43 protein-coding genes and 1 other RNA gene (1 of these 44 running past the window's edge) are annotated in these 57,671 nt (G+C 62.7%); 34 read left to right on the top strand and 10 right to left on the bottom strand.

Annotated features, from left to right (window positions below; translation table 11 throughout):
• Window positions 1–386: 386 nt before the first annotated feature.
• Window positions 387–463, bottom strand: a non-coding RNA gene (locus tag XaplCFBP3123_RS20545) — sX9 sRNA.
• 95 nt (window positions 464–558) lie between these two features.
• Here XaplCFBP3123_RS20545 and XaplCFBP3123_RS20550 point away from each other — a divergent pair.
• On the top strand, window positions 559–2,247 hold the full coding sequence (locus tag XaplCFBP3123_RS20550) for an NAD(P)/FAD-dependent oxidoreductase (RefSeq protein ID WP_104535714.1): 1,689 nt from the start codon (window positions 559–561) through the stop codon (window positions 2,245–2,247).
• Window positions 2,248–2,280: 33 nt separating this feature from the next.
• The gene (locus tag XaplCFBP3123_RS20555) at window positions 2,281–3,642 is read left to right on the top strand and encodes an amidase family protein (RefSeq protein ID WP_104535715.1); all 1,362 of its coding nucleotides are present in this window, start codon (window positions 2,281–2,283) and stop codon (window positions 3,640–3,642) included.
• Between the two features lie 461 nt (window positions 3,643–4,103).
• On the opposite strand, the gene XaplCFBP3123_RS20560 is transcribed toward XaplCFBP3123_RS20555, so the two are convergent.
• Together XaplCFBP3123_RS20560 and XaplCFBP3123_RS20565 are read right to left on the bottom strand one after the other, a co-directional pair.
• Window positions 4,104–5,114 carry a class 1 fructose-bisphosphatase gene (locus XaplCFBP3123_RS20560; protein ID WP_104535716.1) on the bottom strand — a complete coding sequence of 337 codons (1,011 nt, stop codon included), beginning with the start codon at window positions 5,112–5,114 and terminating at the stop codon, window positions 4,104–4,106.
• A 333-nt stretch (window positions 5,115–5,447) separates the two neighbouring features.
• Window positions 5,448–6,650, bottom strand: a complete 1,203-nt coding sequence (locus XaplCFBP3123_RS20565) for an aromatic amino acid transaminase (protein WP_104535717.1) — start codon at window positions 6,648–6,650, stop codon at window positions 5,448–5,450.
• A gap of 156 nt (window positions 6,651–6,806) precedes the next feature.
• On the opposite strand from XaplCFBP3123_RS20565, the gene XaplCFBP3123_RS20570 reads away from it, so the two are divergent.
• The 4 genes from XaplCFBP3123_RS20570 (at window position 6,807) to XaplCFBP3123_RS20585 (ending at window position 10,724) form a co-directional block, all read left to right on the top strand.
• Complete coding sequence (locus tag XaplCFBP3123_RS20570) at window positions 6,807–8,945, top strand: TonB-dependent receptor family protein (protein ID WP_172453423.1); 2,139 nt, start codon at window positions 6,807–6,809, stop codon at window positions 8,943–8,945.
• Window positions 8,946–9,230: 285 nt separating this feature from the next.
• Window positions 9,231–9,530 carry a hypothetical protein gene (locus XaplCFBP3123_RS20575; protein ID WP_104535719.1) on the top strand — a complete coding sequence of 100 codons (300 nt, stop codon included), beginning with the start codon at window positions 9,231–9,233 and terminating at the stop codon, window positions 9,528–9,530.
• 125 nt (window positions 9,531–9,655) lie between these two features.
• Window positions 9,656–10,036, top strand: a complete 381-nt coding sequence (locus XaplCFBP3123_RS20580; RefSeq protein WP_104535720.1) for a cupin domain-containing protein — start codon at window positions 9,656–9,658, stop codon at window positions 10,034–10,036.
• Window positions 10,037–10,232: 196 nt separating this feature from the next.
• Window positions 10,233–10,724, top strand: a complete 492-nt coding sequence (locus XaplCFBP3123_RS20585; protein WP_172453424.1) for a hypothetical protein — start codon at window positions 10,233–10,235, stop codon at window positions 10,722–10,724.
• A gap of 363 nt (window positions 10,725–11,087) precedes the next feature.
• On the opposite strand, the gene XaplCFBP3123_RS20590 is transcribed toward XaplCFBP3123_RS20585, so the two are convergent.
• Window positions 11,088–12,965, bottom strand: coding sequence for a sigma-54-dependent Fis family transcriptional regulator (locus XaplCFBP3123_RS20590; protein WP_104535721.1), 1,878 nt, complete (start codon window positions 12,963–12,965; stop codon window positions 11,088–11,090).
• A 240-nt stretch (window positions 12,966–13,205) separates the two neighbouring features.
• Between XaplCFBP3123_RS20590 and adh the strand changes: the two genes are divergently transcribed.
• The 3 genes from adh to XaplCFBP3123_RS20605 all read left to right on the top strand — a co-directional run bounded on the left by adh (window position 13,206) and on the right by XaplCFBP3123_RS20605 (window position 16,317).
• Window positions 13,206–14,735 (top strand): aldehyde dehydrogenase, encoded by a 1,530-nt coding sequence (gene adh, locus XaplCFBP3123_RS20595; RefSeq protein ID WP_104535722.1) that lies wholly within the window; start codon window positions 13,206–13,208, stop codon window positions 14,733–14,735.
• A 136-nt stretch (window positions 14,736–14,871) separates the two neighbouring features.
• Window positions 14,872–15,900, top strand: coding sequence for an alcohol dehydrogenase AdhP (adhP, locus tag XaplCFBP3123_RS20600; RefSeq protein WP_104535723.1), 1,029 nt, complete (start codon window positions 14,872–14,874; stop codon window positions 15,898–15,900).
• A 21-nt stretch (window positions 15,901–15,921) separates the two neighbouring features.
• A complete protein-coding gene (locus XaplCFBP3123_RS20605; protein ID WP_104535724.1) occupies window positions 15,922–16,317 on the top strand; it encodes a DUF779 domain-containing protein in 396 nt (131 codons plus the stop codon).
• A 51-nt stretch (window positions 16,318–16,368) separates the two neighbouring features.
• On the opposite strand, the gene XaplCFBP3123_RS20610 is transcribed toward XaplCFBP3123_RS20605, so the two are convergent.
• The gene (locus XaplCFBP3123_RS20610) at window positions 16,369–16,548 is read right to left on the bottom strand and encodes a hypothetical protein (protein WP_104535725.1); all 180 of its coding nucleotides are present in this window, start codon (window positions 16,546–16,548) and stop codon (window positions 16,369–16,371) included.
• A 154-nt stretch (window positions 16,549–16,702) separates the two neighbouring features.
• Between XaplCFBP3123_RS20610 and XaplCFBP3123_RS20615 the strand changes: the two genes are divergently transcribed.
• The gene (locus tag XaplCFBP3123_RS20615; RefSeq protein ID WP_104535726.1) at window positions 16,703–17,665 is read left to right on the top strand and encodes a Ku protein; all 963 of its coding nucleotides are present in this window, start codon (window positions 16,703–16,705) and stop codon (window positions 17,663–17,665) included.
• A gap of 9 nt (window positions 17,666–17,674) precedes the next feature.
• Window positions 17,675–20,455, top strand: coding sequence for a non-homologous end-joining DNA ligase (gene ligD / locus XaplCFBP3123_RS20620; RefSeq protein WP_104535727.1), 2,781 nt, complete (start codon window positions 17,675–17,677; stop codon window positions 20,453–20,455).
• Window positions 20,456–20,499: 44 nt separating this feature from the next.
• Here ligD and XaplCFBP3123_RS20625 read toward each other — a convergent pair whose 3' ends face one another.
• Entirely contained in the window at window positions 20,500–21,681 is a 1,182-nt protein-coding gene (locus tag XaplCFBP3123_RS20625; RefSeq protein WP_104535728.1) for a TDT family transporter, read from the bottom strand.
• A 112-nt stretch (window positions 21,682–21,793) separates the two neighbouring features.
• Between XaplCFBP3123_RS20625 and XaplCFBP3123_RS20630 the strand changes: the two genes are divergently transcribed.
• Window positions 21,794–22,711, top strand: a complete 918-nt coding sequence (locus tag XaplCFBP3123_RS20630; RefSeq protein ID WP_047129873.1) for a LysR family transcriptional regulator — start codon at window positions 21,794–21,796, stop codon at window positions 22,709–22,711.
• 77 nt (window positions 22,712–22,788) lie between these two features.
• Here the strand turns inward: XaplCFBP3123_RS20630 and lldD are convergent, their stop codons facing one another.
• Window positions 22,789–23,952, bottom strand: a complete 1,164-nt coding sequence (gene lldD / locus XaplCFBP3123_RS20635; protein WP_104535729.1) for an FMN-dependent L-lactate dehydrogenase LldD — start codon at window positions 23,950–23,952, stop codon at window positions 22,789–22,791.
• 206 nt (window positions 23,953–24,158) lie between these two features.
• Here lldD and XaplCFBP3123_RS20640 point away from each other — a divergent pair, with 206 nt between their 5' ends.
• From XaplCFBP3123_RS20640 to fabV, 3 genes are all read left to right on the top strand, one after another.
• The gene (locus XaplCFBP3123_RS20640; protein WP_104535730.1) at window positions 24,159–25,307 is read left to right on the top strand and encodes a sensor histidine kinase; all 1,149 of its coding nucleotides are present in this window, start codon (window positions 24,159–24,161) and stop codon (window positions 25,305–25,307) included.
• A complete protein-coding gene (locus XaplCFBP3123_RS20645; RefSeq protein ID WP_104535731.1) occupies window positions 25,304–25,936 on the top strand; it encodes a response regulator transcription factor in 633 nt (210 codons plus the stop codon). The genes XaplCFBP3123_RS20640 and XaplCFBP3123_RS20645 overlap by 4 nt, the downstream gene beginning before the upstream one ends.
• Before the next feature lie 325 nt (window positions 25,937–26,261).
• Window positions 26,262–27,470 carry an enoyl-ACP reductase FabV gene (fabV, locus tag XaplCFBP3123_RS20650; RefSeq protein ID WP_104535732.1) on the top strand — a complete coding sequence of 403 codons (1,209 nt, stop codon included), beginning with the start codon at window positions 26,262–26,264 and terminating at the stop codon, window positions 27,468–27,470.
• Between the two features lie 525 nt (window positions 27,471–27,995).
• On the opposite strand, the gene XaplCFBP3123_RS20660 is transcribed toward fabV, so the two are convergent.
• Entirely contained in the window at window positions 27,996–29,018 is a 1,023-nt protein-coding gene (locus tag XaplCFBP3123_RS20660) for a sugar kinase (RefSeq protein WP_104535734.1), read from the bottom strand.
• 286 nt (window positions 29,019–29,304) lie between these two features.
• Between XaplCFBP3123_RS20660 and XaplCFBP3123_RS20665 the strand changes: the two genes are divergently transcribed.
• From XaplCFBP3123_RS20665 to XaplCFBP3123_RS20730, 16 genes are all read left to right on the top strand, one after another.
• Window positions 29,305–32,085 carry a TonB-dependent receptor gene (locus tag XaplCFBP3123_RS20665; RefSeq protein ID WP_104535735.1) on the top strand — a complete coding sequence of 927 codons (2,781 nt, stop codon included), beginning with the start codon at window positions 29,305–29,307 and terminating at the stop codon, window positions 32,083–32,085.
• A 241-nt stretch (window positions 32,086–32,326) separates the two neighbouring features.
• Window positions 32,327–35,530 (top strand): TonB-dependent receptor, encoded by a 3,204-nt coding sequence (locus tag XaplCFBP3123_RS20670; RefSeq protein ID WP_104535736.1) that lies wholly within the window; start codon window positions 32,327–32,329, stop codon window positions 35,528–35,530.
• A 12-nt stretch (window positions 35,531–35,542) separates the two neighbouring features.
• On the top strand, window positions 35,543–36,520 hold the full coding sequence (locus XaplCFBP3123_RS20675; protein ID WP_104535737.1) for a pectinesterase family protein: 978 nt from the start codon (window positions 35,543–35,545) through the stop codon (window positions 36,518–36,520).
• Window positions 36,520–37,563, top strand: a complete 1,044-nt coding sequence (gene pelA, locus XaplCFBP3123_RS20680; protein ID WP_104535738.1) for a pectate lyase — start codon at window positions 36,520–36,522, stop codon at window positions 37,561–37,563. Before XaplCFBP3123_RS20675 ends, pelA begins: the two co-directional genes overlap by 1 nt.
• An 88-nt stretch (window positions 37,564–37,651) precedes the next feature.
• On the top strand, window positions 37,652–41,455 hold the full coding sequence (locus XaplCFBP3123_RS20685) for a LamG-like jellyroll fold domain-containing protein (protein WP_429001643.1): 3,804 nt from the start codon (window positions 37,652–37,654) through the stop codon (window positions 41,453–41,455).
• A gap of 242 nt (window positions 41,456–41,697) precedes the next feature.
• Window positions 41,698–41,964 (top strand): hypothetical protein, encoded by a 267-nt coding sequence (locus XaplCFBP3123_RS21340; RefSeq protein ID WP_146091407.1) that lies wholly within the window; start codon window positions 41,698–41,700, stop codon window positions 41,962–41,964.
• A 722-nt stretch (window positions 41,965–42,686) separates the two neighbouring features.
• Window positions 42,687–43,139, top strand: coding sequence for a hypothetical protein (locus tag XaplCFBP3123_RS20695; RefSeq protein ID WP_104535741.1), 453 nt, complete (start codon window positions 42,687–42,689; stop codon window positions 43,137–43,139).
• A gap of 89 nt (window positions 43,140–43,228) precedes the next feature.
• The gene (locus XaplCFBP3123_RS20700; RefSeq protein WP_253254275.1) at window positions 43,229–43,996 is read left to right on the top strand and encodes a KilA-N domain-containing protein; all 768 of its coding nucleotides are present in this window, start codon (window positions 43,229–43,231) and stop codon (window positions 43,994–43,996) included.
• A 77-nt stretch (window positions 43,997–44,073) separates the two neighbouring features.
• Window positions 44,074–44,493, top strand: a complete 420-nt coding sequence (locus XaplCFBP3123_RS21345; RefSeq protein ID WP_146091408.1) for a hypothetical protein — start codon at window positions 44,074–44,076, stop codon at window positions 44,491–44,493.
• Window positions 44,494–44,919: 426 nt separating this feature from the next.
• Window positions 44,920–45,183 (top strand): hypothetical protein, encoded by a 264-nt coding sequence (locus XaplCFBP3123_RS21350; protein WP_146091409.1) that lies wholly within the window; start codon window positions 44,920–44,922, stop codon window positions 45,181–45,183.
• Between the two features lie 173 nt (window positions 45,184–45,356).
• On the top strand, window positions 45,357–46,190 hold the full coding sequence (locus tag XaplCFBP3123_RS21355; RefSeq protein WP_146091410.1) for a hypothetical protein: 834 nt from the start codon (window positions 45,357–45,359) through the stop codon (window positions 46,188–46,190).
• A 390-nt stretch (window positions 46,191–46,580) separates the two neighbouring features.
• Window positions 46,581–46,874: a hypothetical protein gene (locus XaplCFBP3123_RS21360; RefSeq protein ID WP_146091411.1), complete on the top strand. Its 294-nt coding sequence runs from the start codon at window positions 46,581–46,583 to the stop codon at window positions 46,872–46,874.
• Between the two features lie 127 nt (window positions 46,875–47,001).
• Complete coding sequence (locus XaplCFBP3123_RS20710) at window positions 47,002–47,475, top strand: YybH family protein (protein ID WP_104535743.1); 474 nt, start codon at window positions 47,002–47,004, stop codon at window positions 47,473–47,475.
• Between the two features lie 364 nt (window positions 47,476–47,839).
• Window positions 47,840–48,223, top strand: coding sequence for a SymE family type I addiction module toxin (locus XaplCFBP3123_RS20720; RefSeq protein WP_104535744.1), 384 nt, complete (start codon window positions 47,840–47,842; stop codon window positions 48,221–48,223).
• 240 nt (window positions 48,224–48,463) lie between these two features.
• Window positions 48,464–49,174: a hypothetical protein gene (locus tag XaplCFBP3123_RS20725; protein ID WP_253254276.1), complete on the top strand. Its 711-nt coding sequence runs from the start codon at window positions 48,464–48,466 to the stop codon at window positions 49,172–49,174.
• A gap of 21 nt (window positions 49,175–49,195) precedes the next feature.
• Window positions 49,196–49,819, top strand: coding sequence for a T6SS immunity protein Tdi1 domain-containing protein (locus XaplCFBP3123_RS20730; RefSeq protein WP_104535746.1), 624 nt, complete (start codon window positions 49,196–49,198; stop codon window positions 49,817–49,819).
• 135 nt (window positions 49,820–49,954) lie between these two features.
• On the opposite strand, the gene XaplCFBP3123_RS20735 is transcribed toward XaplCFBP3123_RS20730, so the two are convergent.
• Window positions 49,955–51,406, bottom strand: coding sequence for an XVIPCD domain-containing protein (locus tag XaplCFBP3123_RS20735; protein ID WP_104535747.1), 1,452 nt, complete (start codon window positions 51,404–51,406; stop codon window positions 49,955–49,957).
• Window positions 51,403–52,092: a hypothetical protein gene (locus XaplCFBP3123_RS20740; RefSeq protein ID WP_104535748.1), complete on the bottom strand. Its 690-nt coding sequence runs from the start codon at window positions 52,090–52,092 to the stop codon at window positions 51,403–51,405. The genes XaplCFBP3123_RS20735 and XaplCFBP3123_RS20740 overlap by 4 nt, the downstream gene beginning before the upstream one ends.
• A gap of 520 nt (window positions 52,093–52,612) precedes the next feature.
• Here XaplCFBP3123_RS20740 and XaplCFBP3123_RS20745 point away from each other — a divergent pair.
• The 3 genes from XaplCFBP3123_RS20745 to XaplCFBP3123_RS20755 all read left to right on the top strand — a co-directional run.
• The gene (locus XaplCFBP3123_RS20745; protein ID WP_104535754.1) at window positions 52,613–52,966 is read left to right on the top strand and encodes a SymE family type I addiction module toxin; all 354 of its coding nucleotides are present in this window, start codon (window positions 52,613–52,615) and stop codon (window positions 52,964–52,966) included.
• 54 nt (window positions 52,967–53,020) lie between these two features.
• The gene (locus XaplCFBP3123_RS20750) at window positions 53,021–53,755 is read left to right on the top strand and encodes an RNA polymerase sigma factor (RefSeq protein WP_253254277.1); all 735 of its coding nucleotides are present in this window, start codon (window positions 53,021–53,023) and stop codon (window positions 53,753–53,755) included.
• 162 nt (window positions 53,756–53,917) lie between these two features.
• Window positions 53,918–57,671, top strand: the 5' portion of a protein-coding gene (locus tag XaplCFBP3123_RS20755; RefSeq protein ID WP_253254278.1) for an RHS repeat-associated core domain-containing protein. Its footprint extends 953 nt past the window's final position; the window shows 3,754 of its 4,707 coding nt (coding positions 1–3,754); it begins with the start codon at window positions 53,918–53,920; its stop codon lies off the right edge, out of view.

The raw sequence follows: 57,671 nt of genomic DNA on the forward strand, positions 1-57,671 counted from the left end.
GCCCGGAGACCTCTAGTTATGGATGGATCAATTTTACGGGGAGTCGACACTTCTACGCGCTGGTTACGAGGGTTGCAGGCCGGCGCCACGACGCCGAACTGCCGGGGCGATAAGACGGGTCGGCATTGCTTTGCCAAGGTGGTAACGGTTGCTTTCGGCGGCCTGGAGTCCTTGCCGCCATCCGCCACCCGGACGGTCCACAGCGTGATCCAGCACCGGAACTGGCACAAGTGCGATGTCCGGATTAATTCTCCAGGTAGTATCGAATAATAGATAAAAAGAAATTACTGGAAGTCTCGTATAACCATGGTGATGTGCGCCAGGATTAAGATTCGAGCCAGGTGCTTGGGCGTTTAGTGATGCGCGACAATCATTAAATTAAGAGCGGCTAACAGAACGTGGCGAGCGGTCGTCAGGTGAGTGCGGGCGGCGCGTTCAGAACCGGGGCGTACGCGTAGGACATGCCCATTCCGCGCGACGACCGCGCCCGCCTGGCGGGCGCGCAGTCGGTTTGTCAGCCGCTCTGAATTAGAAATTGAAGGGGTTCCAAAAAATAGTATGAAATACAATCACTGTCCAGAGCGCCAATCGTTGCCTTGTGTTGATCTGCTCTACGATTACACGCCTTTTCTGAACCGGTCCGATCGTCACGGAAGCGTGGGGACCATGCCCTCGCACGCGTCATCGCTGCGTATCGCCATCGTGGGAGCCGGCATCAGCGGTCTTGTGGCGGCAACGGAGCTAATGCGGACAGGAATACACGATGTCACCTTGTTCGAGGCGCGTAACCGTATTGGCGGACGGGCATGGTCGCAGGCGTTCGACGCACGCGCGCCTCATCTCATTGCCGAGATGGGAGCGATGCGCTTTCCCTCAAGCCAATCCTGCCTGTTCCATTACCTGGACAAGTTCGGAATCTCAAATAACGCGTCCTTTCCCGATCCTGGCGTGGTCGATACCGAGCTGCATTACCGGGGAACGCGCCATCTATGGCCGGCAAACGGTCGGCCGCCGGAACTTTTTCGGCGTGTTGACGAAGGCTGGCGAGCATTCTTGCGAGACGGCTACGTGAAGAGCGGCAAAGCATTGATTGCGCCGATGACAATTACATCGCTCCTCAAGGCGCGCCGCTTCGAACACGCACGCGAGGCTTGGCAGGGTTGGATAGAAGCCTTTGGCAATGCTTCCTTCTATTCGGCTATCGTCGAGATATTTAGCAACCCCCGTGCGCCGGGAGGCGTGCGATGGGAGAAGCCTGCAGATTTCGATCTGTTCGGTTCGTTGGGGATCGGCTCGGGAGGTTTCACGCCGGTCTATCAGGCCGGATTCACAGAAATACTCCGCATTGTCATCAACGGTTACGACTGCGATCAACGCATGATCATCGGAGGGATCTCCAGCCTCGTGGAAAAGCTTGCAAACCAAACTTTCCAAGGACGTCAACTGAAGGAGCGCGTACAGCGCGGCGAAGTTTCCCGGATCTCCAAACGGGACGGAAGGATTGCGCTTTCCGTGGAATCTGGCGACACCATGCAATTCGATCGGGTGATCGTCACTAGCAGTAACCGCAGCATGCAAACGGTTCATCGAATCACTAGCGATGAGACATTCTTCGATCATGACGTCTGTCGTGCAGTGCGGGAGACACACATGACTAGCTCCTCCAAGATATTCATGCTTACCAGTCATAAATTCTGGCTTGCTGAAAACCTGCCGACCTCGATTCTGACGGATGGATTGCTGCGCAATGTTTACTGCCTGGACTATGAGCCGGACAATCCAGGTGGCCACGGTGTGGTACTGCTTAGTTACACATGGGAAGACGATGCTAACAAGTTGCTCGGCTTCCACGACAAGCGACAGCGCTGCCAGTTTCTGACCGAAGAGTTAGCGAAAATTCTTCCACAGTTCGCTCGTCATCTGATCCCGGCCGACGATGACTATGAGCGCAACGTGATCCAACATGACTGGTTATTGGATCCCTACTCCGCAGGGGCATTCAAACTGAACTATCCCGGCACGGATATCTACTCGGAACGCCTTTTCTTCCAATTTCAGTCTGCAAACGATATTGCGACAGACTCCGGACTATACCTCGCCGGGTGCGGGTGCTCGTTCACCGGAGGGTGGATCGAAGGCGCCATTCAGACTGGCCTGAACAGCGCTTGCGCGGTTATTCGAAGTGTCGGCGGCAAACTCCTGCCCGACAATCCTCTGGACGGGATACGGCGCGTTTATCGTTATTGATCTGATTCAACGAGACCATCATGGGAGACAGGCATGCCTACAGACCAATCGCTCGAATCGCTTTGCGCCAAAATAAAATCCGGTGATATAACGCCCCTGCAGATCAAGCAGCGCGCATTTGAGTCGGAAAGGGCACATGCTGCACTTAACTGCTTCGTCAGGGCTGACCTGCCCGAGAACGAATATAGAGAGCCCGGCGAAGAGCAGAAGGATCTGCCTTTATATGGCATCCCGATCTCTTTCAAGGACAATATATTCGTGGCGGGATTGCCCATTACTGCAGGAACCCCGGGACTTGCGGATTGCGTGGCTTCGCATGACGCCGAAATCGTCAAAAGGCTCACGCGTTTGGGGGCCGCCGTTGCCGGGAAAAACACGATGCATGAGTTGAGCTTCGGGATCACATCGGCAAGCTCCGTGCAAGGGGCGGTCGGTAACCCCGCTGCGCCGGGATACTGCGCGGGCGGTAGCAGCGGAGGTAGCGCTGCTGCAGTGGCAGCCGGCATCGTATCCGCTGCCGTCGGTACCGACACCGGTGGCTCGGTCAGGATACCGGCCTCGTTCTGCGGAATCACCGGATTTCGTCCTACAAGCGGGCATTGGTCGTCGTCAGGGATTCTCCCGGTCTCGCATACCAAGGACACCCCCGGCTTGTTGGCGCGCACGGCGGCGGATGTCCTGTTTTTATACACGCACCTGTCCTGCGGCGATGTCCAGCCTAGCGCGGTGCTGCCCTCAGCCTGTCGCATAGGATTGCCTTCTTCCATGTGGAAGAGGTTGGACGACGAGGTGAGGAAACACTGCCAGGCCTGCATCGATCTATTGGCAAGGTACGGTTTCGAGTGCGTTGTGGTCGACGACGCCAGAATAGTCTCGCTCAGCACGATGGGCGCCTTCACGGTTCCGATCAGCGAGTTCTTTGTGGATTTTCCGAGGTCGCTGTTGGTTAACGGGATCGGAAGCAGAATCGCCAAGGTCTTCGATCAGATTGGCGATGAGAATATCCGATCGATTATCCATACGAACATGAAAAGTAAGATGTTTTCTAATTGCGAATACCAGCGTGCATTGCATGGCCTCCATCTGCTGCGCGAGGAGATGGACGCATTTTTCGACAGCTGTAGGATCGACTTACTGGCCTATCCAACAGTTCCGGGCGCGGTACCGCACCGAGACACCGCCGGAGACCCTGACCTGTTCGGCGAAATCATCCGCAACACCGATCTAGCCAGCAATGCCGCGCTACCTTCCGTCACGCTGCCGGTAGCTCCGCTCACGGCATTGCCAGTTGGATTGAGCCTGGATTGCAAACGAGGCCGGGATGGCTATCTGCTACAGATGGCAAGCCGCATAGAAAGCATTGTGCGGTCTCATGCGGCCGACTCAGCGGGCTGATCGCGTACCGACATGACACCGGCTTTACAGCATCGATTTCCCGACCAGCGGTGATGTATGGGGATACCGAGTGGTCCGCAGCATGGCCGCCGCCACCGATGCAAGGCATGTGGCCCCATCGATCCCTTTATCGATGCAGTCTCCCTGCGGCAGTCGCTCACCGGTTGCTGCAGGATGTGAATATAGAACCCGCGGCGGCGATGGTGGATCTGGGTTGTCGCGGGCAGGAACTGATGCGTGAATGCGATCTTTCAGGGGCCACTAACCACTACGCTGCCGCCAGACAAACGCGATCTGCCTTGGCACTTGCTGTGCACCAGTAGCGAACGGCCCGAACAAGGGAAGCGGTCTGTGGCTTGCCGAGACAGCGTTGCCCAGGCCACCGGCCTGGGCAACGCGCACGTCTTAGTCTCTACGCGCCACAGAAGGCTCCGCACTCATCCCAAAGTAGATGACACGCTCTAGGCCTGATCGAACTCGTGGTGATACCGCGTGGCTTCGGCCACTTCGTTCTTCGAACCGAGGAACACCGGCACGCGCTGATGTAACTGCGTCGGCTGGAGGTCCAGGATGCGCTCACGCCCGGTGGTGGCCGCGCCGCCGGCCTGCTCCACTAGCATGCTCATCGGGTTGGCTTCGTACATCAGGCGCAGCTTGCCCGGCTTGGATGCGTCCTTCTTGTCCCAGGGGTAGATGAAGATGCCGCCGCGGGTGAGGATGCGGTGCACGTCGGCGACCATGCTGGCGATCCAGCGCATGTTGAAGTCCTTGCCGCGGGTGCCGTCCTTGCCGGCCAGCAGGTCGCTGACATAGGACTGCATGGCCGGTTCCCAGTGGCGCTGGTTGGACATGTTGATGGCGTACTCGGCAGTGTCGTCGGGCACGCGCATGTTGGCCTGGGTCAGCAGGAAGCTGCCTTCCTCGCGCTCCAGGGTGAAGGCGTGGGTGCCGTGGCCCAGCGTGAGCACCAGCATCGTGCTGGGGCCGTAGATGCAGTAGCCGGCGGCGACCTGCTGGGTGCCCGGCTGCAGGAAGTGTTCGTCGCCCGGCTTTTCGGTGCCCTTGGGCGCGCGCAGTACCGAGAAGATGGTGCCGACCGAGACGTTGACGTCGATGTTGGAACTGCCGTCCAGCGGATCGAACAGCAGCAGGAAATCGCCACTGGGGTACTGGTCGGGCACCGGCTGGCTGTGATCCATTTCTTCCGACGCGCACGCGGCCAGGTGGCCGCCCCAGGCATTGGCTTCGAGCAGGATGTCGTTGCTGAGCACGTCGAGCTTCTTCTGTGCTTCGCCCTGCACATTGCCGGTGCCGGCATCGCCAAGCACGCCGCCCAGGGCGCCCTTGCTCACGGCGATGGAAATGCGCTTGCAGGCGCGCGAGACGATGGTGATCAGCTGGCGCAATTCCGGGTCGATACGGCCGGCGTGTTGCTCTTCGATCAGGAAGCGGGTCAGCGAGGGACGCGACATGGGAGCGGGCAGCCTGTGTAGGAAGTGGTCCGCCATTGTCGCCATTGCGCCGTTAGATTTCGATCACTGCATGCGCGTTTTGCCGCGTGGTTGATCGAACATGCGCGAATGGGGGGGCGATGGTTGCGCTGCGCTTGCCCCCATCCGCCCTTCGGGCACCTTCCCCCGCCGGCGGGGGAAGGACGCGGCGAGGGCGGGGAAGGACGCGGCGAGGGCGGGGAAGGACGCGGCGAGGGCGGGGAAGGGAGCGGCGTCTGCGGGCAAAAAAACCGGGAGGCTGGCGCGCTCCCGGTTTGCAGGCGTTGGCCGCTGTGGCCGACCACGCTGCGTCGCTTACATGCGGCTGACGGTGGCCACGGCCTGTGCCACGTAGTCCAGGTTGCGCTGGCTCAGCGCGGCCACGCAGATACGGCCGGTGCCGACGGCATAGATGGCGAACTCGTCGCGCAGGCGGTCCACCTGCGTTCTGGTCAGGCCCGAGTACGAGAACATGCCGGCCTGGCGCTGGATGAAGTCGAACTCCGGCGCACCCAGTGTGGCCAGCTTGGCCACTAGGCCCGCGCGCAGGGCGTGGATGCGCTCGCGCATCTCGGTCAGCTCCTGCTCCCACAGATCGCGCAGCTCCGGGCTGGTCAGCACGCCGGCCACCAATGCTGCGCCGTGCGTGGACGGGCTGGAGTAGATCGTGCGGATGATGCGCTTGACCTGCGACTGCACGGCCTTGGCTTCGGCCGCAGTGGCCGAGACCACCGACAGCGCGCCCACGCGCTCGCCATACAGCGAGAACGACTTGGAGTACGAGCTGGCGACCACGTAGCTGTCGATGCCTTCGGCGGCGAGCAGGCGCACCGCATACGCATCGGCCTCGATGCCCTTGTCGAAGCCCTGGTAGGCGATGTCGACGAACGGGAACAGCTTGCGTTCCTTCAACAGCCCGGCGACTTGCTTCCACTGTTCCTTGCTCAGGTCCGCGCCAGTCGGGTTGTGGCAGCAGGCGTGCAGCAGCACCACCGTGCCCGGCTCCAGTCTGGCCAGATCGGCGAGCATGCCGTCGAAGTTCAGCCCATGGCTGGCGGCATCGAAATAGGTGTAGTCCACGACCTCGAAGCCGGCCGCGCCGAACACCGCGCGATGGTTTTCCCAGCTCGGGTTGCTGATGGCGATGGTGGAGGTGGGCAGCAGCTTCTTGAGCAGGTCCGCGCCCACGCGCAATGCGCCGCTGCCGCCAACGGTCTGCGAGGTCGCCACGCGGCCGGAGGCCACCAGCGCCGACTCGGCGCCGAACAGCAGCTCCTGGGTGGCCTTGTCGTAGGCGGCCAGGCCGTCGATGGGCAGATAGCCACGCGGTTTGGCGTCCAGTGCGAGCTGCTGCTCGATCTTGTGCACGGCGCGCAACAGCGGGATGCGCCCGTTCTCGTCGTAATAGATGCCCACGCCCAGGTTGACCTTGTTGGGGCGGCTGTCGGCGTTGTAGGCCTCGGTCAGGCCCAGGATGGGGTCGCCTGGAACCTGTTCCACGTTTGCAAAGAAGGACACGGCATGACTCGCTGAAGGACGAAAGAGTGAGGGACTTCCGGATGCTCGGCCGCAGCTGGGCCAAACCACTTCATCGTAGCAGCCCATGGCCGGCGTAGCATGCTTCGTTCCGTACGCAACGATGCGGCCACAGTACGGATGAGGGACACTACGCCGATGCCCAGACTGACCCTATTGGCCGCCGCCTGCGGCCTGTTCGCCACGGGCGCCGCGTCGCCCGTCCTGGCCGCCGATGCGGCGCCCCCCTCCGCCACGCCGATCCGGGCATTGCCCGCGGTCCAGGTGGACGCCGCACGTGTCCATGGGGTGGACGACTTCGACCTGCCGGCCTCCTTCACCGTGGTGGCAGCAGACGATGACAACCGCCGCGGCGCGCAGGTGTCCGAGCTGCTGGACGGCATCCCCGGGCTGGTGGCGCGCGATCGCCAGAACTATGCGCAGGACACCCAGCTGTCGATCCGCGGCTTCGGTGCGCGCTCCACCTTCGGCGTGCGCGGCGTGCGCCTGCTGGTCGATGGCATCCCGGCCAGCATGCCCGATGGCCAGGGCCAGCTGTCGCACTTCAACGTGCTGGGCGCGCAGCGGGTGGAAGTGCTGCGCGGGCCGTTCTCGGCGCTGTACGGCAACTCCTCCGGCGGCGTGCTGCAGCTGTGGAGCGCCGACGGCGCCCCAAACGACCCCTGGCGGCTGCGCGCCACCTACGGCAGCAACGCCACTGTCAATGTGGGCGCGCAATTGCTCGGCCAGCAGGGCGCGGTGCACTACAACCTGGCCGCCAATCATTTCGAAACCGACGGCTTTCGCGACCATAGCCGCGCCAGGCGCGAGTCGGTCAACGCCAAGCTGGGTTTCGATCTGGCCGAGGGCGGCCGGCTGGACCTGGTGCTCAACTATCTGGACGCGCCCGACGCGCTGGACCCGCTCGGCCTGACCCGCGCACAGTTCAACGCCGACCCGGCGCAGGCCACGGCGGTGGCCACCCAGTTCAACACCCGCAAATCGGTGCGGCAGTCGCAGGCCGGCGCCATCTTCACCCAGCAGTTGGACAGCCAGACCTTGCGGCTGATGGCCTACGGCGGGCAGCGCAGCGTGGAGCAGTTCCTGGCGATCCCGGTGGCGGTGCAGCGCAACCCGCTGCATTCGGGCGGGGTGATCGATCTGGACAGCAATTACGAAGGTGCCGACGCGCGTTGGGCCTGGCAGGGGCAGGCCCTGGGCCGGCCCTTGCAGCTAACTGTGGGCGCCAATGTCGATCGTCAACGCCAGCACCGTACCGGTTATGAAAACTTCGTCGGCGACACGCTGGGCGTCAAGGGTGCGCTGCGCCGCAACCAGCGCGACCAGGTCGAGAACGTGGACCAGTTCGCGCAGGCCTGGTGGCAGTGGAGCGCGCGCTGGTCGGCCCTGCTGGGCGTGCGCCATAGCCAGGTGCGCTTCGACTCGGACGATCACTACATCCTCGGGCGTAATCCCGACGACAGCGGCCAGCGCGAGTATTCGGCGACCACGCCGGTGGCCGGCATCGTGTTGCGTGCCGCCGACGACCTGCGTTTCTACGCCTCGGTGGGACGCGGTTTCGAAACGCCCACCTTCAACGAGCTGGGTTATCGCAGCGACGGCGGCGCCGGCCTGGCGCTGGATCTGGGCGCGGCGACCAGCCGCAACTACGAAATCGGCAGCAAGTGGCGCGCGCAAAGCGGCGCAGCGGTGGAGGTCGCGCTGTTCCGCGCCGACACCGACGACGAACTGGCCGTGGCCAGCAACACCAATGGCCGCAGCACCTACCGCAACATCGGCGCCACCCGCCGCCAGGGCGCGGAGCTGAGCTGGAATCAACCGGTGGGCGACACCCAGCAGCTGCAGCTGGCCTACACCTTCGTCGATGCCAGCGTGCGCGATGGTTACCTCACCTGCGCCAGCAGCGGCTGCGCCACGCCCACCGCACCGGTGGCCAGCGGCGCGCGCCTGCCGGGCGTGCCGCGTCAGCAGCTGTTCGCACGCTGGCAGTGGCAGCCCTTGCAATGGCAGTTCGCCGCCGAAACGGTGGCCTCCGACGCCACTGTGGTCAACGACCTGGCCACCGAACGCGCGCCCGGCTACGCGCTGGTCAATCTGGAAGCCTCCCGGCGCTGGACCACCACGCTGGGCGGGCTGCGCACGTTCGCACGCATCGACAACGTGCTGGACCGCCAGTACGTGGGCTCGGTGATCGTCAACGACGGCAACGGGCGCTACTACGAACCAGGCCCGGACCGCACCTACACCATCGGCCTGCAGTGGGATTTCGGCGGCTGAGCCATCGATGGGCGGTGGTGCACATCGCCGCCCACCACGCCTCGTAGGAGCGCACCCGGGCGCGACGAAGCCGTCCCGCTAACACGGGCGCCACGCAATGCCATAGCAGCGCGCAGATGCATCTCCAACAAACCGTCGGCCTGCAGTGTGATTTCGGAGGCTGAGCTGGCCGCAGGCGGCGCGCGTTCAACACCACGCATGCCGCCCGTAGGAGCGCACCCGGGCGCGACAAAGCCATCCCGCCAACGCACGGTCTGCCATCGACCCACCACATCAGGCCCCACCATGATCGTCATCGATCACGCCCCCGCAGGCTGGTTTCTCCTGCGCGCGGGCAACCGCTACTGGCTGGACATCAACTGCACGATCTCGGCCACCGGCTTCTCGCTCCTGCTGGCGTTGAACGCAACCGAGCAGGCCGATGTGCTGGCAGACGGGCATGCCGCCTGCGCACGGCTGGCCGCGCAGGTGCAATGGCGGCCGCACGCCTTTGCCGCGCGTGATGCCAGCGCCAGCCACGGTGCGCAGGTCACCGCAGCCGTGCAGGCCTGGCGCGCGGCAGACACCAGCAATGCTCGCGCATGAACCCATCGCGCCGGGCAAACCGCTCGCGCTGTTCGCCGCGCGTCGCTGCAATGCGCCGCGTTGATGCAGCGGTGACTGCCGGCGATGCGATGCACTAAGCTTGCAAGCGCATTCCCCGCACAAGGATGTTTCCGTTGAACACGCGCTACGCCCCGATCGATTTCAGCGACAAGCTCGCCCTGCTGTCGCAGCACTGGTCCCCGCGTGTCGTCGCGGAAATGAACGACTACCAGTTCAAACTGGTCAAGCTGCAGGGTGCGTTCGTGTGGCATCAGCATGCGGACACGGACGAGGTATTCATCGTGCTGGACGGCAACATGACCATCGAATTTCGCGACGGCGTGGTGGCGCTGTCGGCCGGGCAGATGCACGTGGTGCCCAAGGGTGTCGAACACCGCCCGGCGGCGGAGCGCGAATGCAGCGTGTTGCTGGTCGAGCCGCGTGGTGTGGTCAACACCGGCGATGCGGGCGGCGCATACACCGCAGACAACGACGTCTGGATCTGATCGCTGCGCTCGGCGCGCGGGTGCTGGCGGCATCGGTTGGCATCCACGCAGCCACCCCTGCATGGCAGGTTATTGCAAACACCGAGCTGCGTATGGCGCACCTGGTCCTGCACAGGATCGTTGCAGTACCTGCGGCCAGCCGGTCGTGCGGTGCGTGCTAGGCTCGGTTTTCCGCACACAACGCATGGAGCATGGGATGACATTCCTGCAAGTGGTGTCGGTTGCGGCGCTCGGCGCGACCAGTCTCTTGAGCGGCACCGTCGCCAGTGCCGCTGCACCCTCGGAACCAGGCATGCTGCAGGTAACGCGGACCTATCCGGCCGATAGCCCGGCCGTGGCGCAGGTGCATCGCTGGTTGCTGGCGCAGCCGTCCAGGCAACAGCGACCGGCAAGCGCCGCCGAGCTAGGCCAGCTGCGCACCAGTTACCGCACTCACGCGCCAGGTGCCGGCGGGCGTGCAGACCTGACCAGTACCGAGGTGGCCTTCCCGGAGCATGGTCAGCCTGGCGATGTGGTCGCCATCGACGCATGTGGCGCGGGGATGCGCTATCACTGGACGTATCGATGGACTGCGGCATCGGCCACAGCGGGTTGGCAGTTGCAGTCCTATCACCTGAGAAACGTGCAGGACTGCGCTGCTGCCATGGCCGATCCCGACGTCTTCAAGCCGACTGCACCGCGCAGCTGAGGTGCGTGCGCACGGCGTGCAAGTCACCCGTCGGCGCCCCACGGCGGCACTGCGGTCGCGGCCTGCAGCGATCGCGATGGCGGGCGGAAGTCCAGGCACTTTGAGAGGCATGGCGGAGTAAGGTCCTGTACCCGCAGAACCCTACTTGATGCGCAACGTGAGATGGCGTTGGTCAGCGGCGGTCATGCGCCGAGCTGGCTCGCGTCGTCGTTTCCCGTTGCCCGCACGCCATCGTTTGCGTCAAGGAATACAGCATGACGCACGCCGGCACTGATGGCGGCCCCGAGGGATTCTTGGCGGCGGGCATGCGCATCCGCGCGCTCCTGGGCCGCGTCGGCGGGCGATGCGCTTGCCCGCCCGGCGTCAGGCCCGTTGCGGGCCGAGCCGGCGATACAGCGTGCTGCGGCTGATGCCGAGCCGGCGTGCCGCCTGCGCGACGTTGCCGCCGCAGGCGTCCAGCGCCTGCCGCATCGCCGCCTGCGCCAGCTGCTCCAGGCTATCGGCCGGTGCCGGCGCGGCAGCGGCTCCCGCCGACACCGCGGTCCGGGTGGCGAGGTAGCCCGGCAGCGCGTCGCGGTCGATGCGCTCGCCGGGTTCGCTCAGCGCCACCAGTGTGCGCAGGCAGGCCGAGAGCTGGCGCAGGTTGCCCGGCCAGTCGTAGTCGGCCAGGACCCGCAGCGCGTCGCTGCTGAGCTGGCGGCCCTGGCCCAGGCGCTGCCACAGCTCCTGCACCAGCAGCGGGCGGTCGGCGTGCGCGCGCAGCGCCGGCAGCGCCACCGCATGGTGGGCAATGCGGTAGTACAGATCGGCGCGGAAGCGGCCGTCGGCGATCGCCGCTTGCAGGTCCTGGTGGGTGGCGCAGACCAGTGCGAAGTCCAGCCGCACCGGCTTGCCGCCGCCCAGCGGGGACAGTTCGCGCTCCTGCAGCACGCGCAGCAGCCGTGGCTGTAGCGCCAGCGGCATGTCGCCGATCTCGTCGAGGAACAGCACCCCGCCCTCGGCCTGACGCAGCAGCCCCGGGCTGCCGTGCTTGCGCGCTCCGGTGAAGGCGCCGCCCTCGTAGCCGAACAGCTCGGCCTCGATCAGGCCCTCGGGCAGCGCGGCGCAGTTCACCGCCACGAATGGGCGGCCGGCGCGCGCGCAGCGGCGGTGCAACTCGCGCGCGAACACCTCCTTGCCGGTGCCGGTCTCGCCCTGCACCAGCACTGGGAGCTCGGCATCCAGCACCCGGCAAGCGCGCCCGAGCAGGCGCTCGATCTCGGCCTCGAACAGCGGCGCGTCGCGGTCGCCGTCCCGGCGGGCGGACGAGACCGTGATCGGTGGCTGCGTGGCGCGCCGGCGCGGCCGCGCGTCGCCGCGCTCGTCCACGCGCCCGTACAGGGCGCGGCCCTGGCGGTCGAACAGGGCGCCGTCGTGGCGCAGCCGGGTCAGTGGCTCCTCGAACAGCGCGTCGTAGCGCGCGCGCCCCAGTTCGTGGCGCTCCAGCCCGAACAGCTGCAGGCCGGCGCGGTTGGCCGCCACCAGGCGCCCGCCGCGAAACGCCAGCAGGCCCTCGCGCGCGGTGCCCAGCAGGGCCGGGTCGTGGTGCACGCGCAGCAGTTCGCAATCGGCGACGCCGTCGTCGAAGTAGCGGTGCTCGATGCTGGTCACCGCGCGCCGCGCCAGTCCCAGCGCGTGCATGTGCTGCAGACGTGCGTCGCCGGAGATGTCGAGCACGCCCACCAGCTGCCCGTAAGGATCGAAGATCGGCGACGCGGCACAGCTGAGGATGCCGTGCGGGGCGAGGTAGTGCTCGCCGCCGCGGACCTCGATCGAGCGGCTCTCCACGATCGCGGTGCCGATGGCATTGGTGCCGACCACGCTTTCGCTCCAGCAGACGCCGGGCATCAGTGCCACCCGCCCGGCGCGGTCGAGGAAGCCGGTGCTGCCCTCGGCATCGAGGATCCAGCCGGCCTCGTCGGTGAGCAGCACGACGCTGCCGGTGGCCGCTGCGTCGGCCGACAGCCCTTCCAGCTCGGCGCGCGCGCGCCGCCACAAGGTCTCGTGACGTTCGCGCATCTCGCGCAGGCGTGCAGCGCTGACCGGTTCGATCGCCGGCGTCGCCTCGGCGGCCAGGCCCTGGCGCTGGCAGCGTCGCCACGACTGCAGGATCGCGTCCGGTACCTGCCCGGCCGGCATCGCCCCGCGCTCGAAGAACGAGCGCCGCGCGCGGCCCAGCTGCTGCTCTGTCGACATCGCCATCCGCCACCTCGTGTCGCAATCTGCGACAGTCCAGAAGATCACTGTCCCGATAAACACCATGTTTGCGGACACAGCGCAAGCGCCGCGCGTGATGCGCCGCAGCGAAGACTGCGACCATCGGTCGCACCCGCGGCGCGATCGGGCGTGACGCAGTGCAGCAGGGCAAACCTGGCATCGCCCTTGCGTGACAACGGGGACGCCCCGTAACGGGCTTCCTCCCATGTACCGCAGGAGACACCGATGAATGCCGTGACATCCGCCAAGCCGCTGAACACCGACCCGCAGTCCATCTTCAAACCGCGCTATGACAACTTCATCGGCGGCAAGTGGGTGGCGCCGCATAGCGGACAGTACTTCGACAACACCACTCCGATCAGCGGCAAGGTGTTCACCTCGATCGCGCGCTCCAATGCGCAGGACATCGAAGCCGCATTGGACGCGGCGCATGCGGCCAAGGACGCGTGGGGCAAGGCCTCCGCCACCGAGCGATCCAATGTGCTGCTCAGGATCGCCGACCGCATCGAGCAGAATCTGGAACTGCTCGCCCATGCCGAGACCTGGGACAACGGCAAGCCGGTGCGCGAAACGCTCAATGCGGACGTGCCGTTGTGCGTGGATCACTTCCGCTATTTCGCTGGCGCCATCCGCGCGCAGGAAGGCGGCATCTCCGAGATCGACAGCGACACCATCGCCTACCACTTCCACGAGCCGCTGGGCGTGGTCGGGCAGATCATTCCGTGGAATTTTCCGCTGCTGATGGCGTGCTGGAAACTCGCACCGGCGCTGGCTGCCGGCAACTGCGTGGTGATGAAGCCGGCCGAGCAGACACCGGCCTCGATCCTGGTGTTGATGGAAGTCATCGGCGACTTGCTGCCGCCCGGGGTGCTCAACGTGGTCAACGGCTTCGGCCTGGAGGCGGGCAAGCCGCTGGCCAGCAATCCGCGTATCGCCAAGATCGCCTTCACCGGCGAAACCACCACCGGCCGGTTGATCATGCAATACGCCAGCCAGAACCTGATTCCGGTGACGCTGGAGCTGGGCGGTAAATCGCCGAACATCTTCTTCGCCGACGTGATGGCCGAAGACGACGATTTTCTCGACAAGGCGGTGGAAGGATTCGTGCTGTTCGCCTTCAATCAGGGCGAGGTGTGCACCTGCCCCTCGCGCGCGCTGATCCAGGAATCGATCTACGACAGGTTCATGGAGAAAGCGCTGGCGCGCGTGGCCGCGATCAAGCAGGGCAATCCGCTCGACCCCAATACCATGGTCGGCGCGCAGGCCTCCGGCGAGCAGCTGGAAAAGATCCTGTCCTACATCGATATCGGCAGGCAGGAAGGCGCGCAAGTGCTGATCGGCGGCGAACGCAACGCGCTCGACGGCGAGCTGGCCGGTGGCTTCTACGTCAAGCCGACGGTGTTCAAGGGCCACAACAAGATGCGCGTGTTCCAGGAAGAAATATTCGGACCGGTGGTGTCGGTGACCACCTTCAAGGACGAGGCCGAAGCGCTGGCGATCGCCAACGACACGCTGTACGGCCTGGGCGCGGGGGTGTGGAGTCGCGATGCTGCGCGCCTGTACCGCATGGGCCGCGCGATCCAGGCCGGGCGCGTGTGGACCAATTGCTACCACGCCTACCCGGCGCATGCCGCGTTCGGCGGTTACAAGCAGTCGGGCATCGGCCGCGAGAATCACAAGATGATGCTCGACCATTATCAGCAGACCAAGAACCTGCTGGTCAGCTACTCGCCCAAGGCGCTGGGCTTCTTCTGACATCCATGCCGGTCGCGCTCGTGCGCGGCGACGATCGGCTGGCGCCGCGCGTCCGCGCCGCGGCTTTGACCTCGATCAAGGCTCCGGCTGCGGTCCGGGGCTAAGGTTTCCTCAACGAAAGCGACAGGAGTGCAATGTGGACAAGACGATGAAAGCTGCAGTGGTACGCGAGTTCGGCAAGCCGCTGGTGATCGAGGAGGTGCAGGTGCCGCGTCCGGCCGCCGGCGACATCCTGGTCAAGATCGAAGCCTGTGGCGTCTGCCACACCGACCTGCACGCCGCCGAGGGCGACTGGCCGGTCAAGCCGAACCCGCCGTTCATTCCCGGCCACGAAGGTGTCGGCAACGTGGTGGCGGTCGGCGAAGGCGTCAAGCACATCAAGGAAGGCGACCGCGTCGGCATCCCGTGGCTGTACTCGGCGTGCGGCCACTGCGAACACTGTATGGGTGGCTGGGAGACCTTGTGCGAGGCGCAGCAGAACAGCGGCTACTCGGTCAACGGCGGCTTCGCGCAGTACGCGCTGGCCAACGCCGACTATGTCGGCCAGCTGCCCAAGGGCATCGGCTTCGTCGAGGTCGCGCCGATCCTGTGCGCGGGCGTCACCGTCTACAAGGGCCTGAAGGTCACCGATACCAAGCCGGGTCAGTGGGTGGTGATTTCCGGCATCGGCGGGCTCGGCCACATGGCAGTGCAATACGCCAAGGCGATGGGAATGAACGTGGCCGCAGTGGATGTGGACGACGCCAAGCTGGCACTGGCCAGGCGCCTGGGCGCAACGGTGACGGTCAATGCGCGCACCACCGATCCGGTGGCGTACCTCAAGAAGGAAATCGGAGGCGCACACGGCGCGTTGGTCACTGCGGTGTCGCCCAAGGCGTTCGAGCAGGCGGTCGGCATGGTGCGGCGTGGCGGGACGGTGGCGCTCAATGGCCTGCCGCCGGGGACGTTCCCGCTGGATATCTTCGGGTTGGTGCTCAACGGCGTGACCGTGCGCGGTTCGATCGTCGGCACCCGCCTGGATCTGCAGGAGTCGTTGGAGTTCGCCGATCAGGGCAAGGTGGCCGCCACCGTCGCCACCGACACGCTGGACAACATCAACGACGTGTTCGCCCGCATGCGCGCCGGCTCGATCGAGGGCCGTATCGTGCTCGACATGGCGGCCTGACCGCGCCGCAGGAGGCAGACGATGCAGGGCACCACCACGCAGACAGACCCGCCATTGCAGGTGATGGCCACGCTCGCGGCGTTGCAGTTGATCGACACGCTGCGCGCACGGCACGGCGAGGTGCTGTTCCATCAATCCGGTGGCTGCTGCGATGGTTCCTCGCCAATGTGTTTCCCGGTGGGCGATTTCATCGTCGGCGATCGCGATGTGCTGCTGGGCGAGATCGGCGGCGCGCCGTTCTATATCAGTGCCTCGCAGTTCGAGTACTGGAAGCACACCCAGCTGATCATCGACGTGGTGCCGGGGCGCGGCGGCATGTTCTCGCTGGAAAACGGCGAGGGCGTGCGCTTTCTGGTGCGCTCGCGCCTGTTTGCCGATGAGGAATTCGCCCAATTGCAGCAGGCAGGTCGGGCGTAACGCACACCCGCCTGGCTGGTGCTGCCGGGCGGGTATTTCAGCCGGCTGTCTTCAGCGGCCTGTCGCTGGCGACGGCGCAGTACCTGGCTTCTTGGCCGGGGTGTCGCCATCGGCAGGGATCAGCGTGTCGGGCGCATCGCCGGCACCGCGGTCTTCGTAGTGTTCGGCATCGCGCTTGCCGTGCTGTTCGCCCGGCTGGGTCGGTTGGTCGCGTAGCGGGTCGCGGGACATGTGGTTCTCCTGGGATTCGAGAGGGATGCGCAGTTCACCGCGCGCCGGGTGAAGGACGCGCAGTGGCGACTGCAGACGCGCGGCTCACGCATGGATCACGGTGCCCGCGCTACAGCTATGGGCTACCCCAAACAGCACCCGGAGTCACACGCCGATGGCACGACCGATCTGGACCGGAACCCTGTCGTTCGGCTTGCTCAATGTACCGGTGTCGTTGATGTCGGGCGAGCGCAAGGTGGATCTGCATTTCCGCATGCTCGATTCGCGCGACAAGAAGCCGATCCGCTTCGAGCGCGTCAACGCCGACACCGGCGACGAGGTGCCGTGGAAGGAGATCGTCAAGGCGTTCGAGTACGACAAGGGCAGCTATGTCATCGTCGAGGAGCAGGACATCCGCTCGGCCTCGCCGGAGAGCCACGAGACGGTGGAGGTGGAAACCTTTGTCGACGCCGCCGACATCGACCCGCGCTATTTCGAAAAGCCCTACATCCTGGTGCCCGGCAAGAAGGCCGAAAAAGGCTATGTGCTGCTGCGCGAGACGCTGCGCGACACCGGCAAGGTGGGCATCGCCAAGGTGGTGATCCGCACGCGCGAATACCTGGCCGCGGTGATGCCGCAGGGCGACGCATTGATCCTGCTGCTGCTGCGCTACCAGCAGGAAGTGGTGGACCCGCAGGACTTCAAGCTGCCGGCCGGCGCGGTGGGCGAGTACCGCATCACGCCCAAGGAACAGGAGATGGCCAGGCAGCTGATCGAGTCGATGTCCGGCACCTGGCAGCCGGAGGATTACCACGACGAATTCCGCGGCAAGCTCGAGCAGATCCTGCGCAAGCGCATCCAGGCCAAGGGCGGCACCACGACGGTGGATGTCGAGCCGCCGCAGCACGAAGACGCCACCACCAACGTGGTCGACTTCATGTCGCTGCTGCAGAAGAGCCTGCAAGCCAATACGCGCACGCCGGCCAAGAAGAGCAGCGCGCCGGCAACCGCGCCGGCCAAAAAGACTGCCGCCAAGACCGCCGCCAAGAAAGTGGCCAAGAAAGCCACCAAGAAGACCGCGGGCAAGGCCACCAAAGCCACGGCCAGCAAGGCGCCGCCGCGCCGCAAGGCCGGATAGGCCGAGCCCATGTCATTGCACGACTACAATGCCAAGCGCCGCTTCGACCAGACCCCGGAACCGGCCGGCGACACGCCCACACGCGCCAGCAAGCAGCCGATCTTCGTGGTGCAGCTGCATCACGCCAGCTCGCGTCATTACGACTTCCGTCTGGAACTCGACGGCGTGCTCAAGAGTTGGGCCGTGCCCAAGGGCCCCTCGTTGCGCGTTGGCGAAAAGCGCCTGGCGGTCGAGGTGGAAGACCACCCGTTGTCGTACGCCAGCTTCGAAGGCGATATCCCGCAAGGTCATTACGGGGCCGGGCATGTGGATGTGTTCGACCACGGGCATTGGCATTGCGAAGGCGATGCGTTGGCGGCGCTGGCAGCGGGCAAGCTGGAATTCGAACTGCAGGGCACGCTGCTGCGCGGCGGTTTTGCATTGGTGCGCACGCAGATGCGGGGCGGCAAACCACAGTGGCTGCTGTTCAAGCGCACCGATGCGTATGCGGCCGATCTGGATGCCGATGCGCTGGTGGCGCAGCAGACCGCCGACACATCGGCAGTGGCCGCGCCGGCGACCCGTGCCAAGGCCAGCCGGGCGCGGCGTGCGCCGACGGCAAAAGCGAGCGCCGCGACGTCGCCGGCGGCCAGCAAGCGCGCACGTCCAGGGCGTGCAAGTTCCAAGCGCTGGCATACCCGCGCCCTGGCGTTGGACGGCGCCCGCGATGCGCCATGTCCCACCGAGCTGCGCGCGCAACTGACCTTGCTGCGCGAGCAGGCGCCCGATGGCGAGCGCTGGTTGCACGAGATCAAGTGGGACGGCTACCGCCTGCTGGCCGATCTGGTCGATGGCGATGTGCAGCTGCGCTCGCGCAACGACCAGGCCTGGACGCAGCGCTTCCCGGAGGTGGTGCGCGCAGTGCAGGCCTTGCCGGTGCACGATGCGCGCCTGGATGGCGAGCTGGTGGTGCTGGACGCGCAAGGGCGCACCGATTTCTCGGCACTGCAACGTGCGCTCGATGGCAGCGTCACGCAGCCGCTGCGCTACATCGTGTTCGACCTGCTCGGCGTCGCCGGGGTGGATCTGCGCGACACCCCGCTGCTGCAACGCAAGCAATTGCTGCACGACTTGCTGGGCGAGGAGCCGGGCACGCTGGCGTTTAGCGACCATGTGATCGGCCACGGCCCGCAGGTGTTCGCGGCCAGCGCCGGCACTGGCTGGGAAGGCATCGTCAGCAAGCTCGCCGATGCGCGGTATCGCGCAGGACGCAGCGCCGATTGGGTCAAGACCAAGCACGAGGACAGCGACGAGTTCGTGGTGGTGGGCTACACCGATCCCAGGGGCGCACGCAGCGGCTTTGGCGCCTTGCTGATGGCGCAGCGCGACGGCAAGACGCTGCGTTATGTCGGGCGTGTGGGCACCGGATTCGACGATGCCTTGCTGGCAAAGATCACTGCGCTGCTGCAGGCGCTGCACAGCGACACCGCCACGCTGGAATTGCCGACGCACATCCCGGGGCGGCCACGCGATGTGCATTGGGTACGGCCGGTCTTGATCGCCGAGGTCGCCTTCCGCGGCTGGGCGAAGGAAGGCCTGCTGCGGCAGGCCGCGTTCAAGCGTCTGCGCGAGGACAAACCCATGAGCGAGTTGGGCGGCGACCGCGCCGCGCCGGGCAAGGCGCGTGCTGCAGGTAAAGGCAGTGCTGCGACAGCGACCGCCGCGCCTGCGCGCAAGGTGGCAACGAAGAAAACCTCCAGAACGACGGTCGACCCATCCACCAGCACCGCCAGCAAGCGCGTGCGGTCGACGGCATCGAAGACGACCGCGACCACGACATCCAAAAAGGCTGCAGCGCCCACGTCCACGGTCTCCAAATCCACGGCGCCCAAGTCCACAACATCCAGATCCACAACATCCAAATCCACAGCCACGTCGACGGACGGCATCACCATCACCCATCCCGAGCGGGTGGTGTTTCCCGCAGCGGGCATCAGCAAGGGCGATGTGGCCGACTATTACCGCGCAGTGGCGCCGCTGGTGCTGGCAGAGATCGCACGCCGCCCCTTGTCGCTGCTGCGCTGCCCCGATGGCGTCGGTGGCGACTGCTTTTTCCAGAAGCACGAAGGCCGCCACCTGGGCACGCACATCAAGGCGATTCCGCTGCAGCAGAAGAGCGGCACCGAGGATTACATCTACGTCGAAGATGCCGCCGGCCTGCTCGAGCTGGTGCAGATGAACACGCTGGAACTGCATCCCTGGGGCGCGCAGGTCGACGATGCGGAGCATCCGGATCGGCTGGTGTTCGACCTGGACCCGGGCGACGGGGTGTCCTGGGCCGACGTGGTGGCGGCCGCGCGCGACATCCGCGCCAAGCTGCGCAGCGCAGGCCTGGAGAGCGCGGTGCGCCTGTCCGGCGGCAAGGGCCTGCACGTGGTGGTGCCGATCGTGCCGGAAGCGGACTGGGAACAGGCGCGCGATTTCTGCGAGGCCTTCGCCCAGGCGCTGGCCACGCACGCCCCGGACCGCTACGTGGCCACCATGAGCAAGGCCAAGCGCCACGGCGTGATCTTCGTCGACTGGCTGCGCAACGGGCGCGGCAATACCAGCGTGTGTTCGTGGTCACTGCGCGCGCGCGAAAAGGCCACCGTCGCCGTGCCGCTACGCTGGGAAGAACTCGGCAAGATCAGCGGCCCGGATGCCTTCCCGATGGACAAGGCCCTGCAGCGCGCCAAGCGTCAGCGTGCAGATCCCTGGGAATCGGTGCTGGCGTTGCGGCAGTTCTTGCCCACTGCCGACAACGCGCGCTGAGCATAGCGGCGGCCACCAACGGCGCCGCCGCCCCCCGCGCAGGCTCAGCGCTGGCGCTGGGTTCCATCTGGCTTGGTCAAGGACGCGATACAGGGCGAGACGAAAAGGTTGCCCCGGTAGGCACCGGCTACCGTCTTGGAAAAGACGAGCCCCCACATGACCGCCAGCAACACCACCAGCGCCGTGCCCAGGCCTTGGAAAAACACCAGATGCAGGCTCGCTCCCAGGCGCAAGGTCGTTACCGCATACACCCCGAGCGGGAAGGTGAAACCCCACCAGCCGAGGTTGAAAGGAATGCCTTTCCTGACGTAGCGCGCGGTGATGAGCACCGCCAATGCCATCCACCACATGCCCAGCCCCCAGAACAGCAAGCCGCTGATAAGGCCAAGGCCGGCTGCCATGCTCCCGGCGGCACTCAATCCCTGCGCGGCAAAGATCGCCGGCGCATCGGCGCCGAGCACCAGCATGCCCAGCGCGCCGGTCCCGATCGGTCCCAACGACAACCAGCTGGATGCGGCCATGCTTTCGTGCGGAAGCTTGTGCAGTGCCATGCGTAGCAACAGGATGACCAGGATGCTCAGCGCCACCGGCACCGAGTAGGCCCACAGCACGTAACTGGTGATGAGTACCGTGTATTGGCCGGCCGTGTCGGCCAGTTGCGGTGCCAACAAGCCACCGCTGGCTGCGGCGACCTCCGCAGCCACCACAGGCAGCAGCCAGACGGCGGTCATCTGGTCGATGCTGTGCTGCTGCCGGGTGAACATCATGAAAGGGATCAGCACCCCGCATGCCAGCGACATGGCCACGTCGATCCACCACAAGGTCTCGACTAGCGGCAGCACTCCGCTCCCCCAGCGCGGCAGGCCATACAGCACAAATCCGTTGATGATGGTCGCCAGGCCCATGGGAATGGTGCCGAAGAACATCGAGACGGTGGAATGGCCGAAGATCTGCTTGGCTTCGTCGAAAAACAGCATCCAGCGGCTGGCATACAGGACGCTGAACACGACGAACAGCGCGATGTTGAAGCACCACAGCAGTTCCCCAATGGTCTTGAGCCAGGGCGCTGCAAACGGCAGCTGTCCCAAGGCAAGCGCAAGAATCCCGGTGCCCATGGTGGCGGCAAACCAGTTCGGGGTGAATTGCCGGATGGCTTCCCTGGGAGTGGAGAGGCCCGCCAGGGGCCGGTGGTCGCCGACGATGGCGCTCAGTCTGCTTTCACGCATGGCAATGGGTCCGTTTAGCGATGCAGAGGCGATGGAGCAAGTCTAGAGCGCGCCGGCTCATTCGGATAACGGGTAATATCGCTAACTGTTACCTGTCTGGAAGGTTATGCAGATGAGGCTGACCCTGCGTCAGATGCAGATCTTTTGTGCCATCGCCGAAACCGGCAGCACCACCGGCGGCGGGGTGGCGGTCTCGCTGTCGCAGTCGGCCACCAGCGCCTCGCTCAACGAGTTGGAGGGTGTGCTGGGAACGCGGTTGTTCGACCGTGTGGGCAAGCGGCTGGTCCTCAACACCGAAGGCCAGCGTCTGCTTCCGCAAGCCAGGCAATTGCTGGATGCGGCACAGCAGATCGAGGCGGCCTACCGGCCCGGTGCCGGCGACCGCAAGGCCCGCTTGCGGGTCGGATGCAGCACCACGATTGGCAACTACATCCTGCCGCGCCTGCTCGGAGCGCTGCGCAAGGCGGCCCCGTTGCTTCAGGTGGATGCCGACTTGGCCAACAGTGCCGCCATTGCACGCAAGGTGGCCGATTTTCAACTCGACATGGGGCTGATCGAAGGACCGTGCCACCTTCCTGAGCTACAGGCCGAGCCCTGGCTGGTGGACGAGTTGCTGATCGTCGTAGGGGCCCGACATCCGCTGGCCCACGCGTCGAAAGTGACGAAGGCAGATCTTCGCCGGGCCGACTGGCTACTGCGCGAATCGGGCTCGGGTACCCGGGAGGAAGTGGAATTGCTGTTGTTGCGTCACCTGCATGATTTGTCCGAGACGCAGCAGGTGGGAAGTTCGGAGGCGATCAAGCACACATTGGCGCAAGGCATCGGCATCAGTTGCCTGTCCCGCTGGGTCGTGAGCGACCTGCTGGCGTCAGGACAACTGGTGGCACTCACCGGTGTGCTTCCCTCGCTGACACGACGCTTCTTCCTCATCCGCCACCGCGAAAAGTTCGTCTCCCAGAGCCTGGACGCGTTCGGGAGGGCGTGCCGGAACTTCAAAGACGACGCGGGCGCAGCGACGCACCACGGTTGACCGCACCACTGCCAAGCCGATCGGAGCGCCAAGCGCCCGGTGACCGTGCAGTTCATCGAAGGTGACCAACGCGAAGCTCAAGCTTGTGCTTCTTCCATCCCACGCGTCACCCGGCTCAACGCATCGCTGCTGATCTCGGCAATCGAATGGGTGCCGGTCAGGGTCATCGCCACGCGCATCTCGCGCTCGATCAGGGTCAGCAGATTCTCCACGCCGGCCTGGCCGCCGGCCGCCAGCGCATAGACGAACGCGCGCCCCAGCAGCACCGCATCGGCGCCAAGCGCCAGCATGCGTACCACGTCCAGGCCGCTGCGGATGCCGGAGTCGGCCAGGATCTTCAGCTGCCCCTTTACCGCATCGGCAATGGCCGGCAATGCGCGCGCGCTGGACAGCACGCCGTCGAGCTGGCGGCCGCCATGGTTGGACACCACGATGCCGTCGGCGCCGAAGCGCACCGCATCGCGCGCATCGTCCGGGTCCAGGATGCCCTTGATCACCATCGGCCCGGTCCAGAACTCGCGGATCCATTCCAGGTCTTTCCAGGCGATGGACGGGTCGAAATTGGCGCCCAGCCAGCCGATGTAGTCCTGCAGGCCGGTCGGGCTGCCGCGGTAGGTCGAGATATTGCCAAGATCGTGCGGGCGACCCAGCAGGCCCACGTCCCAGGCCCAGCGCGGATGCGTCACCGCCTGCAGCATGCGCCGCAGCGACGCGTTGGGCCCGCTCATGCCCGAGTGCGCATCGCGGTAGCGCGCGCCCGGCGTGGGCATGTCCACGGTGAACACCAGCGTGGTCACCCCGGCCGCCTTGGCGCGCTCCAGCGCGTTGCGCATGAAGCCGCGGTCCTTGAGCACGTACAGCTGGAACCACATCGGCCGCGTGATCGCCGGCGCCACTTCCTCGATCGGGCAAACCGACACCGTGGACAGCGTAAACGGGATCCCGCGTGCGGCCGCCGCGCGCGCGGCCTGCACTTCGCCTCGCCGCGCGTACATGCCGGTCAGCCCGACCGGCGCCAACGCCACCGGCATCGCCAGCGTCTCGCCGAACAGCTCGGTGCTCAGGCGCAGGTCCGACATATTGCGCAGCACCCGCTGGCGCAGCGCGATATCGGCCAGATCCGAGACATTGCGCCGCAAGGTGTGCTCGGCGTACGCGCCGCCATCGATGTAGTGGAACAGGAACGGCGGCAGGCGTGCCTGCGCAGCGGCACGGTAGTCGGAAGCGGCGGAAATGATCATCAAAGACGAACGGCAGCTACGGGGTAGCCGCTGAGTGTAAGACCATCGGTGTGGCAGGTGGACCGCTGCGCGTTCGGCCGGCTGGAAGCGGACATGGCGTGACTCCGTGGCGATGGGGTGGGTTGGTCGTGCCAGTGTGCGGACGCGCCGCATCGACGACGGGAGCCGCGGTCATCGCCCACCACCTGCCGGAAGTCACTTTCTGCATGTACACCATTGCCGCGCCGCCGCGCGGCCGTCAGCATCGCCGCATGACCTCTTCCCTGTTTCATCGCTTGCAACCGCTGCGTCTGGCCGGCGCGTTCACCATTGCCGCGGTGGCGTTGTCGTTCGTGCCAGACGCCTCACCGCAGGGCGCCTGGCGCTGGGGCGCGCTGGCCGGCTTCACCGCGTTGTTCCTGCTGCACACCGTGTTGCCGCCAATGCATGCATTGCGCAATGGCGCAACGCTGCTGCAAGCGGTCATGGCGCTGCTGCTGGTCTGGATGGAACCGCGTGCCGGCACCGCCCCGGTGCTGCTGGTCATGCTGGTGGCGCAGGCGGGCATGACCTGGCCGCCTGCGCGCGTGCTGCTGCTGGCGCTGGCGTTGAACGCGGGCATGTATGCGCTGCTGGTGCAGGCCGGGTTCGAGCGCGCGTGGTTGATCGTCGGCATCTACGCCGGTTTCCAGGCCTTCGCCGCGCTGACCGCGCATTACGCGCGCACTGCCGAGCGCGCGCGCGATGCGCTGGCCTACGTCAATGCCGATCTGCTGGCCACCCGCGCGCTGCTGGCCGACAGTGCGCGCGATGCCGAGCGTTTGCGGCTGGCGCGCGAGCTGCACGATGTGGCCGGTCACAAACTCACCGCCATGCGCATCAATCTGCGCCTGCTCGGCGCCGACGCGGCACTGGCACGGCGCGAGGAGATTGCGGTGGTGGAGCAGCTGTCGGCCGAACTGCTGTCGGACATCCGCAACGTGGTGCAGTCGCTGCGCGACGATCAGGGCCTGGATCTGCACACCGCCTTGCGCGCGCTGGCCGCACCGTTCCCGCGCCCGGCGCTGCGCCTGCAGATCGCCCCGGGCGTGCGCATCACCGATGCCTGCGTGGCCGAGCTGCTGTTGCGGCTGGTACAGGAGGCGCTGACCAACGCGGTGCGGCATGCCGACGCCAACGAGGTCGCGGTGCGCCTGCACTGCGCGGGCGCGCAGCTGTACGTGGACATCTGCGACGATGGCCGCCGCGCCGAGCGCATCCGCGAAGGCAACGGCATCACCGGCATGCGCGAACGCCTGGCTGCCCTGCACGGGCAGCTTGAACTTGGCCGCACACCCACTGGCGGCATGCACCTGATGGCGAGGCTACCGGCATGAGTGCACATCGCATCGCGCTGGCCGACGACCAGATCCTGGTTCGCGCCGGCCTGCGCGCGCTGTTGCAGCAACAGGGCGTGGAGGTGGTCTGCGAGGCCGACGACGGCCAGGGCCTGCTGGACGCGCTCGTCAGCACCCCGGTGGACGTGGTGCTCAGCGACATCCGCATGCCCGGCCTGGACGGCATCCAGGCACTGCAGCAATTGCGCGCCCGCGGCGACCGCACCCCGGTGCTGCTGCTGACCACCTTCGACGACAGCGAGCTGCTGCTGCGCGCCACCGAGGCCGGCGCGCAGGGCTTTTTGCTCAAGGACGCCGCCCCGGAAGACCTGCGCGAGGCGATCGAGCGGGTCGCCCACGGCGAGACCCTGCTGCAGCCGGTCAGCACCGACCCGGTGCGCGCGCGTTACCAGTTCCGCGACCAGCAGCCCCCGCGCGAGACCTTCAGCGAGCGCGAGGTGGCGATCCTGCGGCTGCTCGCCGGCGGCTATTCCAACAAGGAGATCGCCCGCACCCTGTTCCTGGCCGAAGGCACGGTGAAGAACTACGTCTCCACCATCCTGGAGAAGCTCGGTACCCGCGACCGCACGCGCGCGGTGTTGAAGGCGATCACGTTGCGGGTGATTTGAGGGCGGGGAAACGGGAATCGGGATTGGGGAATCGTAAGAAGGGCAGCGCCCATCAGCGCATCGCGATACTCGTCGGGACACACATCCTTGGGCAGCAGCCGGGGGCGATGGCGGGCGTCTTCACGCATCGCCATTCGGCAGCGTGTGGTGCGCCTTCGGCTGTCTCGCCAGCAAGCCGACGATGCGCGCGCGTTCCGTGTCTTGGCGTCGCCAGGCGGGCGCCACGCAGCATCCGCTCCGCACCGCTGGTGGCCAACGCAGCTCGCCCCAAAGTGCGTCACACGCTCTAAAATGCCGCCAGCATCTTGCTGACCAGGAGTCCACGTTGATCATCCATCCCAAAGTGCGCGGCTTCATCTGCACCACCACGCATCCGCTTGGCTGCGAGCGCAATGTGCTCGAGCAGATCGCCGCCACACGTGCGCGCGGCGTGCGCAATGACGGCCCGAAGAAGGTCCTGGTGATCGGCGCGTCCAGCGGCTACGGCCTGGCCTCGCGCATCACCGCCGCCTTCGGTTTCGGCGCCGACACGCTGGGCGTGTTCTTCGAAAAACCCGGCAGCGCCAGCAAGGCCGGCACCGCCGGCTGGTACAACTCCGCTGCGTTCGACAAACACGCCAAGGCCGCGGGCCTGTACAGCAAGTCGATCAACGGCGATGCGTTTTCCGATGCCGCGCGGGCGCAGGTCATCGAGCTGATCAAGACCGAGATGGGCGGCCAGGTCGACCTGGTGGTGTATTCGCTGGCCTCGCCGGTGCGCAAGCTGCCCGGCACGGGCGAAGTGAAGCGCTCGGCGCTCAAGCCGATCGGCCAGACCTATACCGCCACCGCCATCGACACCAACAAGGACACCATCATCCAGGCCTCGATCGAGCCGGCCAGCGCGCAGGAGATCGAAGACACCATCACCGTGATGGGCGGGCAGGATTGGGAGCTGTGGATCGACGCGCTGGAAGGCGCCGGCGTGCTCGCCGACGGCGCGCGCAGCGTGGCCTTCAGCTATATCGGCACCGAGATCACCTGGCCGATCTACTGGCACGGTGCGCTGGGCAAGGCCAAGGTCGACCTGGACCGCACCGCGCAGCGGTTGAATGCACGCCTGGGCAAGCATGGCGGCAGCGCCAATGTGGCGGTGCTCAAGTCGGTGGTCACCCAGGCCAGCGCGGCGATTCCGGTGATGCCGCTGTATATCTCCATGGTCTACAAGATCATGAAGGAAAAGGGTCTGCACGAAGGCACCATCGAGCAGCTCGACCGCCTGTTCCGCGAGCGCCTGTACCGCGACGACCGCCAGCCTGCCGACGTGGACGACGAAAACCGCCTGCGCCTGGACGACTGGGAACTGCGCGACGACGTGCAGGACGCCTGCAAGGCGCTATGGCCGCAGGTCACCACCGAGAACCTGTTCCAGCTCACCGACTACGCCGGCTACAAGCACGAGTTCCTCAAGCTGTTCGGCTTCGAGCGCGACGATGTGGATTACGACGCCGATGTGGAGACGGACGTGAGCTTCGACTGCATCGAGTTGGGGTGAATCGGGAATCGGGAATGGGGAATCGCAAGAGCGGTACTCCGTGCTTGGTGTCGCCAGCTCGATGCGTCTGAGAACGGCCGGCAGATGATGCCGGCCGTTTTCATAGGGGCCGGTGGTGGGGGTGGTGCGTGGCTCCGCGGCGCGATGCGCGATCGGCCGCGTTGGTACGGCGCGCTGCTGCAGTGTTGCGTCGTGGCTCCCGGTTACTTAGTCGACGAGCTCGGCGACGCCTTCATTGCCGACGTAGTGGATGGCGCAACGTCGAACGGCCGTACCCTCATCCGCCCTTCGGGCACCTTCTCCCGAGGGGAGAAGGGATCGGTCCGCGTGTGGCTCACTGAAGTGGAGCGGGGAACAGATGCAGCGGGCGGCGTGACGGCCGCCCGGTAGGTTTGTTAGCCACGCTTGACCGGATCGCGCCGCTGCGCGCTGCAGACGCTGCCGCGTTTCAACCAGATGGGGCGACCAGCAGACTGAAGCGCCAGCGCTTTCAGCCCTTGCGATTCCCGATTCCCCACTCCCGATTCACCGCCGCACATCAAACCGCGCATCCCCCACGCAGGCCTGCACATCGGCCACCGACAGCGGATTGAAATCGCCGGGAATCGAGTGCTTCAGGCAGCCTGCCGCCAGGCCGAAGCGCGCCGTGTCCTCCAGCGACCAGCCTGCGATCAGGCCGTGCAGCACGCCGGCCGCGAAGGCGTCGCCGCCGCCGATGCGGTCGATGATCGGGGTCAGTTCCTCGCTGGGCGCGCGCGCCACCGCGCCACTGCGCGGCACCAGCATCGCGCCCAGGCTGTGGTGGTCCACGGTGTGCGTCACGCGCTGCGTGCAGGCCATCAACTGCAGCTGCGGGAATGCGGCAAACGCCTGCTGCGCGGCCGCTTCCACGCGCGCTTCCAGCGTGTCCTGCGGGAATTCGCCGCTCAGCACCACGCCGATGTCGCGGTAGTCGGCAAACACCACATCCGCACAGGCGAACAGCTGGTGCAGGATGCCGCGCGCATCGCCCTGCCAGCGTTGCCATAGCTTGGGCCGGTAATTGCCGTCGAACGAGACCTTGACCCCGGCCGCACGCGCCGCGCGTGCGGCCGCCAGCGTGGCCTGCGCCACGTCCGCGCCCAGCGCCGGGCTGACCCCGGACAGATGCAGCCACTGCACGCCCTCCAGCAGGGCCGGCCAGTCGTAGGCATCGGCCGGGGCCAGCGCAAACGCCGAGTCGGCGCGGTCGTAGACCACTTCGCTGGGGCGGTGGATCGCGCCGGTGGTCAGGAAATACAGGCCCATGCGGCCGTCCACCCGCCGTACGTGGCGCGTGTCCACGTCGTGGCGGCGCAATTCGCCCAGCACCGCCGCGCCCAGCGGGTTGTCGGCCACCGTGCTGACCATCGCCACGTCATGGCCGAAATGCGCCAGCGATACGCCGACATTGGCCTCGGCCCCGCCGCAATGCACGTCCAGCCGCGGCTGCTGCAGCAGCAGCTCGTGACCAGGCGCCCCCAGGCGCAGCAACAACTCTCCAAAGCACAGGATACGGGCACGACTCATGTGGCAATTACCTCGGCTGTGTGGTGCGTCACGGTGTGGGGGGAACCGCTGCGCGTCAGGATGACCATCGGTGTCATTCTAGCCGGCGCCGAACGCACCGGACGAGGTCCATGATGCGACGCGCAGTGACCGCATGCACCCCTTTTGTGCAAATTTGGTGACGTTTTCTGCTGCGCTGCAAGATGTTACGGGAGGATTCAGCTGGTAACGTCGTTTTGACCAGCGGTGTCATTGCCGCTCGCAACCAGACTTTCATGTTGTTCATGGACCCTTGGGAGGGGAGGACATGCAATTTCGCACCACCAGCCGGAAGACACCGGTTACCTTGCTGGCGTTGTCGATCGGCCTTGCGCTGAGCGGCCACCTGGCAGCACAAGAAACCACCCAAGCGCCTGCAGAACCGGCCGTCGACCTGGATACCGTCACGGTGACCGGGTACCGCGCCTCGGTGGAAAAGGCCCTGGACATCAAGCGCGGCGAAGCCGGCGTGGTCGATGCGATTGTCGCCGAGGACATCGGCAAGTTCCCCGACCTCAACCTGGCCGAGTCGCTGCAGCGCATCCCCGGCGTGGTGATCACCCGTGAGGCCGGCGAAGGCCGCGCCATCTCGGTGCGCGGCCTGGGCCCGGAGTTCACCCGCGTGCGCATCAACGGCATGGAAGCGCTCACCACCGTGGGCGCCGGCGACCAGAGCGGCGGCACCAACCGCGGCCGCGGCTTCGATTTCAACGTCTTCGCCTCGGACCTGTTCTCTCAGCTGATCGCGCGCAAGACCGCCTCGGCCGATGTGGAAGAAGGCTCGCTCGGCGCCACCGTCGACCTGCGCACCGCGCGTCCGTTCGACTACAACGGCTTCACCTTCGCCGCCAGCGGCCAGGCCGCCTACAACGGCATGGCCGAGAAGGCCAACCCGCGCGTGGCCGCGCTGATCGCCAACACCTGGGCCGACAACACCTTTGGCGCCCTGCTGTCGGTGGCCTATACCGAGCGCGAGGTGCTGGAAGAAGGCGCCAACACCGGCCGCTGGGCCAACGGCCCCAGCAACGGCAACTTCAGTGCCGCCTCGCCGTTTGCTGCGGCGCGCTCGGCCGATGTCTACCACCCGCGCTTCCCGCGTTACACCCAGCAGATCCACGACCAGGAGCGCCTGGGCGTCACCGGCTCGCTACAGTGGAAGCCCACAGAGCGCACCACGCTGTCGCTGGATGCGTTGTATTCCAAGATCGACGCCAAGCGCGACGAGCGTTACATCGAAGCGATCTCCTTCAGCCGCAACCGCGACGGGCTCACCCCGCGCCGGCCCGAGCGCGACGGCAAGCCGAGCACCATCGTGCGTAACGGCGAGATCCGCAACAACGCGCTGGTCTATGGCGAGTTCGACAATGTCGACATCCGCTCGGAAAACCGCCACGACGAGTGGAACACCAAGTTCACCCAGGTCAGCCTGGACCTGGAGCATCGCTTCAACGACGACTTCAGCATCAATGCCCGGGCCGGCACCTCGCGCTCGGCGCACGAAAACCCGGTGCAGACCACCATCATCATGGACAAGTACGACGTCGACGGGTACAGCTACGACTACCGTGGCAACAGCCGCGCGCCGGTGCTGAACTACGGCATCGACCCGACCAATCCCACCGGCTGGGAACTGGCCGAAATCCGCTTGCGTCCGCAGTCGGTGGACAACGACTTCGACACCGGCCAGATCGACTTCAACTGGAACATCAGCCCCGGCTTCCGCCTCAAGGGCGGCGTGCTGGCCAAGAACTACAGCTTCAGCACCGTCGAGCTGCGCCGTGCCAACGAACTGGCCGTGCCCACCTTCGCCAACGGCAGCACCATCGTGCCGGCAGACCTGACCGAACAGGCCGGGCTCAAGGGCATCAACGGCAGCCCGTCCAGCTGGGTCGTGCCCAACCTGGATGCGGTAGCCGACCTGTTCGGCATCTACAGCAACAGCGGCAGCTTTGCCGTGGCACCGCGCGTCAACAACAGCCGCAGCGTCGAGGAAAAAGATCGCGGCGTGTGGTTGATGGGCGAGTTCTCCACCGACCTGGGCTCCATCCCGCTGTCGGGCAACTTCGGCGTGCGCTATGTGCGCACCGAGCAGGAATCCACCGGCTATGCGCTGATCAACAACGCACCGGCGCTGACCACCGTGGGCCGCAAGTACAACAACACGCTGCCCTCTTTCAACCTGGTCGCCGAGCTGGTGCCTGACCTGTTGTTGCGCCTGGGCGCGGCCAAGGTCATGAGCCGCCCGGGCCTGGGCAGCCTCACCCCCGGCGTGACCGTGGCGGTGGCTGGTGGTGCGCGCACCGTGGCCGGCGGCAACCCGGATCTGAACCCGATCGAAGCAACCAACGTCGACCTCGGCCTGGAGTGGTACTTCAACGAAGGCGCCATGCTCGGCGTCGGCCTGTTCTACAAGGACATCGAGAGCTTCATCCAGACCGCGCGCGAAGTGCGTCCGTATTCCAGCAGCGGCCTGCCGGCCTCGTTGCTGGACGGCACCGGCGCCACCGTCAACGACGACTTCGCCTTCAGCATCCCGCTCAATACCCCGGGCGGCGAATTGAAGGGCGTGGAAGCCAACTACACCCAGCCCTTCACCTTCCTGCCGGGCAAGTGGGCCAACCTGGGCGTGCAGCTCAACTACACCTGGGTCGATTCGCAGATCCAGTACCTGGCCAGCAGCGGCGCGCCGGTGATGAAGAACGACCTGCTCGGGCTGTCGCGCTCGTCGTGGAATGCCACGTTGTTCTACGAAGGTGAGTCCTTCGCCGGGCGCGTGTCGGCCACCAACCGCGACGACTACCTTACCCAGGCACCGGGTGCGGAAACCGGCTTCAACGTCGACGGCGTGCACGGCATGACCGGCACCACCATCCTCGACGCCTCGCTGCGCTACAAGATCAGCAAGCAGCTGGAGCTGAGCCTGGAAGGCATCAACCTCACCAACGAAGCTTCCGACGAATGGGTGTCCTCGCCGCGTACCGGCCAGCTGCCGCTGCAGTACGCCGAAACCGGCCGCCAGTACCTGCTGGGCCTGCGCTACAAGTTCTGAGCCGCTGTCCGCCCGCTGCGCGCATGCGCAGCGGGCCCCGATCCGACGCTTGATCGCTGCGCATGCGCTGGCTTGGTGCACGCATGCAACGCGGTGGGCGTGATGTTTGAAGCGTCAGGCACCACGCAGCGGACAGTCGCCCGACGACTGCGCAGCGGTGCTGTCGGTCGCTCATGTCGACGCCGATGGCCTTGGGGGCTGAGCGCGTCGTTGCAGCCAGTGCCATGGAGAGAGCCGCCTCATGCAAGCCCGTTCGTGTCGTCCTGCCTCTGCGGCAGGCGCCTGCCTGTCCGCCGCGCGTCTGTCGGTGGCCATCGTCCTGGCCTTGCACGGTGTGAGCGCTGCCGCGCAAACCGTCGGCCCACCGGCCACACCGCCCACCGATGCGGTGGACCTGGACCGCGTGCAGGTCAAGGCCACCTACCGCGAAAGCCTGCAGCAATCGCTCGATGCCAAGCGCTACAGCGTGGAGCAGGTGGATGCCATCTATGCCGAAGACATCGGCAAGTTTCCCGATCTGAACCTGGCCGAATCGATGCAGCGCATCGCCGGCGTCTCCATCGACCGCGAAGGCGGCGAGGGCAAGCAGATCTCGGTGCGCGGCCTGGGCTCGGACTTCACCCGCGTGCGCATCAATGGGCTGGAAGCGCTGGCCACCGCCGGCAGCGGCAGCGATGGCGTCAACCGCAGCCGCGGTTTCGACTTCAATACCTTCGCCTCCGAACTCTTCAGCCGCGTCACCATCAGCAAGACCCAGTCGGCGCAGATGGACGAAGGCTCATTGGGCGCAACGGTCGACCTGCGCGGCTCGCGCCCGTTCGACTTCGACGGCTTCGAAGCGGCCGCGTCCACCCAATACGGCTACAACGATCTCTCGCGCGAAAAGGACCCGCGTTTTTCCGGCCTGATCAGCAACATCTGGGCCGATGGCCGCGTCGGCGCGCTGATGTCGGTGTCCTACAGCGAGCGCCACCTGCGCGAGGAAGGCTACAACCCGGTGCGCTGGGAGCACGGCAACTACCGCAACTCCAACCAGAGCACCGCCACCAACAACGGCACCTATGGCTTCTGTTCGCCGGTGGGCTACAACCCGCAGACCCCGCGCAACCCGCTGGCCAACGAAACCCCTGCCGGCATCGGCTCGCAGGCCAACCAGGACCGCAACAACGGCTGGGGCAGCTACGGCATCAGCGCCACCAACTGCGGCACCGGCATCGCGCGCCCGGCCAACACCCCGGAGAACATCCAGGCCTACGAAACCGCCACCAACGCCTGGATTCCGCGCTACCCGCGCTACATCCGCACCGACCACGAGATCAAGCGCCTGGGCGTCACCGGCGCGCTGCAGTTCAAGGTCAGCGACGACACCCTGCTGAACTTCGACATGCTGTATTCCAAGCTGGACAAGGACCAGCGCGAAGACTCGGTCGGCGCCAACCTGCACCGCACCGCCAACTTCGGCGGCAAGACCCAGATCGCCGTGCGCGAGGCGCAGGTGGACGACCAGAACCGCCTCACCTACGGCGTGTTCGACAACGTCGACTTCCGCACCGAATCCAGCAACATCGAAGAATCCACCGAGTTCAAGCAGTTCAGCCTGGACCTGCAGCACCGCTTCAACGACCAGGTGCGCGTCAATGCATTGGTCGGCCACTCGACCTCGGACTACGAACGCCCCGAGTTTTCGATGGTGAGTTTCGACAACACCAACCTCGATGGTTTTGTGTTGGACCGGCGCGGTGGCGGCGATTACCCCAGCATGAGTTTCCCCTTCGATGCGGGTAACCCGAATAACTGGCAGTGGCTGGGCTACGGCGCAGTGCCGGTCAACAGCAACGGCACCGCGCGCGGCACCAACATCAGCGAGGTGCGGCTCAACCCGCAATCGGTGGGCAACACCTTCGATACCGCCAAGGTGGATCTGGAATTCAACATCAGCCCCACCTTCACCTTCCGCACCGGGCTGGCCTACAAGAACTACGACATGGACACGTCGGAGTCGCGCAACATTTCCTACGGGCGCCTGACGCAGGCCTTGCCGGCCGGTGTGGGCGTGGGCGATTTGAGCACCAACCTGGACGGCTTCGGCCGCAGCTTGAACGGCAGCTTCCCCACCACCTGGGTGATTCCGGATTTCCAGAAAGTCGCCGACCTGCTCAACATCAATTGCGACTGCGACACCGGCGTGCCCGGTGGCGACTACCGCCTGGCCGATGTCGGCCACTTCGGCTCGTCCAACAACAACTTCGCCGTCAACGAAAAGAGCCTGGGCACCTACCTGCAGCTGGACTTCAACACCGACCTGTGGGGGCGCGCGCTGCGCGGCAACCTGGGCGTGCGCTATGTGCAGACGCAGATCGCCGCCAGTGGCTATGCCCCGTGCACAGCCACCGCCGCTGGTGCGATTTCGCCCAACTGCGAATCGTTCTTCGGCGTGGCCAGCGCCACCGCCGCGGCCGGCGAGCGCCTGCTGGTGCCCACCACGGTCAATCACAACTACCGCGACATCCTGCCCTCGTTGAACCTGTCCTGGGATGTCAGCGACGAGGTAGTGCTGCGCTTCGGTGCGGCCAAGACCATGGCGCGCCCCACGCTGGCGTATCTGTCGCCCAGCGTCAGCGGCGGCCCTACGCAGTATTTCGACGACGGGCGCTTCTTCTCGATCAACCTGGGCAACCCCAAGCTGGACCCGTTCCGCTCCACCAACTACGACCTCAGCGCCGAATGGTATTTCCGCGAGGGCTCGCTGCTGTCGGCGGCGGTGTTCTACAAGGACATCGACAGCTACGTGCAGCGCACCCGCGTGCTCAGCACCTGGGAAGCGATGGGCTACTCGCTGGACCTGCTGCCGGCAGGCTTCACGCCAGACACCATCTTCAACGTGCAGAGCTACTTCAACACGCCCGGCGGCCCGCTCAAGGGCTTCGAGCTGACCTACCAGCAGGCCTTCGACTTCCTGCCCGGCTTCTGGCGCAACTTCGGCATCCAGCTCAACTACACCCAGGTCGATTCCAAGATCAATTACCTGTTCAGTACCGCCGGCAGCAGCAACACCAGCATCACCACCACCGCTACCGAGCGCGACCTGCTCAACCTCTCGCCGCAGTCCTACAACGCCACCGTCTATTACGACGACGGCCGCTTCAGTGCGCGCGTGTCCACCAGTTATCGCGATGGCTACATCAACAACATCCTCGCCCAGGAAGACGTCTACGACCTGGATGGCAAGCGCCTGGTCACCGCCGACGTGACCGGCAAATACAGCGTGGAAAACGTGGATTTCAACATGTCCTACAAGCTCAACGACCAGCTGTCGCTGACGTTTGAGGCCATCAACCTGCTCGACACCCCCGACCGCCGCTACGTCGATTCCACGCTGGAACTGCCCGACAAGTACACCGTCACCGGGCGCCAGTACTACATCGGCGCGCGCTACAAGTTCTGACAGGAGAGCGACATGCAATTGCATCGCAGAACCGTCTTACGTCAGTTGGCCGCCACCGCGTTGGTGGCCGTGGCAGGCCTGTGCAGCAACGCCGCCATCGCCGCCGACCCGGTCTACACCGTGGCCAAGCAGGGCAGCGCCGGCTACCGCACCGTGCAGGCCGCCATCGACGCGGCCGTGCAGGGCGGCAAACGCGCGCAGATCACCATCGGCGCCGGCACGTATCAGGAACTGATCGTGGTGCCGTCCAACGCCCCGGCGCTCAGGCTCACCGGCGCCGGCCCCACCCAGACCGTCATCACCTACAACAACTACGCCGCACGCATCAATCCAGCCACCGGCACCGAGTACGGCACCTCCGGTTCGTCCAGCGTCATCATCGCCGGCAACGACTTCACTGCAGAAAAACTCGCCTTCGGCAATCACGCCGGCCCGGTAGGGCAGGCGGTGGCGGTGCGCGTGGATGGCGATCGCGCCGCGTTCCGCAACGTGCGCTTTCTCGGTTATCAAGACACGCTGTATCTGCGCAATCCCACGCTGTCCTACTTTCTGGATTGCTATGTGGAAGGCACCGTCGATTTCATCTTCGGCGGCGGCACCGCACTGTTCGAAAACGCCCAGCTGCACTCGCTGGGCGACGGCTACCTCACTGCCGCCTCCACCCCGCAGGAAAGCGCACACGGCTTCGTGTTCCGCAATGCACGCGTCACCGCTGCCAGCGGCGTATCGCGCGTGTTCCTGGGCCGGCCGTGGCGGCCGTACGCCAGCGTGAGCTTCATCAGCAGCCAGCTTGGCGCGCACATCGTGCCCGAGGGCTGGAACAACTGGGGCAACACCGCCAACGAGGCCACCGCCCGCTACAGCGAATACCAGAGCAGCGGCGCCGGCGCCAACCCGTCGCGCCGGGTCAAGTGGTCGCGTCAGCTCAGCGCCGCGCAAGCCGCCGCGCTGGATCGCAACACCATCCTCGGCACCTGGAGGCCGTTCTGATGATCCGTTCGCACCTGCTCCGTTTTCACACGCTCGCCTTCGCTGGCGCCTTGCTGCTGGCACCGCTGTCCGCACTGGCCGACAAGATTGCCGACAACATGCTGCTGCTGCAGACCGCCTCCGGCGGCTGGTCCAAGCAGTACAAGGGCGTGGCCGTGGACTACACCCGCACCTTCACCGCTGCGGAAATCGCCGAGCTGCAGCAACCCGGGCGCAAGGACGACGCCACCATCGACAACAAGGCCACCACCTACGAGATCGGCTATCTCTCCACCCTTTACAAGACCGAGAAGAACGCCAAGTACGTGGCCGCCGCCAAGCGCGGCGTGGATTACCTGCTCACCGCGCAATACGCCAACGGCGGCTGGCCGCAGTTCTACCCGGACCTGTCGTCCTACCATCACCAGATCACCTACAACGACGATGCGATGGTGCGCGTGCTCAACCTGCTGCAGGACATCAGCGAGGGCAAGGGCGACACCGGCGCGCTGCTGCGTGCCAGCCACGGCGCACGCGCGCGCCAGGCGGTGACCAAGGGGCTGGAGTGCGTGCTCGCCACCCAGGTCAAGATCGGCGGCACCCTCACCATCTGGGGCGCGCAGTACGACGAGGTCACGCTCAAGCCGGCCAAGGCACGCGCGTATGAGCTGGCGTCGCTGGCCTCCGGCGAGTCGGTGAACATCGTGCGCTTTTTGATGCGCCAGCCCAACCCGTCCGTGCAGATCAAGACATCGGTCGAGGCCGCTGCAGGCTGGTTCGATACCCACCGCATGCGCGATCTGGCCACCAAGAAGATCGACGACCCCACCCAGGAAACCGGCCAGGACGTGATCCTCGTCGCGCAACCGGGTGCGTCACTATGGGCACGCTTCTACGACCTGCAGAATCAACGCCCGCTCTATGCCAACCGCGACGGCAAGGCCTTGACCGAGTACATGCAGGTGCCCAACGAGCGCCGCGTCGGTTATGCCTGGCACGGCACCTGGCCGGACAAGCTGTTGAAGGACGACATTCCCAAGTGGCGTACCGCCAACGGTCTGTAAGTGCGTCGTCGCCACCGCGTGCAAGCGCGCGGTGGCTGTTTTACGTTTTGGAATTGACGAGGTGAGCGTGTCGAAGTTCTTGTTGGGAATGTTGTGCCTGATCGCGCTGCCGGTGAGCGCGGCCACCACCACCGAGCCGGAGCTGTTGTTCCGGGTGTCGGCCGACCGCGACCTGCAGGCCGATGTGGCCCGCGGCGACGGCGTGCCCAACTTCCGCGACAAGATCACGCTGGTGCCCACCGGCAAACGCGGCAACGCCATCGAATGGGCCGACGACGGCGTGCTGTCGTGGAATGCGCCCGGCAATCTCTACACCCAGCGCGGCACGCTCGGCTTCTTCTGGCGCGCGCGTTATCCCGTGGGCGAAGCGCCGTTCGTGATCTTCCGCGTCGGCTACGCCGACCACACCAGCTGGGACATGGCCTGGCTGCGCATCGACTGGAACGGCCACGGCTTCGATGCCTTCGTCACCGACGCCAACCTCGCGCGCACCCGCGTCTCCTTCAAGCTCGACAAGGCCCCGGCTGCCAGCGACTGGACCCACATTGCGTTTGCCTGGGACGAAACCCGCGGCGTGCGCCTGTATGTCGATGGCAAGGAAGCCGCACGCGTGGACTGCGGTGCGCCCTGCGCCAACGGCGGCGCGCTCGACTTCGACGCCGCGCTCGACCAGTTCGGCCTGGCCGGCCGCGTGATGTCACCGCACCAGGTGCAGAGCCGCTACAACTTTTTGCGCGGCAGCGACTTCGACGAGATCCGCATCTACGACCGCATGCTCGACGCCAGCGGCGCCGCCGCGCTCGCACGCCTGCAGGAGCCCGCCACCGCCGAGCTGGCCACACCGGCATCGCAACACGCCGCCTTCCTGCACCGTTACGGCTGGGACAACGGCCACGCACCGCCTGCACTCACCGCACCGGTCACCCGCATCCGCAAGGTGGAGTTCACCGACGCGCGCGACCTCAAGCAATGGATGTGGAAGGCCACCGACGGCATCGCCGAAACCACCTGGCCCGGCGTCTACAACCGCTCGCGCCTGCCGGGGCGCGACGACTACTTCCAGCTACCCGACTGGAACACCTACGTCGAAGGCGGCAAGGCGCTGGACCTCACCCTGCCGGACGAGCCGGTCAACCGTATCGAACTGCGCGGCGCCGCCTACGGCCAGGCCACTTACGCCGCGCCCAACGCACAGGCGCAGCCGCTGTTCGCGCGCAGCCAGGGCGTGGTGCGCAGCGTAGACCAGTTCGCCCAGCGCCGCGGCGGCACGCTGCGCTTTGCCAACACCGCGCAGGAAACCCCCATCCAGGAAATCTGGGCCTACAACGTGCAGCCAGGCGAGGTACCCAAAGGCAGCGCGCAACTCAGCTACACCGTGCGCAGCGACATCCAGCCCGACTACGACAACCTCGCCCCCTTGCGCGATGTCATCGCCGGCCGCTACCCGCCAGGCGAGCGCCAGACCGTCATCGCGCTGCCCACCAAGGCACCCGCACGCAAGCGCCCCAGCGACAAGGCCGCAGCGAGTGCGCAGCAACCCATCGCGCACATCCTGGTGCCGTCCAGCCTGGGCAACCCGCCGCCGGACCAGGCGCTGATGCGCAGCTGGTCCTATGGCTGGGAGAACATGCACGACGGCCTGGACGGCATCGCCATCACCCTGCCGGCGCTCAACCTGCCGGCCACCCACAACGGCAGCATCCCGCTCAACATCCGCATCAAGGACCCCATCTGGCCCGCGCGCGACATGATCGACGTCTCCGTCGCGGTCGCCCCCGGCCAGGCCCGCACGCTGTGGCTGGACCTGCGCGACAGAATCCTCAGCAACGACAGCCTGATGCTCAGCATCGCCGCCGCCGCGCCCGGCTTCGATGCCAACGCGCTCGACGGCACCCAGCTGCAACTGGTGTTCAAGCCTCGCGCCGAGGCACTCAAGGAACACGTCGCCGACCGCTTCAACCAGGTCAAGGACAACTGGGGCTTTCTGGTGGAAGAACACACCACCTCCAAGCGCCAGCTGCTCTACAAGCGGCTGGATGCGGACATCACCGACCTGCTGCGCGTGGACCCGGACCACGCGCTTGGACGCGAATACTGGAACGACATCAGCTACGCCAACCAGGGCACGCTGCCCGTGGACATGCCGGCCGTGCCCAAGGGCGTGCCCGCCTGGGCGTTCTGGCAGCTGCAAGACCTCAGCGCCACCCGCCGCTACATCCGCTGGTGGATCGAGCAGCGCCAGGTGGCCTACGGCGATTTCGGCGGCGGCATCTCCGACGACTCGGACCTGGTGCAGCAATGGCCCGGCGTCGCGCTGATGGGTGTGGACCCGGACATGCTCAACGCCTCCATGCTGGCGCTGTCCGATGCCAACTACCGCAACGGCATGTTCACCAACGGCCTGTCCACCATCGAAACCGACGAGCTGCACTCGTATGAGGAGGGCATCAACCTCAACAGCGCCCTGTTGTACCTCAACTGGGGCGACCCACGCACCGTCGAGCGCCTGATGCAAACAGTGAAAGCCTTCGACACCATCATCCAGGTCAACCCGCAGGGCCACCTGCTGTTCGCCAGCAACTGGTTCGGCGGCCGCAAGGTCTACCGCGAGCCCAACTGGCAATGGCAAAAACCGTACTCCTTCCCCATCGTGCACCCGGCCATCCTGCTGGGCGGCTATAACGCCGACCCCAACAGCCGCCGCATCGTCACCGGGTTAGCGGATGGCTATCTCGCCCACGCCTACACCAATGCCAAGGGCAACTGGGCGCTGCCCAACGAGATCAACTGGCAAACCGGCAAAACCCGCGGCGGCGAACTGTTCGAAGGCAGCGGCGGCGCCGACACCTTGCACACCTTCTGGGCCGCCTATCGCTTCACCGGCGAGCAGCGCTATCTCAAGCCGATTAACTACCGCGTCGCCAACAGCGGCCCCAATGGCCTGTCGCTACTCAACGAAAACTTCCTCGATGTCATGGGCAAGCGCAGCGACTGGAGCAGCAAGCTCATCGACGCCGCAAAGAAGGACGACGGCAGCGCCCCGGACTTCCCGCACCACGTGGCCTGGGAGCAGACCGGCAACTTGGATTATCTCGCCGCCATTTACCGCAGCGAGGCAAGAGAGAAACTGCAGAACTTCTACATGAACACCGAAGGCCACTGGTGGAGCGACCGCGTGGAATCCCCCACAGTCAACCTGCAGCGCGCACGCCTAGGCGGCGTGGCGCTCAAGCGCAATCAAACCTACCCCGGCCACACCGTCAGCTGGCGCTTCGCCGATCCAGAAGCGGCAACGCAAGTAGCCATCGCCATCCCCGCACCCCAGCAAGACCGCTTCACCGTCATCGCCTACAACACCTCCAGTAAACCTCAGCGCGCCAGCATGACCGGCTGGAACGTCGCCCCAGGCCAATGGCGCATCACCCAAGGCGTGAGCAAAGGCAATGATGGCAAGCTCGACAGCAACGCCAAGACGCAAGAGCGCGCTTTCGAAAAAAGCGCGGCCATCGACATCGACTTCCCCGCAGGCCGCACCACCGTCCTGCAGCTCGAACGCATCGCAGCCACCACCCCGGTCGAACTGCGCCCGGACCTGGGCATCGGTCACGGCGACGTGCGTGTGACTGCCGATGCCATCGAAGTGACTGTGCACAGCCTCGGCCATGCCGATGCGCCGGCCGGGTTTGTGGTGTTAGTGGATGGGCGGGGGAAGGAGCTGGCGCGGGGCGCGTTTCCGGCGTTGGAGGCTCCGCGGGATTTAATGCCTAGGTCGGCGGTTGTGCAGTTGGCGGTGCCGGCTGGTAGCGCTGGTAAGGGCAAACGGTTGCGCGTTGTGACGGAAGGTGAGGTTGGTGAGGTGACTCAACGTAACAACACGTTGGCATTGCCATGAAAGCAGGCAGCGAGCTCAAGTGGCAGATTCACCAGATCTCGGCGTTAGGGCGCAAGTAAATCGGCGTAATAGGATGAGTCCGCAAGGAAGCGGCGTAACACCGGCGTCAGAGGCAGAGACCCAGCTGAAAAACGATGAGCTTCAAAGATGTCTAGCAATTGACCGCAGTCAGGGAGTCGGCGAGTATTGTGTTATGCCGCGCTTACGTGGTCCATTAAATATTTAGGCCAAGGAAAAGTTTCATGGCAACTTATGGAAACGGCACTATTTTACCGATCAAATTCCGTGCCACTATAAAACTCGGAGATACCGTTCACGATCTCGGAGATTTTGATTCTGAGGAAGATGCTCAGAACGCGATTGAAATTGCAGAAGCGGAATGGGAGCGCGACCTTCAGGATGCTGCTTCGCCACCTAAAACAATCAAGTGTCACGATTGCGACGGATCAGGTACATTCAAAGGCGAAGAATGCAATATGTGTTTGGGAAATGGCTGGATTGCAGAGTAAACGTCTGGCCCAACGATTCGTCCAAGCCGGCGCTGCTTCGCGGCACGGCTTAACTCATTTGTTAGCTAGCAAATGCAGCCACGGGGAGGCCGCTGTGTCAGGAAAATTTCTAGGAGTTGATGGGCGATACCATTCGGCTGGGTCTTTTCTTGGCACTGATGGCAAGTACCACCCAAAAGGATATTTCCTCGGCACAGATGGTAGATACCATCCAGCAGGCTCGTTCTTGGGAGCCGATGGCAAGTATCGCCGAAGGGGTGAGTTCGTGGGGACCGACGGAAATTACCACCCAAAGGGACAGTTCGTAGGACAAGACGGCAAGTATCATCCTGCAGGCTCGTACGCCGGCCAGGACGGCCAATACCACGAGCAAGGTGCTTTTCTTGGTCAAGACGGTAGGTACCACCCAAAGGGATGCTTCCTGGGTCAAGACGGCAAATACCACTATGCTGGCTCGTTCATAGGCACCGACGGCAAGTACCACTTGGCTGGCTCCTTTATCGGTACAGATGGCAGGTACCATCCTAGAGGTTCTTTCATCGGCGTACACGGCCGCTACGAGGAACCGTCGGGTCTCGCAGAGCAAGAGCGTCGCAATCAAACCGGTGTGGACTGCTAGCTAACAGTTCATACAAGCCGACGCCGCTTCGTGGCGCGGCTTAACCCAGGTGTTAGGCATTGGAAACAGTCCTTCATTAATTCGATTTGAATCGGAGCGAAACATGGCTTTTAGCGACGACAATGGCGGATTCGCTTTTGCTTGTGATGATGCAAAGATGTCAATCTGTGTAAGCACGTGGAATACACGTTTGTCACAGATAGCGCGCGTGACTGGGCCCATCTTCGTAATGACTAGGCTTCTGCCAGATGCCAACTACATCTCTCAAATTATTAGCAAACGCCCGAGCGATATCTTCATAATCGCAAACAGCGCCGCACATGCCAGCGCACAATCTATTAAGCGAAGTTTTCCTAACATTCGAATCGTTCTTCATTCAAGGAACAATGCCAAAGTTGTCTTGGTTGCTCCGGACACCGTCTGGGTCTCAAGCTCTGATTTTGGCAAGAGCGAACAGATTGAGTCGGCGGTCGGCATGCATTCTGAGGCGCTCTACAAGAGAACTCTGGATACGCTTTTCAACAAAGTTTGGGCAGGGTCGCAGGAGATCCAGTAATGCGGCCAGCACCTAACAATTCATTTAAGCCAAACCCGCTTCGCGGGTTGGCTTGATTCAGGTATCAGTCCTCAACTTCAACTATAAAAATGGACAGCGACCAAATGCCAAATAAACAGCTAGCTCTGATTCCCCACGTTGAAGAAGGGGAAGTAATACCCCAACGATCAGCGGATGGTTACATAAGTGCAACTGCACTCTGTAAATCTGTTAACAAGCAGTTCTCGCACTACCATGCTCTGAAAGCAACAAAAGAATTTATCTATGAGCTTTCAAAGCAAACGGGAATGCCCGAAGATCAGCTGGTTCATGTAATTGCCGGAGGAAATCCACAGCTTCAAGGGACTTGGGTACATCCTTACATAGCCATCAATCTTGGGCAGTGGCTATCTCCAAAATTTGCCGTTAAAGTTTCTCAGTGGGTCACAGAATGGCAGCAAGGCGCGTCGAAGCCTGTAATGCCTGTGCACATTGAACGGTATCTTATGAACAGAGGAAAGATTCCGTATACACATTTCTCTATGCTAAATGAGTTGACGCTTGGTCTCATTGCCCCACTGGAACAGGCTGGCTATACGCTTCCCGAGAATCTAGTGCCTGACATCTCAGAGGGAAAGATGTTCTGTAAATGGCTGAGGGATGTAAAAGGTATTGAGCCAAATAATTTTCCTAACTACATTCACTCTTATCCTGACGGCCGAAACATTAAAGCACGCCTATATCCACTAGAGCTTTATGAGGATTTTCGCATTCACTTCAACGAAAAATGGCTTATCGACCATGCACCTAAGTACTTTGGTGCTAGAGATATACAAGCTCTTGGCTACGTTAAAACGCTGCTTTTGCCGGCACCGTAGTAAGGAATAGCAATTCATTCAAGCCGAACACGCTTTTCCTTTCGGCTTAACTCAGGGGTTAGACGCGCAGAAAACATATGCACTACTCAGAAGAGCAGATCGTTAATCTTGAAGAAGAACTGGAAAATTGCCTTAGAGGGCTGTACCGATTGCAAGGCAGTTGTGCTGAGGAAGCCCAACGCACAGATAGCCCCAAAGCCACTGAGTACCTAAACCATGGTGTGAATCGTCGACTAATAACTCTTCGTCACGCTTTGGCTAAAATCTTTATGAACCTCCCGCCGGATCTACAGAATCCAGCATCGAGGGAGAGCGTCTTAGACGCTCAAGTCAATCTCTATGCATTCCTGATTGGTGTGGTCGGAATCTTTGACAACCTTGCTTGGGCCTATGCGTACCACCATGATATTCAGGAATTGCTGCGAAAAAAACAGTCTGTTGATCTATTCAAGAAAAAAACACAAGATCACTTTCGTCAGAAATCGTTGTCTATCTGATTTCGGAAGAAACTACATCTTGGCATCAAGATCACTTCAGAGGCTACAGGGACGCGCTTGCTCACCGCATCCCTCCATACATCCCAACAGTGTTTGTAAGGCAAGAGGATTCTTTGCTGTATCAACAGCTCTCAGAGCAAAGGGTGATCGCTCAGGTGGATAATAATGTCTTGGTCACAGAGAGCGTTTCAGACAAGATGCGCCTCTTAGAACACCCAAACCTCTCATACATGCAATCGTTCGACCCATCCGAGGGGTCCAGGCCAGTGCTCCTACATCCACAGGTTCTGTGCGACTCTTCAACCATAGTTGAGTTTTGCAACCTATTCTTTAAGCATTGGCGCGGTGCATCTAACAATTAATTCAAGCGGAACCAGTTTCGCGGGTCGGCATAATTAAAGCGTTAGGCCAAGGAGAAAATTGCTCGTGATTGACACTTTCAATATCAATTCCGCAATCACTATGACAGACGATGATTTCGTAGAAGTTGCCAATCAAGGCGAGGCCGGTCCGACGATCTATGTGGTCGAGGTCGGTACTGATGGATGGGCAATCTATGGGCCAGCCGGCGTCTATGAAAATCCAGCAGGAGATCGAATTTTTACCAACCTTGCGGGGGCTCATAGTCTTATTTCGGGCTGGGGCATCAAACGGTTTGTACAGGGCAAGGTTGTCCTGGTTTTGCCGTGACTTAGCAGATAAGGAGAGTGGATAAGGGGTCAGGGCTTTGTTTTAAAACGCTTCAACCCGATGTCGTTGTTAATATTGCACTGCGGCGATTGATGGCCGTCAAGATAATGGCGACGATATTTTCTTCCGCGTTTAGGCGGTCCGTAGATGTCAGGCAACAGTTGGAGCCACTAGTGACTCGTAAGAAGAAGCCTGCACAGCGCACGCGTTACGGCTATTGCAAGTTGACTGGCAGACCCGGAGCGTTCGTCAAATCTCATTTGATTCCTGACGCATTAACTAGGCCGATTCAAGCGGGCGTACCGCTTTTTCAGTACGGTGACGGGCCTAAGCCGAGTCGTCGTTGGAGCAGTTGGTATGACACTGAGCTTGTCACTCGAGCAGGTGAAGATATCCTGTCGGCTCTCGACACTTGGGCAATTTGTGTGCTTCGAGAACACAAACTAGTTTGGAGCGGCTGGGGCGAGGCGGTTGAGCTAGGCGAACTACATACGAAGGTCGAGGACCATTTCGGTATTCGCGAAGTCTCCACCGACACAAAGAGGCTTCGAATGTTCTTTCTCAGCTTGTTATGGCGTGCCGCTGCAAGCGAGCTATATGAGTTTAGAAACATAGTCCTACCGCAAAAAGATCTTGAGGTTCTCCGCAAGATCGTGCTCGGGGAGAAAGACCCTGATCCAGATTTCTATCCTGTCCAGCTCACCCAGATTTCGACTAAGGGCCTGATGCACAACCAGGCGCCTTATCCTGACATCAAATACATTCCGGACATCGAGAACCAGAACGCAGCGCCATATCCGATGGAAACGATACGATTCTACTTCGATGGCCTTGTAGCTCATTTCGCGACTGAGCTTCCGCCTTTTCACAGCGCGTCTGATCTTGGAAATATTTTTGTTGGAACTGAGCCGACGGTGGTGATATCGACTGTCACGTTTGAGGATTCGATGCAGGGAAGAGAGATGTACTCCGTACTTGGGCAGTACTATTGCCCCGAAGATAACTAGCTGAGGTAGCCTTATGTCTGACAAGTCGTTATGAACAACGGGTGAGATTCATTTAAGAAGTCAAGCCTGACTCCATTTGCACCATCTGCGTTCAGCAAGAACGGGGTCGAGCAAGGAGGAATGAGGTCTAAAATAAAGGGGGAAGGTTGAGTTATTGGTGGCCCAAAGGTTGGTTTCACTTCCTAAGTTAAACTGACCCTGTTTTCCGGAACAACAAATTTCTGTCCTTCTCGTATCGGCTACCGGTAGAGTGAAAGAGAATTGATACGGTATTTGAGAATTGGCGTCTAGCAGTCACGGTAGCCCCTAACAATTCATTCAAGCCGACGCCGCCTCGCGGCGCGGCTTAACTCAAGCGTTAGGCCTCGCAGCCACTAACAGGAGCGTGACATGATGATTCTGCGTGATTCACGCAATCAGCCGTACATCGAGTGGGCTCAAGGCCCAAATGGGTTCAAGCGCGCTTGGGTTCAAGATCGCTCAGGCACAGACAAGGACTGGGCAGCCTCGGGCCGATACATTAATGTCGTGCGAATTGACCGATTGGGAACTGGTCCTGCCGGAAACGCCACAGATTTTCCTGTGTTTTCGCCGCTTTTAGACGAGCAATTACTAATAGCATTCGTGACCGGCGTTTCCGCCATCACGGGCTGCGCGCTTGAGTGGCCCAAAGGGGATGCCTAACAGTTCGTTGAGAAAGGCGGCCGAATCACGGAGTCAGGTTAACTTAAAGGGCAGCCTGATCGCCGCAGTTGCGGAGCGCGGAATGACTCTGTAGTCAACCAACGAGACTCTAGAAGGAGTAAGACATATGAGCCGATCGATCATTACCTTTTTTGTCTTCAGTCTCGTGCTTGCCACGGGGCCATCGCATGGTCAGAACATCACAGAAAGAACCAAGCCAACAGCGGTTCCCAGCGTTGCGTTACCGCCCGAACTTGATCGAGTACTCCGCGACTATGAGCGCGCATGGCGTAAGGGCGACGCAAGCGCGCTTGCTGCGTTATTTGCGGAAGATGGCTTTTTGCTGCAGAGCGATCGTCCTCCAATCCGGGGCAGGACAGCGATTCAAGCGGCCTATGAAGGTAGCAGCGGGGGTCCGCTGCGCCTGCGCTCACTCGGTTTTTCCGCTGAAGATAACATCGCCTACATCATAGGTGCCTACGGCTACGGAGATGCACCCGGCGACATAGGAAAGTTCACTCTCACGCTGCATCGTAACTCCGGCAAGCGGTGGTTGATCTTCTCGGATATGGACAATCTCAATTCTTCGGCCAAACGGTAGTCTGCTTTCATGGATCGAGGGAGCAAAGAAGGGAAGCGATGTACGTGTCCCTTGTGGCGGCCACACTTAAAAAATAATCATCACTTTTTAGTTCGAAGCAGTTGACAACCCAACAAACCCGCAGCAATCTCTACCACAAGGAGCGTAGAAACTCCTCTAAGAGCGGTACCCACCTCCGTCAAACCGGTGGGTTTTTTGTGCCTGCAGCATCTTGCGGGCGCAACCGACGCGATGCCTGCGTCGGGAGGGCGGCTAATACAACACCCTTCGGGGAAATACGCCCGCCGACTCTTAGCGGTTTCTAACCTCCCGACATCCCGTCGCCACCCGGCGGCGGGGCCTGTTCGTCAAGGAGGGCATTGCCATGCGTCGACCCACGTCCAGTCCCAAGCCAGCACGCAAGCGCGCCAAGGTGCCGCCGCCCACCGAGATCGGCTGGCACTCGCTCGACCCCTCGATCCCGCCGCGGCCCTACCTCGAGCGCACCCCCATCCCAGAGCCTCGCCCCGATCCCACCAAGCCGCGCCGCCCAGGCCACCCGCGTGCCCCGCAACACTGCACCGTCGGCTACGGCTACTACCCCGACAGCCACCAACGCATCCCCACGCTGCGCCTACGCGGCCGCTGGCTGGAACAACTCGGCTTCACCATCGGCAGCAAACTCCACATCCGCATGCGCAACGGCGAGCTGGTCGTCACCGTGGCGGATGATGGCGAGAAGGCGACAGATAAGGCAGCCAACAATTGACGGTAGGCACCGACTCGACGAGCATCATGCCGACGCCGGCCGCGCACCAGCACGCGTAGCGCTGTGCTGGTCGCTCACTGGCGATCCGAGCGTCTTGTGTTTTGCACGGGGATTTCGCCGGCAAGGTAGATATCAAAGAGCTTTGCAATACGGCACATCCCGTTAGCCGTCAGTGCTAGCAGGACTGCTTTGCCGGTAAGTAGATCAGAAAACTTAGAAAATTTGATGGGAATGGAAACCATGAGCTCGGAAATTTACCAAAAGACAAACGCGGCGCGTGACGAGTTGTTTGGATCTCTGGGAAAGGTCGATCCTGATGTCATCGCGCATGTTATAAACCCGGCCTTTATGGGCGGGCCCAGTTGGCCTGCACTCAGGCAGGCATTCAGCGTCATCCGCACAAGCGACAGCATTAGGGTGGCAAGCAACGGTCTTTCAGATCCTTTCGATGATGTTGAAGAGCCGAACAACGGCTATAGGCTGGAAATCATCGCGGAGACAAAAGAGAAGTTGACTGGCGACATTGCAGGGTCATGGCTTTTCAAGTTGGTCTACGCACTCTCCCAGCAAGCCGCATGCAGCGGGCAGATCGCCGATTTTATCGAAAGACACGGCGTCATCACGATGGAGCTTTTCGCTCAAGATTGCGGCTTGGAGGACTTCCAGAACGAACACGGCATGGTGGGCGTCATGATTGGGGTTGAGCACCCTGAGCTCCCGAAGAAGATCCAATTTCCCGCGGAGGACGTCTTCCTGGCAGCTGTGCAGATCTTGAAGCCTGACGAGCTGGCCTACGTCGCCGAGAAGCGTGCAGAAGGACGCAACCATTTACACAGCCTGATGAAGTCGTCGGGCCAGTACCATTTCGTCAGCCCCGGCCGTGGGTCATTGCTGGAACATGGCGCAAAGCCGACCAAGAAGGCTTGGTGGAACTACTTTAGAAAGAATTAGTGGGCACCGAGCTGATTCAAAATGTTTTCGGCCAAAAAAGGTCAGGTGCAGTTAATAGGTCAACCCAAGCTGTTCATCGCTCCCCTAAACTGGCGAGTTAGGCTATATTTGCACTCAGGCACCACCCCTATTGCTGGCTTGCTCAATTCAAATGTTCTACGGCACATGAAAATTACATGGCAAGATCTAACAGTGGATCTATCAGGCCAATCATCTGATGTCCTGATGAATGAGTGGCGATGGCTTGTCCCTCAGGTCCTTTCACTTCGGATGGTTTCAGCTTTAGGCGATGCATTTTTAGCGGATGCCTCGGGCGCCATCTACTGGCTTGATGTTGGTGCGGCGGATCTGATATGCATAGCGGATAGCAGAGAAAACTTCGACAATTCTCGCCAGAAGGTGGAGCTAGCAAATCAATGGTTTGCACCTCACCTTGTTGGCGATTTATTGGCGATAGGGCACATCCTTGAGGCAGGTCAGTGCTTTAGCTGCAAGATTCCTCTAACGCTGGGAGGAATCTTGCATCCTGATAACTTTTCGCCATGCGATCTGAAGGCTCATTTCGATGGACTTGGAAAGATTCAGTCACAAGTAAAGAGCTTGCCCATTGGTACACTAATTTCGTCGGTTAAGCTTGGCGAATAGACCAACGGCAGTAAGGTACACATCCGCCGGAGGGAAACGGGGTCAGATTCACTTAGGCATCTGTCTCCCTCGTTCCTTGTCCAGAGCGAGGGCCTGCTAACCGTTTGATGATGGTAGGTGCGACGCATCATCGCCTCAAAGCGACGGAATAGGGCCGCGCTGTTGTTGTTCCTGCGAGCGTTGCTGATCCATTGCCAGCTCTTGCGTGCGTTCTTGCGCTAAGCGCTGGTTGACAGATTCCAGTTGGGTAAAGCTCTCTTGGACAGGTCGCTGCGCTGCGTCGGCTGTTGGGATATGAGCGCGCAACATGGCCGGATCCTTTGGATCGCCTTGCACTACAAACAGGGTCTGCGCAGCGGGCGAGTCTCTGGTCTTTTCGCTGAGCAGCACGTGGTCCACCCGAGTTAGCCCATTGTCTTTGGCTAGCGTCAGCAGACTCGCTGTCATCCGTTCACTGGTCGCGTCAAACGTGCGGCCGTTGGCTGCATCTAACTGCTCCACCTTGCTTCGGATCTGCTGATGCATGGCATGGTCAGGGTGCCCCACCTCTGCAGGCGTTAATGTGCGGCTTGGCGCATTCGGTGCCGCCAGATTGGGAGAGCTAACGCCGCGTGCGCCAGTGTCCTTGAGCTGGACCATGCCATAGCCGTCCTTGCCAAGGTCAATGATGTTGAAGGTCTTTGCAGATCCTAGCTCCAGCCCGTTGCGCTCCAGCTGTCTTGGGTCCAGGCCCAGCGATTTAAGATCGATGCGAACTTCCGGAGGCTGGCGGTCATGCGCAAGATGCGCGTAGTTCTGCGCGATGTGACTGATCGGATTCACGCCATAGTAGTTCCGGTAGTCGGAGTCGCCATGCGGGCCTAGCGTGCCACTGCTGTCGTAAAAGCAGTGCTCAACAGATTTGGTCAGCGCATCGTTGCGGGAAAAGGGCTGCTTGGTGAGTGCATCGTAGGTCAGCCCATCCGCAAATTGCGGAGCGCCGTTCGGTTGTCGCACGACACACCGATTACTCGACCGGTCGAGCAACTCCTTCTCAACCACACTGTCGGGCATCTCAGGGTTCAGATGTTTGATTCGATCATGCAGGGCACGCATTCCCGAGATTTCCGACAGTGCTTCGTCTGCGCGAGTCGAATCCAGGTAAACACGGGTAGGACCAGTCAGGTCGACCTGATGCTCGCGATCGTCGTAGGCTTCCTGCATCCGGTTACTCATACTCTTGCCGAACTCGGCAAGGGCGTTGGCACGATGCTGGGCCAATACGCCGTGCATCGTTTCATGGCCCATGACCTCGGTCAGATAGTCGATGCGCTCTGAGCCTGTGAAATCTTTGAACGCTGCTTCACTGATGTTGAGTGTGCCCGCCTTGCCGTCCTTACCATCCTGGAAGTGGCCGCCGTTGTTTTGTCCATGCGAAACAGCAATCGCGCCAATTCGACCTTTCTCAATGGCATCACCTAGCAGGTTCGACAGATAAGGTGATTCGGCGATCGTCTGGCGAATGCTGTCCTCTGCACCAGCAGGAAGTGCAGGGTCTTTTGCCATCTGGGCAAGTAGAGGCTCGATACGTGAGTCAACCCGGTTCATGGCTTGCCTCCATCGATCTTGACGCTATAAACGCACTCTTCTGGCCTGCCTTGTTCATTGGTTCGATAGAGAAGCAATGAGACCGAAAAAATCTGACTTCCGCCGTTGATCGCGCGCCAATGCTGGCGTAGCCATCCACCCTGAAACGGCCGCTGCCCGCCGCGCGTGTATCCCATCCGTTCAAGCGCTGTGGACAATGCTTCGGCTTGCCAGATGCAGGTCGACGTGGGCACGCGCGTGGGATCGCCTTGGTTAGGCAAAGACACTGCAACTTCGATCCGCGAGAAGCCATCCTTCGTTGGGCGATGTGTCGCGTAGAGCGCATAGCCATCGGCCAGAGCGACGTCTTTTGCTTCACGCCACGGGTATGCCGGATCAGACGGTGGCCCAAGCTTGATGCCAAGTGCAGATTCCATTCGTGGGTAGTCCAGATCCGCTGGCACTGTCAGTCCATCAATGAAGCGCAGCAGCCGGCGCTGCAATTCTTGCAAAGTAGTATTCGCAGAGACGATGTCGGCACCGTTGTCGATACTTCTGCTCTTCTCTTGAGGGGGCGGCGTCGCTGTCGCAGCAGATGACGTGCCTGCATCCCGCTTTGCTTCATGGGGCGTGCGAGCACATGCACTTGGCAGCGCTAGTGAAAGCAGCAACAAGGGAAGCAGGTTTCGGAAGCTAATTTTTATCATTGGGATCCTGCGACTCACGCGGCATCGCGCTGCTGGTCAATTGTCACTCGTGCCGTCTGTGTCATGCACTACCGCGCCCGAATCTGAGTGGCGCGATGGTGATGGATAGCGAGAGAACGTAAAAGCTATTTGCGGGAGGGTGGGGATGCGCTTGGAGTAGCAATCTCTCTAGGTTCAATCCAACTCTGACCCTGCTGCTTCAAACGTTGACGCTAGGATCTTCCATCAACGCTTTCTAGATTGCCAGCATCAGCCAGTTGACATGTCACGCAGCGCGTAGCAGTCTTTTGGCCACGGAGCGTAGAAACTCCTAAGACAGCGGTACCCACCTCCGAAATCCCGGTGGGTTTTTTGTGCCTGCAGCTTCCTGCGGGCGCAGCCGACGCGTTGCCTGCGTCGGGAGGGTGGCTAATACAACACCCTTCGGGGAAATACGCCCGCCGTCTGTCTTCGGTTTCTAACCTCCCGACATCCCGTCGCCACCCGGCGGCGGGCCTTGTTCGTCAAGGAGGGCTTTGCCATGCGTCGATCCCCATCCAGTCCCAAGCCAGTGCGCAAGCGCGCCACGGTGCCGCCGCCCACCGAGATCGGCTGGCACTCGCTCGACCCCTCGATCCCGCCGCGGCCCTACCTCGAGCGCACCCCCATCCCAGAGCCTCGCCCCGATCCCACCAAGCCGCGCCGCCCAGGCCACCCGCGTGCCCCGCAACACTGCACCGTCGGCTACGGCTACTACCCCGACAGCCACCAACGCATCCCCACGCTGCGCCTACGCGGCCGCTGGCTGGAACAACTCGGCTTCACCATCGGCAGCAAACTCCACATCCGCATGCGCAACGGCGAGCTGGTCGTCACCGTGGCACCTGCAGAGTGACCAACCCGCCGCACCCCGCGCTCCGCGCGTGCACCCCGCAGTTGGAGAACTCGCATGGTGAATGACACCCTGGCCGGCATCCTTGGCACATTCCCACACTTCGGCAGCAAATGGATGCCGCTGCCGGTCGAACGCGCGACCAATACCTGCACCGCCTGGCATCGGCGCAGCGGCTCAGGCACCACCGCCACACGCACGGCGTACGTCGCGCAGCTGCGCGATGCATCTATGTGCAACTACACCCGCGTACGCCACACCACGCGTTGGCGCGTACGCGAGGAGCCGGCAGCGGGCAGGGCGCGTTTCGACCAGGCCATCGGCCTGTTGCATGCCGACCTGTTCGCCTACATGCGCCGGCGCCTGCGTGACCCCGACACGGCCAACGACCTCACCCAGGAAACGCTGCTCCGCCTGCTGGCCTACCGCGACGCGTCCGACATCGGCGACTACCCACTGCTGATGTACCGCATCGCGCACAACGTGGTGCTGGAGCATTGGCGCACGCGCCACCGCCGCCATGCCAACGCCCACGTCGCACTGGACCTGATCGCACCACTGGCCGCAGACGGCGCCCACGTCGACCAGATCGCCGACGCCCGCCGCATCCTGCAGCACCTGCACACCCACACGCTGCCCGCACTACCGCCCAGATGCCGCCAGGCATTCATCCTCAATCGCATCGACGGCCTCACCTACCCACAAGTGGCCGCAGCCATGGGCATCTCGATCAAGATGGTGGAAAAGCACATCAGCCGCGCCCTGGCTGCGTGCCGGGCGATAGTCAGTTGATAGCCGGCAGCTCTTGACTCCCGTATTGACAGAGGCTGCTATGGATGCGAACGTGTGTTGAGCAAATAGTGGTGCCTAAAACAGAAAGTGCTGTGGTCACTACGCAGCCGTCGTTGTCAGGCATAAACCAAGGATCTGGTTCTTTATTTCAAGGAAGAAAATATGGCGCTGCTTCATCGATTCCGTTCGCTGCCGGGCGGCGTGGCTCCTAAGTCTGATCGGTTGACCTTTTGGCACAGCTGGACACTGTCATGTGTCCTCATTGCTCTCTCTGCATGCGCGTGGGCTCAAGAGGCCAAGCCAAAATTTTCGGTTTATGACACCGACGGAAAGCACTTTGGCGATTATACGACCCAGGTGCAGGCAGAAGCTGCAATCAAAACGATTCCGGGTCCGACCAATGTCGAAGACATATATAAATATATCGACACTATCAAGCAAGCTTCTGTGTCCGAAAATGGTGAAATGACAATCACATATTGGACGGGGCGTGAAAAAGCAAAAGACGAAGATTGGGTCTTTCAGTCCTGGGGACTGACAGATTTTGCGACAGAAGCTGACGCGGTAAAAGATCTTGTCCGGCAGCTTAATGAAAGATATCCGCAATGCGGACTTTACGCAAAGGCTTCCCCTGAACGGGAATGGGCTCCATCAATAGGGCCATACCCAGAGTACGACAGGGGTATGGAATATCAGAAAAGAGACTATGTCGTTACCACTACATATTCAGATTGTGATGGAACTTTATCGTATTCAACTATCATAACCAGGAAGCGAAGGGCGGAGTGTCCAAAGCCGTTCACAGCTTGGCTGATAAGTGAGCAAGCTTGTGCCAATAAAGATTTTTTTGCCACGATTAAAGTCGCTGCAAATCAATGTGGCACAGACACAGGGTCGCATTCTGGGCTTGTCGGTAATCCCTGTGACGTCAAGACTGGCGAAAAATTTCAAGTTGAGTCTGACTTTAATCTGGGCTGGATTGATCTCATCCGCTATTACCATTCTGGAATCGCTGTGGCAGCTGGCGATTTTGGCCAGAATTGGTCGCATTCTCACGGCTTACGCTTGACAATCCAGTCGTCCACGTTGGGTTTGATTGAAGGCAATGGCTATGCGATTCCTTTTAGAAAAAGCGGTCAAAGCTATGATGCAACCAATGGTTCAGGTGAAAGAATAATTCCGGATGGCGAAACTTGGAAGCTGTATAGGCGCGACGCCATCTACACGTTCGATGCAAAAGGCCGCTTGTTCTCGCGCATGACTGACGACGGCGCTGGCTTGCTTTACGCCTATGACAGTGACGGACGCCTTAGTAAAATCACTTCGTTGCAGGGGAGATCTGTCGATCTCCGCTACGCAGACGGTGCTAATAAGGACTTGATCGCTAGCGTTTCATCGGCAGGTGTTCTGCTATCTGCCTACACCTACGATCAGGGTCGCTTGAAAAGCGTTACGTTTGCTGACGGTGGCATGCGTGTCTATCACTACGAGGATTTACGTTTCTCTAGACATCTGACAGGAATCACCAATGAAAATGGTCAACGCTTCAGTACCTACGCGTACGATGACGTAGGGCGGGCGGTATCCAGTCAGCACATCGGTGGGGCAGACGGGGTAGCTCTCGCTTATTCCTCCGCCGGAACGATCGTGACGGATGCATTGGGAGGCAAATCTACCTACGCTATGACCAATGCTGGCGGTCAGGCACCGAAGATTTCCGCAATTACCGATGGCGCGGGAACGGCGAGCTACACCTACTACGATCAATCTGTGGACTACCGTAGAAGGTTGAGCACAATGACGGATCGGCGAGGCATACAGACAAAGCATATCTATTCGGAAACAACCGAGAACGGGGTAAATGTCAGTGTCCACACGGTCCAGGAAGCCCTTGGGCATCCTCAGCAACGCACCATAACGACAGCAACCGCGACAGGCTCAAATAAAGTCCTCTCGATTCAGCTAGACGGACGCAAAACAACTTACACGCGCAACGCTCGGCTTCAGCCTGTCCTCTTGACAATAACCAGCCAAGAAGGCCAGAAGCGAGAGCTGGCTTACACGTATTGTGAGGCGTCTGATGTTGCCACCAGCGGTGGTGGCTGCCCGATCCTTGGCTACTTGAAGTCCATCGATGGCCCGCGCACGGATATCGACGACCGTACGACCTACAACTATTACCCCATCGATGCTGCCGGGTGCGAGACCGGCACCGGACCGTGCCCGTATCGCAAGGGCGACCTCAAGCAAACCATCAAGGCCCGCGGCCAGATCCGCGAGAATCTGAGTTATGACGCGGCAGGCCGCGTTCTTTCTGCCGTTGACGAAAACGGGGTGCTGACCGATTACAGCTACCACCCGCGTGGTTGGTTGGCATCGACCACGGTGCATGGCGCTACTTCCGGGCAGAATCGCGTCACCACGTTGGAGTATTGGCCCACCGGCTTGGTCAAGCGCATCACCCAGCCCGACGGCAGCTACGCCACGTTTGTCTACGACCAGGCCCAACGCCTCACCGATGTCACCGATACGCTGGGCAACACCCTTCATTACGTGCTTGATGATGCCGGCAATCGTCTGGAGGAGCAGACCAAGGATGCGCAAGGTACGCTCAAGCGCAGCTTGAGCCGTATTTACAACCAATTGGGCCAACTGAAAACGCAGGCGGACGCAGCCGCAAATCCCACCGACTACGCCTACGATGCAAACGGCAACCTGCGTTTGATCACCGACGCATTTGGCCGTAGCACCCTGCAAGAGCACGATCCGCTCGGTCGGCTTGCGCGCACGTTGCAGGACGTCGATGGCATCAAGGCCGAAACCAATGTGGGTTACGACACGCAGGATCGCCCCTTGCAGGTCAAGGATCCCAAACGTCTGGACACGCGCTACACGTACAACGGCTTCGGAGATACCCTGAAGCTGACCAGCCCGGACACCGGCGTCACTAGCTATACCTACGACAGCGCCGGCAACCGCGCCACGCAGACCGATGCACGCGGCATCACGTCCACCTATGGCTACGACGCGCTCAACCGTGTCCTGAGCATCAGCTACCCAACCACCGCCTTCAATGTCAGCTACACCTATGACGTCACACAGAGCGTGTGCGCCAGCGGTGAGACCTTCACCGTCGGGCGGCTGGCTAAGCTCCAGGATGGCAGCGGTACCACCCAATACTGCTACAACCGCTTCGGCGAGGTGGTGCGCAAGGTGCAGACGGTCAACGGCAAGATGTTGGTGTTGCGCTACGACTACACGCCTGGCGGCCGCCTGCGGTCGATGGTCTACCCGGACGGCACTACGGTCGATTATGTCCGCAACGCGCACGGCCAAACGACCGAGGTTGGGGTGACGGCACAAGGCGGCAGCCGCCAACGTCTGCTGAGCGGAGCGACCTACTATCCGTTCGGCCCATCTGCCGGCTGGACCTACGGCAACGGCCGCACGTTGGCACGCATGTACGATCAGGATTACCGCCCACAGAGCATTCAGGACAGCCGCACAGGCGGCCTGGAGATTGGCTTCGGCTTCGACCCTGTTGGCGACCTCACTGACCTGACCCCGGCCGGGAACCCCACGCCAGAGCTTCAGCTGACCTACGACGCGCTTGGTCGGCTGACCGCACTAAAGGACGGCAGTACAGGTACCGTGATCGACGGCTATAGCTACGATGGCACGGGTAACCGCATGAGCGCCAAAGTCGGCGGCGCCACGCAGGCCTACACCTATCCAACGACCAACCACCGCTTGAGCGCAGTCGCAGGCGTGGCACGCACCTACGACAAAATGGGCAACACCCTCACCATCGGCGGCAAGGCACGCGAGTACCTGTACGACAACACCGGGCGCATGACCCAGGTCAAGCGCGCAGGTGTCGCGGTCATGAACTACCGCTACAACGGCCTAGGCGAGC

Origin of the sequence: Xanthomonas arboricola pv. populi, assembly GCF_002939945.1 — a bacterium.
GTDB classification, from domain to species: Bacteria; Pseudomonadota; Gammaproteobacteria; order Xanthomonadales; family Xanthomonadaceae; genus Xanthomonas; species Xanthomonas arboricola_A.

Coding starts and splice junctions, on each gene's coding strand:
- XaplCFBP3123_RS20550 (WP_104535714.1), top strand. CDS start 559: ATGAAATACAATCACTGTCCAGAGCGCCAATCGTTGCCTTGTGTTGAT.
- XaplCFBP3123_RS20555 (WP_104535715.1), top strand. CDS start 2,281: ATGCCTACAGACCAATCGCTCGAATCGCTTTGCGCCAAAATAAAATCC.
- XaplCFBP3123_RS20560 (WP_104535716.1), bottom strand. CDS start 5,114: ATGTCGCGTCCCTCGCTGACCCGCTTCCTGATCGAAGAGCAACACGCC.
- XaplCFBP3123_RS20570 (WP_172453423.1), top strand. CDS start 6,807: ATGCCCAGACTGACCCTATTGGCCGCCGCCTGCGGCCTGTTCGCCACG.
- XaplCFBP3123_RS20575 (WP_104535719.1), top strand. CDS start 9,231: ATGATCGTCATCGATCACGCCCCCGCAGGCTGGTTTCTCCTGCGCGCG.
- XaplCFBP3123_RS20580 (WP_104535720.1), top strand. CDS start 9,656: ATGTTTCCGTTGAACACGCGCTACGCCCCGATCGATTTCAGCGACAAG.
- XaplCFBP3123_RS20585 (WP_172453424.1), top strand. CDS start 10,233: ATGACATTCCTGCAAGTGGTGTCGGTTGCGGCGCTCGGCGCGACCAGT.
- XaplCFBP3123_RS20590 (WP_104535721.1), bottom strand. CDS start 12,965: ATGGCGATGTCGACAGAGCAGCAGCTGGGCCGCGCGCGGCGCTCGTTC.
- adh (WP_104535722.1), top strand. CDS start 13,206: ATGAATGCCGTGACATCCGCCAAGCCGCTGAACACCGACCCGCAGTCC.
- XaplCFBP3123_RS20605 (WP_104535724.1), top strand. CDS start 15,922: ATGCAGGGCACCACCACGCAGACAGACCCGCCATTGCAGGTGATGGCC.
- XaplCFBP3123_RS20610 (WP_104535725.1), bottom strand. CDS start 16,548: ATGTCCCGCGACCCGCTACGCGACCAACCGACCCAGCCGGGCGAACAG.
- XaplCFBP3123_RS20615 (WP_104535726.1), top strand. CDS start 16,703: ATGGCACGACCGATCTGGACCGGAACCCTGTCGTTCGGCTTGCTCAAT.
- ligD (WP_104535727.1), top strand. CDS start 17,675: ATGTCATTGCACGACTACAATGCCAAGCGCCGCTTCGACCAGACCCCG.
- XaplCFBP3123_RS20625 (WP_104535728.1), bottom strand. CDS start 21,681: ATGCGTGAAAGCAGACTGAGCGCCATCGTCGGCGACCACCGGCCCCTG.
- XaplCFBP3123_RS20630 (WP_047129873.1), top strand. CDS start 21,794: ATGAGGCTGACCCTGCGTCAGATGCAGATCTTTTGTGCCATCGCCGAA.
- lldD (WP_104535729.1), bottom strand. CDS start 23,952: ATGATCATTTCCGCCGCTTCCGACTACCGTGCCGCTGCGCAGGCACGC.
- XaplCFBP3123_RS20640 (WP_104535730.1), top strand. CDS start 24,159: ATGTACACCATTGCCGCGCCGCCGCGCGGCCGTCAGCATCGCCGCATG.
- XaplCFBP3123_RS20645 (WP_104535731.1), top strand. CDS start 25,304: ATGAGTGCACATCGCATCGCGCTGGCCGACGACCAGATCCTGGTTCGC.
- XaplCFBP3123_RS20660 (WP_104535734.1), bottom strand. CDS start 29,018: ATGAGTCGTGCCCGTATCCTGTGCTTTGGAGAGTTGTTGCTGCGCCTG.
- XaplCFBP3123_RS20665 (WP_104535735.1), top strand. CDS start 29,305: ATGCAATTTCGCACCACCAGCCGGAAGACACCGGTTACCTTGCTGGCG.
- XaplCFBP3123_RS20670 (WP_104535736.1), top strand. CDS start 32,327: ATGCAAGCCCGTTCGTGTCGTCCTGCCTCTGCGGCAGGCGCCTGCCTG.
- XaplCFBP3123_RS20675 (WP_104535737.1), top strand. CDS start 35,543: ATGCAATTGCATCGCAGAACCGTCTTACGTCAGTTGGCCGCCACCGCG.
- pelA (WP_104535738.1), top strand. CDS start 36,520: ATGATCCGTTCGCACCTGCTCCGTTTTCACACGCTCGCCTTCGCTGGC.
- XaplCFBP3123_RS20685 (WP_429001643.1), top strand. CDS start 37,652: ATGTTGTGCCTGATCGCGCTGCCGGTGAGCGCGGCCACCACCACCGAG.
- XaplCFBP3123_RS21340 (WP_146091407.1), top strand. CDS start 41,698: ATGGCAACTTATGGAAACGGCACTATTTTACCGATCAAATTCCGTGCC.
- XaplCFBP3123_RS20695 (WP_104535741.1), top strand. CDS start 42,687: ATGGCTTTTAGCGACGACAATGGCGGATTCGCTTTTGCTTGTGATGAT.
- XaplCFBP3123_RS20700 (WP_253254275.1), top strand. CDS start 43,229: ATGGACAGCGACCAAATGCCAAATAAACAGCTAGCTCTGATTCCCCAC.
- XaplCFBP3123_RS21345 (WP_146091408.1), top strand. CDS start 44,074: ATGCACTACTCAGAAGAGCAGATCGTTAATCTTGAAGAAGAACTGGAA.
- XaplCFBP3123_RS21360 (WP_146091411.1), top strand. CDS start 46,581: ATGATGATTCTGCGTGATTCACGCAATCAGCCGTACATCGAGTGGGCT.
- XaplCFBP3123_RS20710 (WP_104535743.1), top strand. CDS start 47,002: ATGAGCCGATCGATCATTACCTTTTTTGTCTTCAGTCTCGTGCTTGCC.
- XaplCFBP3123_RS20720 (WP_104535744.1), top strand. CDS start 47,840: ATGCGTCGACCCACGTCCAGTCCCAAGCCAGCACGCAAGCGCGCCAAG.
- XaplCFBP3123_RS20725 (WP_253254276.1), top strand. CDS start 48,464: ATGAGCTCGGAAATTTACCAAAAGACAAACGCGGCGCGTGACGAGTTG.
- XaplCFBP3123_RS20730 (WP_104535746.1), top strand. CDS start 49,196: ATGTTTTCGGCCAAAAAAGGTCAGGTGCAGTTAATAGGTCAACCCAAG.
- XaplCFBP3123_RS20735 (WP_104535747.1), bottom strand. CDS start 51,406: ATGAACCGGGTTGACTCACGTATCGAGCCTCTACTTGCCCAGATGGCA.
- XaplCFBP3123_RS20740 (WP_104535748.1), bottom strand. CDS start 52,092: ATGATAAAAATTAGCTTCCGAAACCTGCTTCCCTTGTTGCTGCTTTCA.
- XaplCFBP3123_RS20745 (WP_104535754.1), top strand. CDS start 52,613: ATGCGTCGATCCCCATCCAGTCCCAAGCCAGTGCGCAAGCGCGCCACG.
- XaplCFBP3123_RS20750 (WP_253254277.1), top strand. CDS start 53,021: ATGGTGAATGACACCCTGGCCGGCATCCTTGGCACATTCCCACACTTC.